Origin of the sequence: Pseudomonas sp. NPDC090592 (assembly GCF_044769185.1) — a bacterium.
Classification (GTDB): Bacteria; Pseudomonadota; Gammaproteobacteria; order Pseudomonadales; family Pseudomonadaceae; genus Aquipseudomonas.
Window position 1 is genome coordinate 57,672 of record NZ_JBIVXJ010000007.1, and the last position, 57,671, is coordinate 115,342.

General features: G+C 62.8%; 39 protein-coding genes and 3 pseudogenes (1 of these 42 only partly in view). 22 read left to right on the forward strand and 20 right to left on the reverse strand.

Translation table 11 applies throughout. The annotated features are described in order from the left end of the window. Positions 1-269: 269 nt before the first annotated feature. Positions 270-863, reverse strand: a complete 594-nt coding sequence (locus ACIQUI_RS07925) for a helix-turn-helix domain-containing protein (protein ID WP_403196821.1) — start codon at positions 861-863, stop codon at positions 270-272. 346 nt (positions 864-1,209) lie between these two features. Between ACIQUI_RS07925 and glnT the strand changes: the two genes are divergently transcribed. The 4 genes from glnT (at position 1,210) to ACIQUI_RS07945 (ending at position 5,620) form a co-directional block, all read left to right on the forward strand. After that, the gene (gene glnT / locus ACIQUI_RS07930) at positions 1,210-2,544 is read left to right on the forward strand and encodes a type III glutamate--ammonia ligase (protein WP_403196824.1); all 1,335 of its coding nucleotides are present in this window, start codon (positions 1,210-1,212) and stop codon (positions 2,542-2,544) included. A 127-nt stretch (positions 2,545-2,671) separates the two neighbouring features. Further along, on the forward strand, positions 2,672-3,577 hold the full coding sequence (locus ACIQUI_RS07935; protein ID WP_403196826.1) for a glutamine amidotransferase family protein: 906 nt from the start codon (positions 2,672-2,674) through the stop codon (positions 3,575-3,577). Between the two features lie 27 nt (positions 3,578-3,604). After that, complete coding sequence (locus ACIQUI_RS07940) at positions 3,605-4,279, forward strand: protein glxC (protein WP_403196829.1); 675 nt, start codon at positions 3,605-3,607, stop codon at positions 4,277-4,279. 15 nt (positions 4,280-4,294) lie between these two features. Then, a complete protein-coding gene (locus ACIQUI_RS07945) occupies positions 4,295-5,620 on the forward strand; it encodes an FMN-binding glutamate synthase family protein (RefSeq protein ID WP_403196831.1) in 1,326 nt (441 codons plus the stop codon). Between the two features lie 233 nt (positions 5,621-5,853). On the opposite strand, the gene ACIQUI_RS07950 is transcribed toward ACIQUI_RS07945, so the two are convergent. Together ACIQUI_RS07950 and ACIQUI_RS07955 are read right to left on the reverse strand one after the other, a co-directional pair. Beyond that, complete coding sequence (locus ACIQUI_RS07950; RefSeq protein WP_403196834.1) at positions 5,854-7,266, reverse strand: purine-cytosine permease family protein; 1,413 nt, start codon at positions 7,264-7,266, stop codon at positions 5,854-5,856. A gap of 414 nt (positions 7,267-7,680) precedes the next feature. Then, a complete protein-coding gene (locus tag ACIQUI_RS07955; protein ID WP_403196837.1) occupies positions 7,681-8,133 on the reverse strand; it encodes an Lrp/AsnC family transcriptional regulator in 453 nt (150 codons plus the stop codon). Between the two features lie 111 nt (positions 8,134-8,244). Between ACIQUI_RS07955 and ACIQUI_RS07960 the strand changes: the two genes are divergently transcribed. Continuing rightward, the gene (locus tag ACIQUI_RS07960) at positions 8,245-8,859 is read left to right on the forward strand and encodes a LysE family translocator (protein ID WP_403196839.1); all 615 of its coding nucleotides are present in this window, start codon (positions 8,245-8,247) and stop codon (positions 8,857-8,859) included. 67 nt (positions 8,860-8,926) lie between these two features. Next, complete coding sequence (locus ACIQUI_RS07965) at positions 8,927-9,559, forward strand: LysE family translocator (RefSeq protein WP_403196841.1); 633 nt, start codon at positions 8,927-8,929, stop codon at positions 9,557-9,559. 22 nt (positions 9,560-9,581) lie between these two features. Here ACIQUI_RS07965 and ACIQUI_RS07970 read toward each other — a convergent pair whose 3' ends face one another. The 6 genes and pseudogenes from ACIQUI_RS07970 to ACIQUI_RS07995 all read right to left on the reverse strand — a co-directional run. Beyond that, entirely contained in the window at positions 9,582-11,765 is a 2,184-nt protein-coding gene (locus tag ACIQUI_RS07970) for an ATP-binding protein (protein ID WP_403196844.1), read from the reverse strand. A 107-nt stretch (positions 11,766-11,872) separates the two neighbouring features. After that, positions 11,873-14,449, reverse strand: a complete 2,577-nt coding sequence (locus ACIQUI_RS07975; RefSeq protein ID WP_403196847.1) for a TonB-dependent receptor plug domain-containing protein — start codon at positions 14,447-14,449, stop codon at positions 11,873-11,875. A 207-nt stretch (positions 14,450-14,656) separates the two neighbouring features. After that, a complete protein-coding gene (locus ACIQUI_RS07980) occupies positions 14,657-16,210 on the reverse strand; it encodes an ABC transporter substrate-binding protein (protein WP_403196850.1) in 1,554 nt (517 codons plus the stop codon). Between the two features lie 4 nt (positions 16,211-16,214). Then, on the reverse strand, positions 16,215-17,414 hold the full coding sequence (locus ACIQUI_RS07985) for an LLM class flavin-dependent oxidoreductase (protein ID WP_403196852.1): 1,200 nt from the start codon (positions 17,412-17,414) through the stop codon (positions 16,215-16,217). 12 nt (positions 17,415-17,426) lie between these two features. Next, positions 17,427-18,650: a lipase family protein gene (locus ACIQUI_RS07990; protein ID WP_403196855.1), complete on the reverse strand. Its 1,224-nt coding sequence runs from the start codon at positions 18,648-18,650 to the stop codon at positions 17,427-17,429. An 11-nt stretch (positions 18,651-18,661) separates the two neighbouring features. Next, positions 18,662-19,024 (reverse strand): annotated as a pseudogene (locus tag ACIQUI_RS07995) (nitrate ABC transporter substrate-binding protein); the annotation flags it as partial. A gap of 362 nt (positions 19,025-19,386) precedes the next feature. Here ACIQUI_RS07995 and ACIQUI_RS08000 point away from each other — a divergent pair. The 7 genes and pseudogenes from ACIQUI_RS08000 (at position 19,387) to ACIQUI_RS08030 (ending at position 29,850) form a co-directional block, all read left to right on the forward strand. Next, positions 19,387-20,445, forward strand: coding sequence for a sigma-54 interaction domain-containing protein (locus ACIQUI_RS08000; RefSeq protein WP_403196857.1), 1,059 nt, complete (start codon positions 19,387-19,389; stop codon positions 20,443-20,445). A gap of 1,598 nt (positions 20,446-22,043) precedes the next feature. Next, positions 22,044-23,005 (forward strand): annotated as a pseudogene (locus ACIQUI_RS08005) (type II toxin-antitoxin system HipA family toxin); the annotation flags it as partial. Between the two features lie 122 nt (positions 23,006-23,127). Further along, positions 23,128-23,637: a sigma-70 family RNA polymerase sigma factor gene (locus tag ACIQUI_RS08010; RefSeq protein ID WP_403196860.1), complete on the forward strand. Its 510-nt coding sequence runs from the start codon at positions 23,128-23,130 to the stop codon at positions 23,635-23,637. Positions 23,638-23,640: 3 nt separating this feature from the next. Continuing rightward, positions 23,641-24,588 carry a FecR domain-containing protein gene (locus ACIQUI_RS08015; RefSeq protein WP_403196863.1) on the forward strand — a complete coding sequence of 316 codons (948 nt, stop codon included), beginning with the start codon at positions 23,641-23,643 and terminating at the stop codon, positions 24,586-24,588. Between the two features lie 300 nt (positions 24,589-24,888). Further along, positions 24,889-27,375 (forward strand): TonB-dependent siderophore receptor, encoded by a 2,487-nt coding sequence (locus ACIQUI_RS08020; protein ID WP_403196866.1) that lies wholly within the window; start codon positions 24,889-24,891, stop codon positions 27,373-27,375. 59 nt (positions 27,376-27,434) lie between these two features. Then, positions 27,435-27,920 (forward strand): isochorismatase family cysteine hydrolase, encoded by a 486-nt coding sequence (locus tag ACIQUI_RS08025; protein WP_403196869.1) that lies wholly within the window; start codon positions 27,435-27,437, stop codon positions 27,918-27,920. A gap of 79 nt (positions 27,921-27,999) precedes the next feature. After that, positions 28,000-29,850 carry a DUF3857 domain-containing transglutaminase family protein gene (locus ACIQUI_RS08030; protein WP_403196872.1) on the forward strand — a complete coding sequence of 617 codons (1,851 nt, stop codon included), beginning with the start codon at positions 28,000-28,002 and terminating at the stop codon, positions 29,848-29,850. A gap of 193 nt (positions 29,851-30,043) precedes the next feature. On the opposite strand, the pseudogene ACIQUI_RS08035 reads toward ACIQUI_RS08030, so the two are convergent. The 4 genes and pseudogenes from ACIQUI_RS08035 to ACIQUI_RS08050 form a co-directional block, all read right to left on the reverse strand. Next, a pseudogene (locus ACIQUI_RS08035) lies at positions 30,044-32,114 on the reverse strand (TonB-dependent siderophore receptor). Positions 32,115-32,198: 84 nt separating this feature from the next. Then, positions 32,199-32,537: a hypothetical protein gene (locus ACIQUI_RS08040; RefSeq protein ID WP_403196874.1), complete on the reverse strand. Its 339-nt coding sequence runs from the start codon at positions 32,535-32,537 to the stop codon at positions 32,199-32,201. Between the two features lie 245 nt (positions 32,538-32,782). Next, on the reverse strand, positions 32,783-35,554 hold the full coding sequence (locus ACIQUI_RS08045) for an amino acid adenylation domain-containing protein (protein WP_403196877.1): 2,772 nt from the start codon (positions 35,552-35,554) through the stop codon (positions 32,783-32,785). 441 nt (positions 35,555-35,995) lie between these two features. Further along, a complete protein-coding gene (locus tag ACIQUI_RS08050; RefSeq protein WP_403196880.1) occupies positions 35,996-36,694 on the reverse strand; it encodes a pirin family protein in 699 nt (232 codons plus the stop codon). A 175-nt stretch (positions 36,695-36,869) separates the two neighbouring features. Between ACIQUI_RS08050 and ACIQUI_RS08055 the strand changes: the two genes are divergently transcribed. Beyond that, entirely contained in the window at positions 36,870-39,314 is a 2,445-nt protein-coding gene (locus ACIQUI_RS08055; protein WP_403196883.1) for a UvrD-helicase domain-containing protein, read from the forward strand. A gap of 7 nt (positions 39,315-39,321) precedes the next feature. Here ACIQUI_RS08055 and ACIQUI_RS08060 read toward each other — a convergent pair whose 3' ends face one another. After that, a complete protein-coding gene (locus ACIQUI_RS08060) occupies positions 39,322-44,211 on the reverse strand; it encodes an NEL-type E3 ubiquitin ligase domain-containing protein (protein ID WP_403196886.1) in 4,890 nt (1,629 codons plus the stop codon). Between the two features lie 181 nt (positions 44,212-44,392). Here ACIQUI_RS08060 and ACIQUI_RS08065 point away from each other — a divergent pair, with 181 nt between their 5' ends. The 4 genes from ACIQUI_RS08065 (at position 44,393) to ACIQUI_RS08080 (ending at position 47,655) form a co-directional block, all read left to right on the forward strand. Continuing rightward, positions 44,393-45,319, forward strand: a complete 927-nt coding sequence (locus ACIQUI_RS08065) for an alpha/beta fold hydrolase (protein ID WP_403196889.1) — start codon at positions 44,393-44,395, stop codon at positions 45,317-45,319. A gap of 75 nt (positions 45,320-45,394) precedes the next feature. Next, positions 45,395-45,814 (forward strand): VOC family protein, encoded by a 420-nt coding sequence (locus ACIQUI_RS08070; protein WP_403196892.1) that lies wholly within the window; start codon positions 45,395-45,397, stop codon positions 45,812-45,814. Continuing rightward, the gene (locus ACIQUI_RS08075) at positions 45,811-46,590 is read left to right on the forward strand and encodes an alpha/beta fold hydrolase (protein WP_403196893.1); all 780 of its coding nucleotides are present in this window, start codon (positions 45,811-45,813) and stop codon (positions 46,588-46,590) included. Before ACIQUI_RS08070 ends, ACIQUI_RS08075 begins: the two co-directional genes overlap by 4 nt. Before the next feature lie 183 nt (positions 46,591-46,773). Further along, the gene (locus ACIQUI_RS08080) at positions 46,774-47,655 is read left to right on the forward strand and encodes a sterol desaturase family protein (protein ID WP_403196896.1); all 882 of its coding nucleotides are present in this window, start codon (positions 46,774-46,776) and stop codon (positions 47,653-47,655) included. On the opposite strand, the gene ACIQUI_RS08085 is transcribed toward ACIQUI_RS08080, so the two are convergent. Beyond that, positions 47,626-48,324 (reverse strand): helix-turn-helix domain-containing protein, encoded by a 699-nt coding sequence (locus tag ACIQUI_RS08085; protein ID WP_403196899.1) that lies wholly within the window; start codon positions 48,322-48,324, stop codon positions 47,626-47,628. The two genes, ACIQUI_RS08080 and ACIQUI_RS08085, sit on opposite strands and share 30 nt — an antisense overlap. A 193-nt stretch (positions 48,325-48,517) precedes the next feature. Between ACIQUI_RS08085 and ACIQUI_RS08090 the strand changes: the two genes are divergently transcribed. Continuing rightward, positions 48,518-50,197, forward strand: coding sequence for an MFS transporter (locus ACIQUI_RS08090; RefSeq protein ID WP_403196901.1), 1,680 nt, complete (start codon positions 48,518-48,520; stop codon positions 50,195-50,197). Positions 50,198-50,325: 128 nt separating this feature from the next. On the opposite strand, the gene ACIQUI_RS08095 is transcribed toward ACIQUI_RS08090, so the two are convergent. Together ACIQUI_RS08095 and ACIQUI_RS08100 are read right to left on the reverse strand one after the other, a co-directional pair. Then, positions 50,326-50,895 carry a hypothetical protein gene (locus tag ACIQUI_RS08095; protein WP_403196904.1) on the reverse strand — a complete coding sequence of 190 codons (570 nt, stop codon included), beginning with the start codon at positions 50,893-50,895 and terminating at the stop codon, positions 50,326-50,328. A gap of 30 nt (positions 50,896-50,925) precedes the next feature. Further along, positions 50,926-51,312 (reverse strand): VOC family protein, encoded by a 387-nt coding sequence (locus tag ACIQUI_RS08100; RefSeq protein ID WP_403196906.1) that lies wholly within the window; start codon positions 51,310-51,312, stop codon positions 50,926-50,928. Positions 51,313-51,529: 217 nt separating this feature from the next. Here ACIQUI_RS08100 and ACIQUI_RS08105 point away from each other — a divergent pair, with 217 nt between their 5' ends. Next, positions 51,530-52,435: a LysR family transcriptional regulator gene (locus ACIQUI_RS08105; protein ID WP_403196909.1), complete on the forward strand. Its 906-nt coding sequence runs from the start codon at positions 51,530-51,532 to the stop codon at positions 52,433-52,435. Between the two features lie 38 nt (positions 52,436-52,473). Here the strand turns inward: ACIQUI_RS08105 and ACIQUI_RS08110 are convergent, their stop codons facing one another. Beyond that, complete coding sequence (locus ACIQUI_RS08110) at positions 52,474-54,228, reverse strand: phosphoethanolamine transferase CptA (protein WP_403196911.1); 1,755 nt, start codon at positions 54,226-54,228, stop codon at positions 52,474-52,476. Between the two features lie 157 nt (positions 54,229-54,385). Between ACIQUI_RS08110 and ACIQUI_RS08115 the strand changes: the two genes are divergently transcribed. Beyond that, positions 54,386-54,544, forward strand: a complete 159-nt coding sequence (locus ACIQUI_RS08115; RefSeq protein ID WP_403196914.1) for a DUF2986 domain-containing protein — start codon at positions 54,386-54,388, stop codon at positions 54,542-54,544. Between the two features lie 140 nt (positions 54,545-54,684). Here ACIQUI_RS08115 and ACIQUI_RS08120 read toward each other — a convergent pair whose 3' ends face one another. Both ACIQUI_RS08120 and ACIQUI_RS08125 read right to left on the reverse strand, forming a co-directional pair. After that, positions 54,685-55,059 carry a hypothetical protein gene (locus tag ACIQUI_RS08120; RefSeq protein WP_403196917.1) on the reverse strand — a complete coding sequence of 125 codons (375 nt, stop codon included), beginning with the start codon at positions 55,057-55,059 and terminating at the stop codon, positions 54,685-54,687. Positions 55,060-55,351: 292 nt separating this feature from the next. Next, entirely contained in the window at positions 55,352-56,725 is a 1,374-nt protein-coding gene (locus tag ACIQUI_RS08125) for an MFS transporter (protein ID WP_403196920.1), read from the reverse strand. A 289-nt stretch (positions 56,726-57,014) separates the two neighbouring features. Here ACIQUI_RS08125 and quiC point away from each other — a divergent pair, with 289 nt between their 5' ends. Next, on the forward strand, positions 57,015-57,671 hold the 5' end (the start) of the coding sequence (quiC, locus tag ACIQUI_RS08130; protein ID WP_403196923.1) for a 3-dehydroshikimate dehydratase QuiC. It continues 1,251 nt past the right edge of the window; 657 of the gene's 1,908 nt are visible here — the first part of the coding sequence; it begins with the start codon at positions 57,015-57,017; its stop codon lies off the right edge, out of view.

Sequence of the window (57,671 nt, forward strand, 5' to 3'; positions counted from 1 at the left end):
CGCGCGCATACACTCCCGGCTGCGCAACGCGGGTCTTTAATACTGGGAGTTTTATCGTTATGAGCCCGGACGAACTGCCCGGTGCAAAAAGGCGCCACAGCGTTGGAATTGTGAAGCGAGGCTGTTTTACTCGCGGATACCACGTCCACCAGCCCACGGCGCGGGGCTGGTCGATGTGTGTATTATCTTTGTATACAGGCTTGTCAGGCGATCGCGGGCGACGTGTGCTTGTCTGATTGCGACATCGGCTGTTGCCTTGCAGCGCCGCGTCATTCGTCGCCGTAGTTCATGATCGACAACAGGCGGATGGGTACCTGTACCAGTTGCTCAGGGCCGTGCGGCGTCTCGCCGTCGAAGGTCAGGCTGTCGCCGGCCTGCATGTGATAGAGCCGGTTGCCATGGCGGTACACCAGTTCACCTTCCAGCAAGTGGAGGAACTCGGTGCCGGGGTGGGCGAAGGTCGGGAACTCCTCACTGGCGTCGTCCATGCTCACCATGTACGCCTCGAAATTCTTTTTCGGCCCCCTGGCGTGATTGAGCAAGTGGTAGGTGTGGCCCTTCTCGGTGCCGCGGCGCACCACTTCCAGCCCTTCGCCGGCTTTCACCAGCAAGGCATTGCCGTCGGGCTGGTCATATTGGCTGAACAGCTTGGCCATTGGCATGCCCAGTACGTCGCACAGGCGGCTGAGGGTATCGAGGCTGGTGGACACCTGGGCGTTCTCGATCTTGCTCAGCATGCCCTGGCTGATGCCGGCGATGCGTGCCACATCGGCGAGCTTGAGGGACTGGGCCTGGCGCTGGCGCTTGATCTGCAGGCCCAGGTACTGCTCCAGGCGAAGGCGCGGTTCGGTTTCGGTCGACATCGAATGTCCTGCACAGTTTCAGTTCAAGAATAAATATTGCGCACTGGGAAAGTGCGAAATGCAGCTGCGTTGACCGCTTCTTTCCTCGGGTGAAAACAAGTTTCCCATAAATAGCGCATAAAAACCTGCGTGGCTTTTGTGCTGGCTGTGCCGGCCTCTTCGCGGGCATGCCCGCTCCCACAAGGCTTTGCGGCGAACACTGTGGGAGCGGGCGTGCCCGCGAAGAGGCCGGCACAGGCAACGCAAGGCAGCACCCTGAACAAAGTTGGCAAGCGCATTGCATTCCTGTGAAGAAAGTAAGTTTCTCAAGCGGAATCATTGCCCCTTGCCCAGGAGTGTTCAACCCATGTTGCCAGCAGAAACCCAGCGCACCCTCGACCAGCACGGCATCAAGTACGTGCTGGCGCAGTTCGTCGATATCCATGGCTCGGCGAAAACGAAATCGGTGCCGGTCTCGGGCCTGAAGATGGTGGCCGAGGAGGGCGCCGGCTTTGCCGGGTTCGCCATCTGCGGCATGGGCATGGAACCGCACGGCCCTGACTTCATGGCCCGCGGCGACCTCTCTACCCTGATTCCGGTGCCGTGGCAGCCAGGCTATGGCCGGGTGGTTTGCGTGGGCCATGTGAACGGCCAGCCTTGGCCCTACGACACCCGCCATGTGTTGCAGCAACAGGTGCAGCGCCTGGCTGACAAGGGCTGGACCTTGAACACGGGCCTTGAGCCGGAGTTCAGCCTGTTCCGCCGCGACGAAGGCGGCAAGCTGCAACTGGTGGATGCCTCCGACAACCTCGACAAGCCGTGCTACGACTACAAGGGCCTGTCGCGCTCGCGGATGTTCCTTGAGCGCCTGACCGAGGCGCTGCAACCGGTAGGTTTCGACATCTACCAGATCGACCACGAGGACGCCAACGGCCAGTTCGAGATCAACTACACCTACAGCGACGCCATGGAGTCGGCCGACCGCTTCACCTTCTTCCGCATGGCCGCGGGCGAAATCGCCAACGACCTGGGCATGATCTGCTCGTTCATGCCCAAGCCCGACCCCAAGCGCGCTGGCAATGGCATGCACTTTCACCTGTCACTGGCCAGCAGCACCAACAAGAACCTGTTCCACGACCCGTCCGACAGCAGCGGCATGGGCCTGTCGAAACTGGCCTATCACTTTGCCGCAGGGCTGATGGCCCACGGCCCGGCGTTGTGTGCTTTTGCGGCACCCACGGTCAACTCCTACAAGCGCCTGGTGGTGGGCCGTTCATTGTCGGGTTCGACGTGGGCCCCGGCGTTCGTCGCCTGGGGGGCCAACAACCGTTCGGCGATGGTGCGCATTCCTTATGGTCGCCTGGAGTTCCGCCTGCCGGACGCTGGCTGCAACCCTTACCTGGTCACTGCCGCGATCATTGCCGCCGGCCTCGATGGCATCGACCGCCAGCTGGAACCGGGCGAGATGTGCAATGAAAACCTCTACAACCTGAGCCTTGAAGAAATTGCCGCACGCGGCATCAAGACCCTGCCGCAATCGCTGAAGGAAGCCGCCGACGCGCTCGAAGCCGACCCGCTGTTCCGCGAGGTACTGGGCGCCGAGATCGTCGAGGAGTTCATCAAGCTCAAGCGCATGGAGTGGGTCGAGTACTGCCGCCATGTCTCCGACTGGGAAATCCAGCGTTACACCGAATTTTTCTGAGCTGCAAGCTTCAAGCCGCAAGTTGCAAGAGAAAGGCAGTGCGCGGCGAACACAAAGATCCCGTTCAACACGGACAACTTGCAGCTTGCCGCTTACAGCTTGCTGCCGAACGTAGTGAGGCCCTTTTATGTGTGGAATCGTAGGTCTGTACCTGAAAAAGCCCGAGCTGCAAGCCCAGCTTGGCAAGCTCTTCGAACCCATGCTCCAGGCCATGACCGACCGTGGCCCGGACAGCGCCGGCTTTGCCATCTATGGCGACGAAGTGGCCGATGGCTGGGTCAAGCTGACCCTGCAAGCCACGGATATCAACTACCCCTGGACCACCCTGATGGGCCAGCTGGAAGGGCGCCTGGGGTGCTCGCTGGACTGGTTCCAGAACGCCAGCGCAGCGGTGCTCAAGGTGCATGCCAGTGAGGCGGCCGCACGCCAGGCCCTTGGCGAACTGGCACCGGACGTGCGCATCATGAGCGCCGGGCAGAGCATCGAAATTCTCAAGGGCATGGGCCTGCCGGCGGACATTTCCAGCCGCTTCGGCCTGGCCGGCATGAAGGGCAGCCACATCATTGGCCACACCCGCATGGCCACCGAAAGCGCCGTGACCATGGAAGGCAGCCACCCGTTTTCCACCGGCGCCGACCTGTGCCTGGTGCACAACGGCTCGCTGTCCAACCACTTCCGCCTGCGCCAGGTGCTCAAGCGCGAAGGCATCAGCTTTGAGACCGACAATGACACTGAGGTGGCCGCCGGCTACCTGACCTGGCGCCTGCAGCAAGGCGACAGCCTGGCCCAGGCCCTGGACGGTGCGCTGCAGGACCTGGACGGCTTCTTCACCTTTGCCATCGGTACCCGCAACGGTTTTGCCGTGATTCGCGACCCGATTGCCTGCAAACCGGCGGTGCTGGCCGAGACCGAAGACTACGTAGCCATGGCTTCGGAGTACCAGGCCCTGGCCAGCCTGCCCGGCATCGAGCACGCCAAGGTCTGGGAACCGGCACCCGCCACCCTGTACGTCTGGGAACGCGAAAGCGCCTGACCTGTCACCGAACATCCGGAGAACCTTATGAAGACGATCGACCTTTCCAGCACTTCGGTGCGCGTGCTCAACCAGGCCCTGCACGGCGAGGTGCAGGACCATGAATGGCGGGTGACCCACCCCGATGGCAAGCACAACCTGGCGGTGGGCATCACCGCCGCCGTGGCGGTGGATATCGAAGGCCACGCCGGCTACTACTGCGCCGGCATGAACCAGCAGGCCAGCGTGACCGTGCACGGCAATGTCGGGGTGGGGGTGGCCGAGAACATGATGTCTGGCTCGGTGCGGGTCAAGGGCAGCGCCTCCCAGGCCGCGGGTGCCACGGCCCATGGCGGGCTGCTGGTGATCGAAGGGGACGCCGGTGCGCGTTGCGGCATTTCCATGAAGGGCGTGGACATTGTGGTGGGCGGCAGCATCGGCCACATGAGCTGCTTCATGGGCCAGGCCGGGCGCCTGGTGGTGTGTGGTGATGCCGGCGACGCGCTGGGCGATTCGCTGTACGAGGTGCGTATCTACGTGAAGGGCTCGGTGCAGTCGCTGGGCTCGGACTGCATCGAAAAAGAGATGCGTGCCGAGCACCTGCAAGAGTTGCAGGCGCTGCTGGCCCAGGCCGGCCTGGACCACAAAGCCGCCGATTTCAAACGCTACGGCTCGGCCCGCCAGCTGTACAACTTCAAAGTCGACAACGCCAGCGCGTACTGATCCAGGAGCATTCCCATGAGCGAACAATTCCCCCCGGTACTGCGTGAATCGGCTACTTTCGATCGCCTGACCATCCAGGAAATCCAGCGTGCCGCTGAAACCGGCATCTACGACATTCGCGGTGGCGGCACCAAGCGCCGCGTGCCGCACTTCGACGACCTGTTGCTGCTGGGTGCCAGCGTGTCGCGTTATCCGCTGGAGGGCTACCGCGAAAAGTGCGGCACCGACGTGGTGCTGGGCAACCGCTTTGCGAAAAAGCCGATCCACCTGAAAATTCCGGTGACCATCGCCGGCATGAGCTTCGGTGCACTGTCGGCCAACGCCAAGGAGGCGCTGGGCCGTGGCGCGACCATCGCCGGCACCAGTACCACCACGGGCGACGGCGGCATGACCGCGGAAGAGCGTGGTCAGTCGCAGCATCTGGTGTACCAGTACCTGCCATCGCGTTACGGCATGAACCCCGATGACCTGCGCAAGGCCGATGCCATCGAGATCGTCCTTGGCCAGGGCGCCAAACCAGGTGGCGGCGGCATGCTGCTGGGCATGAAAGTGACCGAGCGGGTAGCCGGCATGCGCACTTTGCCCATCGGTGTCGACCAGCGCAGTGCCTGCCGCCATCCGGACTGGACCGGCCCGGACGACCTGGCGATCAAGATTGCCGAGATTCGCGAGATCACCGACTGGGAAAAACCCATCTACGTGAAGATCGGCGCCAGCCGCCCGTACTACGACGTCAAGCTGGCGGTGAAGGCCGGTGCCGATGTGATCGTGCTCGACGGTATGCAGGGTGGTACTGCGGCAACCCAGGAAGTATTCATCGAGCACGTCGGTATCCCGATTTTGCCGGCCATTCCGCAGGCGGTGCAGGCGCTGCAGGAAATGGGCATGCACCGCAAGGTGCAGCTGATTGTGTCGGGCGGTATCCGCAACGGCGCCGACGTGGCCAAGGCCATGGCCCTGGGGGCGGATGCGGTGGCCATTGGTACGGCGGCGCTGATCGCCCTGGGTGACAACCACCCGCGACTGGACAGCGAGTTGAAAAAGATCGGCTCGGCGGCCGGTTTCTATGACGACTGGCAGAACGGCCGCGACCCGGCCGGCATTACTACCCAGGACCCGGAACTGGCCAAGCGCCTGAACCCGGAAGAGGCTGGCCGCCGGTTGGCCAATTACCTGCGCGTGCTGGTGCTGGAGGCGCAGACCATGGCGCGGGCGTGCGGCAAGTCGCACTTGCATAACCTTGACCCGGAAGACCTGGTGGCGTTGACCGTGGAAGCGGCGGCGATGGCGCGGGTACCGCTGGCCGGGACCACCTGGGTACCGGGGCAGGCCCAGTATTGAGTTGACCATTGGGGGCCGCTTTGCGGCCCTTTCGGGAAGAGGAAGAGGAAGAGGAAGAGCAGGGCCTGGACCTGACGGAGCACAATGAGCGGGCGTACAACCTCTGATTGATCTGTTGCCTGTGCCGGCCTCTTCGCGGGCAAGCCCGCTCCCACAGGGATGTCACAAGGCTTGGGACCTGTGCTTTTCCTGTGGGAGCGGGCTTGCCCGCGAAGAGGCCGGTACAGGCTGAATCAATGCCCCATGGCCAACTTGGCACTCATCTGCCGACGACGGTAAGCACTGTCACGCGAAGCCAGCCACCAGTACAGCGGCGAAGTCACCGCCAACCCCACCAGCCACGACAGGTCAGCACCTTTGATGTGCTCGGAAATCGGCCCGACATACAGCGGCGTGTTCATGAACGGGATCTGCACCACGATACCCACCGCATAAGCGATCAGCGCCTGCGGGTTGTAGCGCCCATAGATACCGCCATCGACCTGGAAGATCGACTGGATGTCATAGTCGCCTTTGTGAATGGCGTAGAAGTCGATCAGGTTGATCGCCGTCCATGGCACCAGCACCACCAGCAGCACCAGCACCATGTCGACGAAGTGGCCGATGAAGTCTGCCGAAGCGAACACCGCCACCACGCAGCAGGCCGACAGCACGATCAGCGACAGCACCGCACGGCTCTTGGCGGTGGGGATCCAGCGGTAGGCGAAGGTCTGTACCAGGGTGATGATCGACAGTACCGCGCCATACAGGTTGAGGGCGTTGTGGCTGATCACGCTGAGCAGGAACAGCACCAGCATGACCGGGCCGAGGGTGCCGGTGGCCAGCTTGACGGCGTCCATGGTGTCCATGCCGGCCGGAATTGCCAGCACCGCCACGGCGCCGAAGATGAACGACAGGCTCGAACCCAGGGCCGAGCCCAGGTAGGTGGTCCAGAAGGTCGAGCTGACTTTGACATCTGCCGGCAGGTAGCGCGAGTAGTCCGACACATAGGGCGCAAAGGCGATCTGCCACAGCGCTGCCAGCGATACCGTGGCCAGCCAGCCGGCCAGGTTGAAGCCGCCGCGGGTCAGGAAGTCGTCGCTTTGCACGTGGGTGAAGATGTAGCCGAAACCGACCACGATGCCGATGCCCAGCACCCAGGTGCCGATGCGGTTGAGCACGTGGATGAAGCGGTAGCCGATGATGCCGATGATGCCAGAGCCCAGCGCACCGATGACGATGCCCACCGGCACCGGCACAGCGTCGACCACGCCGTGCAGCGACTTGCCGGCGAGCACGATGTTGGAGGCGAAGAAGCCGATGTACATGACGCCGGCGATCACCACCACCAGCAACGCGCCAAGGGTGCCGAACTGGGCGCGGCTCTGGATCATCTGCGGGATGCCCATTTGCGGGCCCTGGGCCGAGTGCAGCGCCATCAGCACACCACCGACCAGGTGGCCCACCAGGATGGCGACGATGCCCCACACCAGGTTCAGGTGGAACAGCTGCACGCCCAGCGCGCCGGTAACGATGGGCAGCGGCGCGATGTTGCCGCCGAACCACAGTGTGAACAGATCCCTTACCTTTCCATGGCGGTCTTGCGGGGGCACGTAGCCGATCGTGTGTTTTTCTATGAGGGGTGCCGAATTGGCTGCACTGGTCATGACTGACTCCAAGGCAAGGTAGGGCATCGGGAATTGCCCGGGGGCGTGCCGGCGAAGGGCGACGCGTTCTTGTTGGAGCGATGATGCGGGGCGCGGGGATAACGAGAAATTAGTAAATATGTACCCATAAACCTTAAAAAACCTAAGGCTGACAAAAGCTTAAGCGGGTGACGGTAGCAAGGAGGGTGCCAGCTGGCGGGAGGGCTTGAAGTAGAGGGGTTTGCGGTTTGGCGCGGCGTTTTTGTTGGACTGTGCTGGTGCATTGTGCGCGTTAACAGGGCAGATGAAATCATCGACTGCGCCGGCCCTTTCGCGGGTAAACCCGCTCCCACAGGTATGGCGCAGATTTCAGAATCTGTGGTGACACTGTGGGAGCGGGTTTACCCGCGAAAGGGCCGGCACAGGAGAAAACCGCTACATCGGAAGCAACCGGTCTTGAATCACCTCTTTCATCACCAATGTCGAGCTCAAGCGCTTCACATTGGGAATGCTGGTCAGCTTCTCGTCATACAGCTTCTGAAACGCCGGCAAGTCCCTGGCCACCACATGCAGCAGGTAGTCCGGGTCACCAAAAAGGCGCTGCGCCTCGACAATCTGGGGAATCTCGGCCAGTGCCGCTTCAAAGTCTGCCACCGGTTGGCGGGTGACCTCGCGCAGGGTCACGAACACCAGCGCGGCAAAGTTGAGCCCCAGGGCGCTCGGCGCCAGGCGTGCGTGATACCCCAGGATTGCTCCGGACTCCTCCAGCGCCTTCAGGCGCCGATGGCAGGGCGACAGGCTGAGCCCCACACGGTCAGCCAACTCGGTCACCGACAGGCGACCGTCTTTTTGCAGCTCGGCAAGAATCTTTCGATCAGTCCTGTCCATTGAGAAGGATCTTCCAGTAATTGAATGATGAAGGGGAATATACGAAAGAAAATCCCCGGCCGGAATCCGTAATCTTTCGATATCCCAAAGCAGTGGAAAAGGAAGATTCAAGTGGCTATCAGTGTGCTGACGGCGTTCTGGGCCGTGTCGATGCTGTTCGTGATAACCCCAGGGGCAGACTGGGCCTACGCCATATCGGCGGGCATGCGAGGGCGCTGGGTGATGCCGGCAGTGGCAGGGATGTTGTCGGGGCATTTCCTGGCAACCCTGGTCGTGGCGGCCGGTGTCGGCAGCCTGCTGGCCGGCCACCCGCTGGCGCTCACCTTGTTGACCCTGGCAGGTTGCAGTTACTTGCTGTGGCTGGGCGGTAACCTGTTGCTCAGCCCGGCACTGCCGGAGGCTGGGCAGGGCGGCGTGGGGGAGTCGGGCTCGCGCTGGGCGTTGAAAGGGTTTTGCGTGAGTGGGCTGAACCCGAAAGTGTTCCTGCTGTTCCTGGCCCTGTTGCCGCAGTTCACCGACCCGCAGTCAAGCTGGCCGGTGCCGTTGCAGATCCTGTTGCTGGGCCTGGTACACCTGTGCAGCTCGCTGGTGATCTATTCGCTGGTCGGCTATGGCGCAAAGGCCGTGCTGAGTACCCGGCCGGGGGCCGCCAGGCTGGTCGGGCGGGTATCCGGGGTGGCGATAATCGCGGTGGCCCTGGGTTTGATTGCGGGGCAAATCAACTGAGTTGACCGGTAGCAAACGGCTTCAGATAAACTCGCCAGCACCCCACCGCACAATCAGGACGTGCCCCATGCCCGAAACCACGCAACTGCTCACCTTTGCCCTGATCTGCCTTGGCATGGTCCTGACCCCCGGGCCGAACATGATCTACCTGATTTCCCGCTCGATCTGCCAGGGGCGCAAGGCTGGCTTGATTTCCCTTGGCGGCGTAGCGCTGGGCTTCGTCATCTACATGTTCTGCGCCGCACTGGGCATTACCGCCCTGGTGATGGCTGTGCCCTTCGCCTACGACGCGCTGCGCATTGGTGGCGCGCTGTACCTGCTGTACCTGGCCTGGCAGGCCCTGCGCCCGGGCGGTCGCTCACCATTCCAGGTCAAGGACCTGCCGGCAGACAGCCCGCGCCGGCTGTTCACCATGGGCTTCGCCACCAGCCTGTTGAACCCCAAGATTGCCGTCATGTACCTGTCGCTGATGCCGCAGTTCATCGCGCCCGGCCACGGCAGTGTACTGGTGCAGTCACTGGTGCTGGGCTCGACGCAGATCGCCATCAGCGTCTCGGTCAATGCATTGATCGCGATCATGGCCGGTTCCATTGCCGTGTTCCTGGCCGGTCGGCCGCTGTGGCAACAGCTTCAGCGCTGGTTGATGGGCACGGTACTCGCCGGGCTGGCTGTACGTATGCTGGCTGAAGGGCGCCGGTGACCTGGCAGGCGCGCCGCCGGTTTCAGCTGCCCAGCACCTTCTCGAGTATCTGGCACACCTGTTCTGCCGAATAGGGCTTTGCCAGAAATGCAAAGCCCTGGTGCCCACCCTCGGCAATCGCTTCGCTGTAGCCCGAGGTGAGGATAACCGGCAACTGCGGCCGCTGAAGCCGCAGTTCACGGGCCAGTGCCAGGCCGCCCATGCCCGGCATCACCACGTCGGAAAACACCGCATCGAAATCACCGGCTGGCCCCGCCAATTGGGCCAGGGCATCTTCGGCTGAGCGCGCATAGCTGATCCGGTAACCATGGTCTTCAAGGATTTGCGCAGTGAAGTTGCCAAGGTCGGGGTTGTCTTCCACTACCAGTATTCGCCGCTGCTCACCTTGCGCCTGTGACAGGGGGCTGGCCGGGGCGTCTGCGGTGGGGGCTGCAGATGCTGCTTCCTGGGGCAGGTACAGGGTAAAGGTAGTGCCTTGGCCGGGGGTACTCTGCACCTGTACATCACCGCCGGACTGCTTGGCGAAGCCGAACACCTGCGACAGCCCAAGCCCGGTGCCTTCGCCCGGTGCCTTGGTGGTGAAGAACGGGTCGAAGATACGTTCCAGCAGTTCAGCAGCAATGCCGACCCCGCTGTCACTCACCGAAATCGCCGCGAACGGGCCGCCCTGCGAAGGCTGGCCACGCAGGGCGGGCAGGCTTTGGTCAGCCTGCAAGCGCAGCTGCAAGGTGCCTTCACCGGCCATGGCGTCACGGCCATTGAGCATCAGGTTGATCACTGCGGTTTCCAGCTGACTGAGGTCGGCGCGGATGTGGCAGGGCACGTGTGGCAACTGCAACTCGACCTGGATACGCGCACCGGTGGCGGTGTCGAGCATGTCGGCCATGGCTTCCAGCCTTGGCCCGGCTTCGAACACGTGCGGGCTTAGCGCCTGACGGCGGGCGAAGGCCAGCAGCTGGCCGGTCAGCTTGGCGCCGCGGTCGACCGTGTCGGACATGGTCTTGAGGTAGCGCTCGCGGCGCTTCTCATCCAGGTTGGGCCGCTGCAGAAAGTGCAATGACGAACGAATGATGGTCAGCAGGTTGTTGAAGTCGTGGGCTACCCCGCCTGTGAGTTGGCCGATGGCTTCGAGCTTTTGCGTCTGGCGCAGCACGGCCTCGGTGTGCAGCAACTGGGTGGTGCGCTCTTCGACGCGGTGTTCGAGGGTGGTATTGAGTGCTTCCAGCGCTGCCATGGCTTCGCGCACCTCGGCGTTAGCCTGCACCCGCTGGATATGGGCCCAGGAGCGCTCGGTGACTTCGCTGAGCAGGGCCTGGTCGTAATCGGTCCATTCGCGCGGCACGCGGTCATGGATCGCCATCAATGCGGTCAGGCGACCGCCTTTGATCAGCGGCATGCAGATGGTCGCGGTGATGCCGATGGCCTGAAAGGTGGCTGCCTCGTCGGCGGCCAGTTCGCGCAGGTTGTTGTTGATCACCAAGGGCAGGCCGCTGCGTAAACGGCTGAGCGCCAGTTGGCCGAAGTCATGCAGTTGATACTGCCCGACCAGCCGAGGCGAGCCTTCGACCACCGCGTCGCCGCAGATGGTGAAGCCGTCCTCGTCCGGGTCCATCACTGCATACGCGCAGCTGGAGAGGCCCAAGTGCTCCACCAGCATGCGCGTGGTGGTGGCCAGGATCTGGTCCGGGGCAGTAGCCTCGGCCACGGCACGGCCGAGTTGGTCAAGAAAGTTCAGGCGCTGGTTGGTTATTACGCTGGCCGTGGTTTCGGTAACGGTGTCGAGCATGCCAAGCACCTGGCCATCATGGCCGCGGATGGGGCTGTAGCAGAACGTGAAGTAGGCCTTTTCCGGGCCGCCGTTGCGGTCGATGGTGAGCGGGAAGTCTTCGATGTACACCGCCTCGCCGGCCAGCGCGCGGTCGGCCATGTTGCCGATGTCGGCCCAGGCTTCCTGCCACACGTCGCGGAAGGGGATACCCAGTGCCAGGGGCTTGCGCCCGAGAATCGCGGTGAAGGCATCGTTATTGAAGGTGAGCAGGTCCGGGCCCCAGAGCACGGCCTGGGGAAAGCGCGAGGCCAGGCACAGGGCCAGGGTGGTTTTCAGGGCGTCTGGCCAGTGTTCGAGCGGGCCCAGGGGCGTGGCGGCCCAGTCGTGGGTGCGGATGCGCTCGGCCATCTGTCCGCCGCCGTCTAGCCATTTTGCCATGTGCTCTGCCGGTCCTTTTGCCTAGGGGTTTCAGGGTGTACCGAGAATAGGCGATTGGCTAGAGGTTTGTGCACGCTTGTGCTGACCTGCGGGCGGGTGGCAACGGTTCAGAACTGGTAATCAACCTGGGCCAGCAGCGTTCGCCCTGGCATCGGCTGCAGGAAGGTGTTGGTGGAGCCGGCCAGGCCGCTGACGAAATTCAGCTCGTCGGTGGCGTTGAGCATGCGCACCGTTACCCCCCACTGCGGCTGGCGGTAGTACACGGCCAGGTCAAGGTTGTACTCATCGGGCACTTTCACGGTCTTGCTCAGGTTCAGGTACCAGCTGCTGGTCCACCACCCCGACAGCTCCACGCCAAACCCTGAATCGAAGCGGTAGTCGACATAACCACCGGCGTTGTATTCAGGAATCTGCACTGCATCGAACTTGCCGGACGGCCGTTGGTTCAGGCTGTTGTTGTCGCCGAACACCGTACCGTTGTCGGGGATGAAACCGGCTGAGGCAAATCCGGCCTGGCTGGTGAATTCGTTGTAGGCACTGATGCGGCTGAGGTTGAGGCCACCGCGCAGGTGCTGGTCCTGGTAGCGCAGGGTAGCCTCCCAGCCTTTGACGATCAGCCGGGCGATGTTGTTGTTGCTGTCCGGCGACTGGTCGCGGGCCTGCTTGTAGGCGGCCAGGGTAAGGAATACCTGGTCAGGCACGGCCTCCACCTTCAAACCCACCTCGTGCAACACGCTCAGGCTCTCGAAGGCCAGCGGGTTGAGCTGGTTGGCGCCGGCACCGCTGCCCCAGCCCAGGCCATTGGTGAAGAAACCGGTGTTCACTGCCAGCGAACGGTCGAAGGTGTAGTAAAGGGTGCTGTTTTCCGTGGGTTTGACGTAGGGGCTGACCTGCACCGAGAACAGCCGGTAGTTGCCCGAGTCCTTGCGTGGGTTGCCGCCGGGCAATACGAACGGGTTTTCGATGCGGGCATCGATCCAGCTGCGGCTGGCGCCCACGTTCAGGCCCACGCGCTCGCCCAGGCGCAGGTTGTGCGGGCTGAACAGGGTCTTGGTGGTCCAGGTGCTGTCGGCGGTGTAGGGCGCCACCGACTCGGCGTACAGGCCATGCCCGGCAGGGTACATGGCCGGTAGGTTGAGCCAGCCGTAGTAGCTGGAAAGCTGCGGCACGCCAGGCTGGCCGATCCACGCAGCGTTGCCGCCAGCGGGGTTGCGGCCGGCCAGCCCGAGCAGGTCGCCGGGGTTTTTCAAGGTCGGGTCGAGGGTCAGGTCGTAGGCGTTGATGGTGCTGCCAAAGTTGTTGTTGGCGGCAATCGACTCGTTACGCTCGCGGCGGTAGATCAGCCCGGTATTACTGTCGTCAACCAACGTCAGGTCGCCCAGTTGCAGTTGACCACGGGTGCGGAACTCGAAGCGGTTGTCGAAGATGTCGTCCTTGCCCTGTACCTGGAATGCGCCCACCACGTCGGTGGTGTCGGTGGAGTGCTGGTAGAAAGTACTGTTGGCCAGGGTAATCGACGGTGTCAGGTCGCCTTCGACACGCAGTTGCGTGGTAAAGCGCCGCGAGCGGTTCTCGTCTTGCGAGCGCTGGCCGTTCTGTGACGATAACGAGGTCAGGCCGTTGCCCGCCAGTGACGGGTCGTAGACCCAGCCGCGCAGGCTGCCAGGGTTGGCCTGCGTGTTGGGCGAGGCGCCTTGGAAACTGCCGTTTACTACCTGGTATTGGCCCTGTGCGTTGCGCTGGCGCTGCACCCAGCCGAGCACCTGGGCATCGGCGGCGCCGGAAGACAGCACCGGCGACCACAAGGTGTTGCCGTTCTGGATAACCGGCGTGGCGCGGCCGGCGTAGTACTTGCCGTGGTCGACCAGGGCCTGCGTGGCGCGGTTCCAGCCGTGGGTGATGTTGTAGTCGTAATAGTCGTCGTAGGCGGCGTTCCAGTCCACCCGCAGGTTGTCGTTGCGCCAGGCCAGCGCGCCGTAGAAGGCGTCGAAATTGTTCTCGACATTGTCGTAGAAGTCCTCCTGGCGCTGACGGGTGATGCTCACCCGGTAGGCCAGGTTATCGGTAAGCGGGCCGGTATTGTCGATACTGAACCGGGTGGCATCGCGCGATTCACCATCGGGGATCCAGCTGCCGATTTCACCGCTGAGCCTGGTGCGGAAACGGTTGAAATCGGGCTTCTTGCTCAGGTAATTGACGTAGCCGCCGCTGCCGCTGACCGAGCCGTAGGTCACTGAGGACGGCCCGGCGACGATGTCTGCGCCCTCATAGGCGTTGAAGTTGGCCGGGTGGCGCACGCCATAGGCGCGCTGGCCGTCCTGGAACACTTCGGTGTTCTGCCCGCGCATCTGCGGGGCGATGCCGGCGTTCTGGCCGCCACCACGGGTGATGCCGGGGGCATATTTGACCAGGTCGTCGGAACTGCGGATCGGGTCGTTGGCCAACTGTTCTGCGTTGACCTGGGTAACCGAGCGCGGGGTGTCGAGCACCTTGGCTTCCAGGCCGCCGTAGATCGAGGCTGGCGGGCGGGTGGGCAGGGCGTCGTCGTCGGCCTGCCCGGCCTGTACGGTGACGGTTTGCAGCTGGGTGTCTTCGGCGTAGGCCAATGACGAGCTGGTGGCCAGGATGGCCAGTGCCAGGGCGCTGGGTTGGAATTTAGGGTGCAGCAAGGTAAGGCGGGGCATTGGCTGGGCCTCGTTCGATAAAGGGGGGATGAGAAACGAGGGCGCAGCCGCGCCTGCGGTTGGTTTGGTTGTTGTCCTGCCTGTCCCGGCCCTATCGCTGGCAAGCCAGCTCCCACAGGGATAGCGCAAGCCTTCAGTCCTGTGCAGGCCCTGTGGGAGCTGGCTTGCCAGCGATAGGGCCGGGACAGGCGATAGGGGGCTTCAAAGTCAACTTCTGAGCCACAGGCTCTCGAACCGCCAGGTGCTGAACAGCGACTGCTCGGCCTGCGCGCCACCCACGCGGGTGCTGACGCTGTCGAGCAAATCGGCAAAGCCCCAGATCAGCATGCCGCCGCGTTCGTACTGGATACGCTGCGCCCGGTGTACCAGCGCCTTGCGTTTTTCCAGGTCTGGCTGGGCCATGGCGGCGAGAAAGGCCTCGCTGAATTCGGGGTCGTGGAAGTGGGTCTTGTTGGCCACGGCAAACGGCGCATCGGTGTGAATGGCGCTGGCCAGGAACGGCGCGCCGATGCTGCCGCCGGTACTCAACGTCCAGTCGTCGCGCTGCGGCCCCTGGAACGTGGCCAGGTCGACCTGGCGTACGTTGATCGTCACACCGATGCGTCGGGCCTGTTCGGCCAGCACCAGTGCCGAGGCCAACCCCGGCCCTGGCGTAGTCACCAGTTCCACCTGCAACTGCTCATGGCCGGCCTCGCGCAGCAACTGCGCCGCCCGCTGCGGGTCGTGCGGGCGCGGGCCGAGGCTGCGGTCGAAGGTAGGGTCGAATGGCGCATACAAATCGTTGGCTACCCGGCCTTGGCCGTTCAACGCACGGCGTACCAGCTCGTCGCGGTCGGCCAGCAGGCGGAACGCCTCCCGTACTCGCGGGTCGTTGAATGGCGCCTTGGCAGTGTTCATGTCGAACGACAACCAGTTGCCACTCACCGACTTCAACAGCCGCAACCGCGGGTCAGCCTGGAGTACTTGCAAGTGCTCGGTGGACATGACATTGGCCATGTCGATCTGCCCCGCGCGCAGTGCCGCCAGGCGCCCGGTCTGGTCTTTGAAGTCGATGATCTCCAGTTCATCGGCATAGGGCTTGTCGGGTTTGTAGTAGTTGTCGAAACGGGTAAAAAGCGAACGCTGGCCCGGCGTGAAGCTTTTCAGCTTGTAAGGCCCGGCACCGACCGGGTTGGTGACCGGGTGATAATCCACTGGCACGATGCCGCCGAAGTTGACCCAGGTTTCCGGCAGCGGCAGGTAACTGCGCCCGTTGCGAAAGCCCAGGCGCACGGTGCGGTCATCCAGCCTGTGCAGGTTGTCGCGGTCCACCCAGTGCAGCAGTGCGGCGTAGGGCGAGGCCAGCTGCGGGTCGGTGAGGCGGCGGATGGAGAAGATCAGGTCGTCGGCGTCGATGGTCTTGCCGTGGTGGAACTCCAGCCCGGGCTTCAGGCGCAGGGTCCAGCTGCTTGCATCGGCATTGGGCTCGGCAAACTCGGCCAGGGCCAGGCGCGGCTGCATCTGCTCGTCCCATTCCCATAGCTTGCTGTACAAGGCGAAGCCACGAACGATGCCGCTGCCAACGGGTTTGTGGGCGTCGAGGTTGCCGCTTTGGTTGCCGTCGATGATGCCTAACCGCAGCCGCCCACCATGGCGCGGCTGGTCGGCTGCGCCATGGCTTGGGCTGTCGGTGGGGCCGCAACCGGCCAGCAACCCGCCGGCCAGCACGCCAGCGTGGCCAAGAAAGCTGCGCCGGCTGAGTGGGTAACCGTCCCTGGCCATGGCGTCAGGCCCCGTTGCTGGCGTGCAGTTGCACGGGTTCGGTTGCCGGGCGGGCAAGGGCTGCGCGCTGCGCACGAAAGTGCGGCAGGATGTGCTCGCCGATGCGGTAGGCCTCTTCCAGGTGCGGGTAGCCAGCCAGGAAGAACAGGTCGACGCCGATGCCGTGGTACTCGCGGATGCGCGCCACCACGTTGGCGTAGCTGCCCACCAGCGCGCAGCCTGGCGGGATGCCGATGTAGCCGAAGCCTGTCCACACATTGGGGTGGATGAAAAAGTCGTCGAAGGCCTGTTGCTCGTCCTTGTCGTTGTAGCCTTCTTCGTAGCTCAACTTGCGTGCAGTGCGCAGGCCAGCGTGGGCGGCACGGGCCTTGACCGTGCCTTTGGCCACGCCTTCGTCGAAGAAGCGTTTGGCTTCGGCCAGTGCGGCCTCTTCAGTGTCGCGGGCAATCACGTCGATGGACAGGCCAAAGCGGATATCGGTGCGCCCCCACTTCAACGCGCGGGCGCGGATGTCGGCGATCAGCGCGGCAATCTCGTCCGGGTGCTCGGCGCGCATCAGGTAGAAGTCGGCGTGCTTGGCGGCAAACTCCCGTGCGGCCACCGACGAGCCGGCGGTGCAGATCAGCGGTAGCTCGGCCTTTTTCAGCGGGCCGCGCAGGCCACCACCTTCGGCACGGTAATACGTACCGTCATAGTGGAACTGCTCGTTGTGCCAGTAGCCGCGCACCACGTCCATGAATTCGGTGGCACGGGCGTAGCGTTCGTCGTGGCCTTCGAAATCGCCGACCTGGCGCTGGATGGCATCCGAGCCACCGTTGATGATGTTCCATACCAGGCGGTTGCCGGTGGCGCGCTGGTAGGTCGCAGCCTGCTGCACGGCCACCCAAGGGGTGTAGTGGTAGGGCTGGAACGCGGTGACGAACTTCAGCGTGCGGGTTTCCCGGGCCAGCAGCGAGCACACCGTCCATGGTTCCTCGCCGGTAGGCGCATTGACCATCAGCGCCCCGCCGAAACCGTTGATTTCCGCCGCGCGGGCGATCTGCCCGAGGTAGTCGATGTAGGTGAAGTGATCACCCACGGCAAACCCCGACACCGCACCGCTGCTGGGCCCGCCCGCGTGCCAGTCGCCGCGGTTGCGCGGGTCGCCGGGCAGGAACTGGGTTTCGCCGTGCAAGGGCAGGCGGGTGAAGAATTCGATGCTCATGGGGCGGCCTCCTTACTGGACGCTTGGGCTGCAATTTGGCGTGACCGGCTGGCCACTGATGACCTGGCGGGCGAAAGGGATCGAGTCTTTCAGCGAGGCATTTACCGTTTCGCTGTGGCCCAGGCCCTTGTACAGGTGGCCCTGTACCACCGAGCCGGCCTTGCAGGCGTCCTGCATCAGTGCCACCTGGGTGGCGGCAGCGGGGGTCTTGTCCTCGGCGCCGGTGCCGATGAAGATCGGCTGGGCCAGTTTCAGGGTCGGGTACGACACCTGCGCCAGCCATGGCTTCAGCTTGTCGCCCTTGTAGTCTTTCTTGGCATTGGCCGGGGTCAGGCCGGTGGCAACCACGTCGCTGACCAGTGATGACAGGCAGCTGGTGCGTGCCTGCTCGAACAGCGGCAGGGCCTTGTCGGTGTAGAACTCGCGCGGGTCGATGCTTGGGTCGTACTGCTGCGCTGCAAGCAGGGTGTAGAAGCCGTAGGCCAGGGCCGGGTCGACCTTGTCCTGATCCTGCTCGCCTACGTTTTTTGCGCCGATGGTATAGATGACGCCAGTGCCGATGCTGCCCTTGACTCCCAGCTTGGGCGCATAGGTGGCGGCGTAGGCACCCGCGGCAAAGGCCCCGGCACCGCCCTGCGACTGGCCGATGATCAGCACCTTGTCGGCCAGCCCAGGTACACCGGCCACCACGGCTTTGGCTGCATCGAGAATGCCGTAGGCGGCCATGCGGTTGTTCAGCAGTGGGTGGCCACCAGGTACGCCCAGGCCCTGGTAGTCGGTTGCAACAATGGCGTAACCCTCATCGAGCCAGCGGTTGAGGTACTGCACGTCACGGTAGCTGCGCCCGGCCCAGGACGGCGCGCAGATATCGGCCACCCCGACCGTGCCATGGCCCCAGCTGGCAACCGGCCAGCCGCCTGCCGGTGCCTTGCCTTTGGGAATGAACAGCGCGCCGGAAACCACCACCGGGGTCTTGCCGTCGATGCCGTCCAGCGAGGTATAGAGGATGCGTTGTGCACTGGCGGCGTTGGGCAGGCTCAGCGCTTGTTCCAGCGGTTCGCTACGCAGCAGCTTGCCAGGTGTGGCGGGGATGGCCTTGGTCCAGGTGTAGAAGGCCGACACGCGGCCATCGCCCTGTTGCGGGGCGGGCTTGGGCGCATAGGTTTCGGCGGCCATGGCGCCAATCGACAGGGCCAGGGCGCTGAGGCCGAAAATGACGGAAGCAGGCAGTTTCATGATGCTGGGTCTCAAGGTTGATGGCTGATTTGAGCGTCTGACGACGGCCAGTAGTGGGTCAGTTGCAAGTCGATCAGGGCCTGGCGGGTAAAGCCTGTGGCCAGGTCGTGGGTGATGTCGTAAGGCGTGCGGATCAGGCGGTTGGCCAGGGCGTACTGGCCCAGCGCGTCGTAGTGGGCCTTGAGCTGGGCATCGCTTTTCGGCGCCCAGCGCGCCTTCCACGCCACCGGGTCGTCGCGGCGCAGCACGCTTTCGCTGACGCCTGCGCGGGAAGACAGCGCGTAGTAGGCGTCGCGGTTCTGCTCCTGGGAGATCCACCAGGCCGCCCGCACCCAGGCGGTGGCCACCAGTTGCGTCAGGTCGGCGTGCTGCTGCCAGTGCGTTCAGGCTGATGAACAGGCCAAGCAGCAGGGTAAGGGCATGACGCCAGGGATTGTTCATGTACAGCACCAGGCAAAGGTTCTTCAGGCCAAGAGCGAAATGCATGCCAGCCACTTGAAAATGCCCTGGAAGCCCTGAATTTTGGGGCTTTCACTGAAGCAGAACTGACCGAGGGCGGGGCTGGCCTGCTGATCGGCAGGCAGGGGAGTGCTGGCGGGTTGCTGCTGTAGCAGCAATGGATTGCTGAAAAAACGAATATTCCTAATTCGAATATATAAATATTAATTAATAATTTTTTGATCTAATTTGTTTCATGCACTATTGGCTGGCGCGTCAACTGCCAGGAATGCCCCCCATGTCGCTGATCACCCACCCCAATGCCCGCGAGCTGACCAAGTCGGTACGTGCCACCGTGCTTGTGTTCAAGGACCCGCGCTCCCAGGAACTGCTCAGCCGGATCGAGCGCCTGGCGCCCAGCGAGGCCAATACCCTGATCATCGGCGAAACCGGCACCGGCAAAGAGCTGGTCGCCCGTCATATCCATCACCTCAGCCGTCGTGGGCGTGAGCCCTTCGTGGCGGTGAACTGCGGTGCCTTTGCCGAAACCCTGGTGGAGAGCGAGCTGTTCGGCCATGAGAAAGGCGCGTTCACAGGCGCCACCAGCAACAAGGCCGGCTGGTTCGAAGCAGCCAATGGCGGCACGCTGTTCCTCGACGAAATCGGCGACTTGCCGCTGAACATGCAGGTGAAGCTGCTGCGTGTGTTGCAGGAGCGTGAAGTGGTGCGCCTGGGGTCACGCACGCCTGTTCCGATCAACGTACGGCTGGTGGCGGCGACCAACGTCAACCTGGCTGATGCGGTGGTGGCGGGGCATTTTCGCGAAGACCTGTTCTACCGCCTGCACGTCGCGACGATCCGGCTGCCGCCGCTGCGTGAGCGGCCGGGGGATATCCTGCCGCTGGCGGAGTTTTTCATCGAGGAGCATTGCAGGCGCCTGGGCTACGAGCGTGCCTCGCTAAGTCCGGATGCCGAGCGTAAATTGCTGGCGCATAGCTGGCCGGGCAACATCCGCGAGCTGGAGAATGCCATTCACCATGCCCTGTTGGTGTGCCGCTATCAGGTGGTGGCGCCTGCGGACCTGCACTTGGTCGATATGCGGCCACAGGTGGTGGCCCCGGTGGCGCATGCCCACTTGCCTGCTGCCGACGTGGCGCCGCCTGATCTTGAAAGCGCGTTGCTGGCGTTGTTCGAGCAGAATGTGCCGAATTTGTATGAGCACATTGAAGAGACGGTGTTCCGGGCGGCGTATCGGTATTGCCACGGCAACCAGTTACAGACCGGGCGCTTGCTGAACATCAGCCGCAATATCGTGCGGGCGCGGCTGGAGAAGATTGGCGAACTGACAAAAGCGTAGTGGGCGCGGTGCGCGGTCCCACAGTACTGCATAGGCCCGAAGCCTGCGCAGGCCCTGTGGGAGCGGGTTCACCCGCGAAGAACCCCGCGTGGTGGATGGCACCGGCTTCGCCGGTGTTCGCGGGCAAGCCCGCTCCCACAGGGAGTCGCGCCAGCTTTTAGAAATAGAGCAAGACAGGTGGTCCCACAGGTACTGCATAAGCCTGAGGCCTGCGCGGTGCCTGTGGGAGCGGGCATGCGCGCGAAGAACCCAGCGCGGTGGATGGCACCGGCTTCGCCGGTGTTCGCGGGCAAGCCCGCTCCCACAGGGATTCGCGCCAGCTTTTAGAAATAGAGCCAGACAGTTGGTCCCACAGGTAAAAGCCTGAGGCCTGCGCGGTGCCTTCGGGAGCGGGCATGCCCGCGAAGAACCCAGCGCGGTGGATGGCACCGGCTTCGCCGGTGTTCGCGGGCAAGTCCGCTCCCACAGGTATTCGCGCCAGCTTTTAGAAATTGAGCAAGACAGGTGGTCCCACAGGTACTGCATAATCCTGAGGCCTGCGCGGTGCCTGGGGGAGCGGGCATGCGCGCGAAGAACCCAGCGCGGTGGATGGCACCGGCTTCGCCGGTGTTCGCGGGCAAGCCCGCTCCCACAGGTATTCGCGCCAGCTTTTAGAAATTGAGCAAGACAGGTGGTCCCACAGGTACTGCATAGGCCCGAAGCCTGCGCAGACCCTGTGGGAGCGGGTTCACCCGCGAAGAACCCCGCGCGGTGGATGGCACCGGCTTCGCCGGTGTTCGCGGGCAAGCCCGCTCCCACAGGGATTCGCGCCAGCTTTTAGAAGTTGAGCAAGACAGGTGGTCCCACAGGTACTGCATAGGCCCGAAGCCTGCGCAGGCCCTGTGGGAGCGGGTTCACCCGCGAAGAACCCAGCGTGGTGGATGGCACCGGCTTCGCCGGTGTTCGCGGGCAAGCCCGCTCCCACAGGGAGTCGCGCCAGCTTTTAGAAGTTGAGCAAGACAGTTGGTCTCACAGGCACTCCATAGGCCCGAAGCCTGCGTAGGCCCTGTGGGAGCGGGTTCACCCGCGAAGAACCCAGCGTGGTGGATGGCACCGGCTTCGCCGGTGTTCGCGGGCAAGCCCGCTCCCACAGGTATTCGTGCCAGCTTTTAGAAATTGAGCAAGACAGTTGGTCTCACAGGCACTCCATAGGCCCGAAGCCTGCGCAGGCCCTGTGGGAGCGGGTTCACCCGCGAAGAACCCAGCGTGGTGGATGGCGCCGGCTTCGCCGGTGTTCGCGGGCAAGCCCGCTCCCACAGGTATTCGCGCCAGCTTTTAGAAATTGAGCAAGACAGGTGGTCCCACAGGTACTGCATAAGCCTGAGGCCTGCGCGGTGCCTGTGGGAGCGGGCATGCCCGCGAAGAACCCAGCGCGGTGGATGGCACCGGCTTCGCCGGTGTTCGCGGGCAAGTCCGCTCCCACAGGTATTCGCGCCAGCTTTTAGAAATTGAGCAAGACAGGTGGTCCCACAGGTACTGCATAAGCCTGAGGCCTGCGCTGCCTGTGGGAGCGGGTTCACCCGCGGGTACAACCCAGCGCGGTGGATGGCACCGGCTTCGATTTCGCCTTGCTGGGTATTGTCGGCCCCCACCAACTGGGTCGGATCAGCGTCGCCCGCACGCTGGTGATGACCCCGTTCCAGGCATGGATCTGTCCGGCTTGCTGGTTCACGACGGTGCAAAAGAGCTGTTTGCCGAGCTCTTGAGTACCTACGCTGCCTACTCAGGCGTATCAGGTGTTCAGCCCAAGGTGCTGGTGCGGGATATCGATGCTGGCGCCCCGGATGTTGATCAGGTCACCCACCGTGGTGCCACACACCTGGTAAAAGCGTTCAACGAATCAGATTTCCCTCAGTTGGCGGCCAACGAGTACTTCTGCATGCGCGCGGCATTGCATTGTGGCCTGGAAGTACCTGAATTCCAGCTTAGTCAGCAGGGCAGGTTTCTGGTTGTCCGACGCTTCGATGTCGGCGACAACGCCTACCTTGGCTTTGAGGACATGTGCGTGCTTTCGGGGTGGGGTACTCGCAAGAAGTACGATGGCAGCTACCAAGGCTGTGCGCAGTTGATCAAACTTTATGTCACGCCTGGTCGGGTACCTCGTGCATTGGAGGACTTCTTCACCATGGTTGCCTTGTGCGCCGGTATCCAGAACGGCGATGCGCACTTGAAGAACTTCGGCCTGCTCTACGAGAACTGTGCCGAGGACGCCGATATCTGGCTCGCGCCCGTGTATGACCTGGTGACCACGACGGTGTACAGCAGCCACGACATCATGGGGCTGTTGCTGGGCGGGTCGAAAGCGTGGCCCAAGCGCAAGATGCTGGTGCAGTTCGGGCGCACCGCGTGCAACCTGACGCAAGCGCGCTGCGAGGAGTTGCTCAACAAAGTGGAAGTCGGCATGAACCGTGCGATGGCGGAGCTTGCAGATTATCGTGCTAGCCATCCGGCGTTTGAGCGCGTAGGGGAGAAGATGGTTGCGGCGTGGAACTTGGGGTTGAGCAGAAGTATTGTTGCCTAGGTGGCCTCCTAACCCTGCGAAGCAGGTTGTGTTGCCAGTCTGCTGCGCAAAGCAATTGCGAAATCCGATCAGGCTCAGGTTAAATGAGAGTCATTATTAAAGACGCCCTATCGGTTCACCTCATGTCCAGCGCTGACACTTCCCTGCAAAAAGCGATACACACGCTTTACGAGGACCATCATTCCTGGTTGTGCGGCTGGCTGCGCAGCAAGCTCGGCTGCATGGACCATGCCGCTGACCTGGCCCAGGACACCTTCATACGGGTGCTGACCCTGCGCAAGGCGGCGGAACTGCGCCAGCCACGGGCTTATCTGAGCAGTGTGGCCCGCAGCCTGATGATCGACATGTTTCGCCGCCGTGCCCTGGAGCAGGCATACCTGGAAACCCTCGCGGCCCGGCCCGAGCATGTGGAGGTTTCGCCCGAAGCGCGCCTGCTGATCATCGAGACCCTGCTGGAAATTGATCGGCTACTCGATGGCCTGGGTACACGTACTCGCGAAATCTTCCTGATGGCCCAGCTTGATGGCTTGAGTTATGTCGAAATCGCTCAGCGCCTGGATGTTTCGCTGACCACTGTCAAGAAGCATGCAGTGCGTGCCCTGACCCATTGCCTGATGCTGGCCGAGGCGTGAGCGGTGGCGGGTACGGAACCGTTGGACCGCAACACGCTGGAGGCTGCCGCGCACTGGTACGTCGAGTTGCGCTGCGAGCCCGATGCAGCCACGCGAGCAGCACATCAGCGCTGGTTGCTGAGTGACCCGCGCCACATGCAGGCCTGGGAACGCCTGGCTCGCTTGCAGGGCAAGCTGGCGCAGGTGACGCCCGGTATCGCACGGCCGACGTTAAGCAGTGCCAGGGCCAAGCGACGCGAAGTGCTCAAGGTGCTGTCGGTACTGTTGGTGGCGGGCGCGGCAGGTGGGGCGATGTTGCGTGATGGTGGTGTTGCGCGGCTGATGGCCGACGTGCGCACGCGCATTGGCGAGCAGCGCTCGTTGCGGCTGGATGACGGCAGCCAATTGCAATTGAACACCGACACCGCTGTAGACATTCGCTACGGTGCCGAGTGGCGCGCGCTTGAGTTGCTGCAAGGGGAGATCCTGGTGCAGACCGCAGCGGATGAATTGTCCCGCCCATTCATCGTGCACACCCGGCAGGGCAGTATCCGTGCACTGGGCACGCGTTTCACCGTGCGTAGCGACAACGACCTGACGCGGGTTTGCGTGCTGGAGCATGCGGTGGAAGTTCGCCGTGCACAGGCCATGGCGGCTGTGCGGGTAGACGCCGGACAACAACTGGTATTCAGCGCCGGGAAAATGGGCGATGCCACAGCGGTAGCGGCGATGGCAGATGCCTGGGTACGCGAGATGTTGATCGTGGATGACTGGCGCCTTGCCGATGTCGTGAGCGAGCTTCAACGCTACCGGCCTGGGTACCTGGGTTGTGATGAAGCCGTGAGTGAACTGCGACTGTCCGGCGCGTTTCACTTGGACGACATCGATATTGTCCTGGAAAACCTTACCGCCACGCTGCCTGTGCGCCTTCGTCGCTTCAGCCGGTACTGGACGCGTGTCGAGGCTGCCTGAAACCCAATGCCAGTCAGTTAAGCCATATGGGCAGCCATTGGGGCTGCTTTGCAGCCCATCGCCGGCAAGCCAGCTCCCACAGGGACCGCGAAAAACTTGAGGTCGATGCTGTACCTGTGGGAGCCCGGCTTGCCGGCGATGGGCCGCAAAGCGGCCCCAGCGGCTTAGCTGACGGGCATCGGCCTGAAGCCCGTCGAATTTTTTTCGCAGAGGGGTTATCGATTGCGGTTCTCGTTCGACTTGTAGGTAGACGCGCACCAAGCGCAATGAAAAAACTGCCGCAGGGCGAAAGGAAACCGCATGCTCGCTGTCAACGATTGCAACCGCACCCTACCGATCAACTCGACCAAAACCAGGCTGGCACGTGCAGTGAACCGCGCAGTGTTCAGTGTGGCGCTGGCATCACCGCTGGCGGCGGTGATGGCCGCCAGCCCTGCCATTGCCCAAAGCCAGGCTGAAGCCTCGTTTGATATTGCCGCTGGCCCACTGGCCTCGGCGCTTACGCAATTTGCTTCGGCAGCGGGGGTGACGGTGTCATTCGAGCCGTCATCGGTGCAGGCGTTGCAATCGCCCGGGCTGCATGGCCACTACAGCGCCGATGCCGGCCTGCGTCAATTGCTGGCAGGCAACCGGTTGCAGGTGGTCAAGCAGGCCAATGGCAGTTACTCGCTGCTGCCAATGGTTGGCGACGACTCGACCTTGCAGCTTGATACCACCAGCGTAACCGGTGCGGCCGTGGAGTCTGCCTATGGGCCGGTGAGTGGTTATGTGGCCAGCCGCAGTGCCACCGGAACCAAGACGGATACGCCCATCCTGGAGATCCCCCAGGCCATCAACGTGGTCACTGCCGACCAGGTGCAAGCCCAGGGCGCGCGCAACCTGACCCAGGCGCTGCGCTACACCCCGGGCCTGGCCACCGGCGGCTTTACCGATCGCAACAGCATCGCCGACGAAATCACCAGCCGCGGCTTTGCCCCGACCCCGCTGTATCTGGACGGCGCGTACCTGCCTTACGCCGGTAGCCTGGGGGGCGCACCTCAGATCGACCCCTACACGCTGGAACGCATCGAAGTGCTCAAAGGCCCCTCTTCGGTACTGTACGGGCAAAACCAGCCGGGCGGGCTGATCAACATGGTCTCCAAGCGCCCGACCCGCGAGCAGCGTAGCCAGGTCAAGCTTGGCGCCGGCAGCTACAACCGCGTCAATGGTGCCTTCGATACCAGCGGCCCGCTGGATGAGCAAAAGGCCTTCACCTATCGCCTGGTCGGCGTTGCCGATAAAGGCAACGAAATGGTCGCCCACACCCACAGCGAGCGCTTGTTGCTGGCGCCCAGCCTGACCTGGGCGCCGAACGAGGACACGTCGCTGACGTTGCTGGCGCAAGTGCAGCGCGATGATGGCCTGGCCGACTATCAATCGTTGCCGATGATCGGCTCGCTCAAGCGTGGCCCCACGGGTCAGAAAATCGACCGCGACTTCTTCTCGGGCGATTCACACTACAACGACTACAAGCGCGACCAGTACGTGCTGGGTTACGACTTCAACCACCGTTTCAGCGATGACCTGGCCTGGCGCTCAACGGCGCGATACACCGATGTGCGCGACCGCTACAAGGGCTTTTACCTGCGCAGCTTCGTGACCGATGGCGATGTGGTCGACTACACCCGCGCCAACCGGGTCAAGCTTGACTGGCGCCAGCACAACATCGCCTACACCGTCGATAACAACCTGGAGTACACCTTCAACACCGGCGCGCTGCGGCACACTTTGCTGGCCGGCGCGGACTACCGTCACTTTACCCGCAAGTACGATGGCTACAACGCCTACAACGTGTTGCCGGTCGACCTCTACGGCAAGAACAACTACGACAGCAGCAGCGTAACGCCGGTGCTGGATACCCGTTGGGACAACACCGTGCGCCAGACCGGGGTCTACCTGCAGGACCAGATCAAGCTGGACAACTGGATCCTGACGGTAGGCGGGCGTCAGGACTGGGCTGAAATCGACAACAAGGATCTGCTGGCGCACAGCATTGCCTCTCAGCGCGACAACAAGTTCACCGGGCGCGTCGGCCTTACCTATGTCACCGAGTTTGGCCTGGCGCCGTATGTCAGCTATTCCCAGTCGTTCTTGCCAACCCTGGGGACCGCAGCGCCCGAGCGCGGCGGCAAGGCGTTCGAGCCAACCGAAGGTGAGCAATACGAAGTGGGCCTGAAATACCAGCCGGTCGAAGGCACCCTGTTCACCGCATCGGTGTTCCAGGTGAAGCAGAAGAACGTGCTGACCGGTGATACCGAGTACCCACAGTATCAATCGCAAAATGGCGAGGTGCGTTCGCGTGGGGTGGAGCTGGAGCTCAAGTCCAGCATCAAGAATGTCGATGTACTGGCCGCTGCCACCTACATCGACTCGTTCTATACCAAAAGCACCTATGGTGACCAAGGCAACCGGAATGAGTCGCAGGCCCCTGTGTCGGCCACACTGTGGGTGGATTACCACTTCACCCAAGCCACGCTCAATGGTTTGACCTTTGGCGCCGGCGCCCGTTACACCGGCCGCAAGCCGGGCAACTCGGCCAACACCTTCGATGTGCCGGCGTATGCCGTGTATGACGCTACCGTCAGCTACGACCTCGGCAAACTCGACCCAAGCCTGCGCGGCCTGCAGGCCAGCCTGAATGTGCAGAACATCTTTGATCGCGAGTACGTATCGGACTGCAATTATGCGTTTGGCTGCTATTACGGGCAGGAGCGGGTGGCGTCGCTGGAGATGACCTACGACTGGTGATCAAGCCCCCGCGCCACGCGTTATACTCCGCGCCATTTTGCCAATGGCCGGAGTACGCTATGCGCCAGGTTTTGCTCATCGTCGATGTACAGTCCACCTTCAGCCCGCCCGAGTGGCTGGTCGATGGTTTGCGGCGGTTGTCAGCGAATATCCCCACCATTGCCTCGGTCGAGTTGCATGACGAACAGGTCACACCGTTCGAGCGACAACTCGGCTGGCACCCGGCTGCCGAGGACGAGAGCCTGGTCGAAGCCGACCAGGTATTTATCAAGCATGGCTACGGGCAGAGCGCCGAAGCTATCGAGTACATTCGCCAGCTTGGTGTGGAGCGGGTGCTGGTATGCGGGCTGCAGACCGAAACCTGTGTGCTGGCCGCCGGGTTTGCCCTGTTTGATGCGGGGCTGACACCGACCCTGGTGACAGACATGACCGTAGGCTCCTCGCTGGACCGCTCGGGCAAGCTGGGCATCGAGTTGTGGCAGCACCACTTCCGCCAGGTCACTACCTCGCTAGAGGTGCTGGCCGAACTGGCCGGAACAGCCTGACGCATGTAATCACTTTGCCATCAGTTGGCGCCAATGAGTATCATTGTCGATTGTTGTCCGCTGATCGAGAAGGATCTCCATGCTGAAAAAGCCCTACCTGGCAGCTGTGCTGCTGCCTGTCGCAATGCTCTGGGGTGGCTTTGCCCACGCCTTTACCGATGGCACCGACCGGTCCGTCACCCTGGAAAAGAACGTGCAGACGTTCGTGGTGCAGAAAGACGGCAGTTTCCGCCTGGACGTCGACAGCGTCATGCTGATCAACGAAGAGCGCGCCATCAAGACCAATGCCGAGCAACCGTTGAGCTACAACCGTTCACTTGAAACCCTGCAGGTGCTGGAGGCGTACACGCAAAAGCCGGATGGCCGCAAGGTGCAGGTGGATGCCACGCACATCAAGGAGCAGCAGGAGCGGGCTTCTGCGCAGGCGCCGATGTTCCAGGACTCGGTCAACAAGGTGGTGATCTTCCCCGAGGTGGCGGTAGGCGACCGGCTGATGCTGCGTTACCAGCGTAATCGCGCTACACCGCTTTTCCCCGGGCATTTCGAAGACATCACTGTGCCGCAGTTTCACCCGCTCGGGCAGTTCTCGCTGACCTACGACCTGCCTCAGGACATGCCGCTGCAGGCCGATGCTCGCGGCTTCAAGGCGTTTCCACCCGCCACCGGGCAAGGGCGCACGGTATATCGTTGGGACTACGTGCCGGCGGAGCGTTCGCGGATCGAGACCGGGGCGGTGTCGTACCTGGACTACGGCCACTACCTGGCAGTTTCGACCTTTTCCGGCTTCAAGGACTTCGCCCAGGCCTACCAGGCCAGGGCCAAGGTCGAAGTCACGCCACAGATCAGCGAGTTGGCGAAGCGCCTGACGGCCGGTTTGCCCACCGCGCGGGAAAAAGCCCTGACCCTCAGTGACTGGGTGCGCGAGAATATCCGCTATGTGGCGGTGTATGTGGGTGCTGGCGGGGTAGTGCCGCATGCCGCGCAAACCGTGCTGGACAACCGCTACGGTGACTGCAAGGACCATGTCGCATTGCTGGAAGCGCTGTTGAGCGCGGCAGGCATCAACAGCACGCCGGCCCTGGTGAACCAGGGCAATGCCTATGTGTTCCCCAAAGTGCCGACCTTGGGTGTACTGAACCATGTGATCACTTATGTACCGAGCCTGGATTTGTATCTGGACTCCACGGACCCGTCGATTGCTGCCGGTTACCTGCCGTTGACCGTGCTGAACAAGCGGGTGCTGCTGACTGCCACCGGCGAGTTTGGCAAGACGCCGGCCATGCAGTTGAACCAGGTATCCAGTGACTTGCTGTTCAAGGTCAAGGCCGATGGCGCGGCAGATTTCACCAACGTTTCGACGGTGAAGGGTTGGGCCAGCGAGGTTAGCCGCTTTGGCTTGAAACTGATGAAGCCGGCAGACCGCGAACTGTTGGTCGAGAGGGTGCTGGCCGCGTACGGGCAGCGTGGCAGTGGTTCGTTCAAGATCGAGCCGCCCACTGCCAACGGCGACTTTGTCAGCAATGTGGAAGGGCGCACGGAAAACCTGGTCAACCTGCCAGGGCCGGTTGGTGTGGCGACCCTGACCAGCCTGGCGGGCGGTATTTCGCAGAATGTGTACAGCTTCACCTTGGAAAAGGAGCGCAGCCAGAGCTTCGTGTGCATTGGCAACGACACTGAAGAGACCTCGCGCTTCGAGTTCCCGGCCCAGGTCAATGTGCTGGCACTGCCGAAACCTGTGGAGTTGCATGACGGCAATGTCGACTACAGCGCACGCTACACCCAGGATGGCAATGCGGTGGTGGTGGAGCGCCGTTTCAAGTTCAGCCGGCCAGATGTGGTGTGTACGCCTGAGGATTTCACAGCGATGAAGCCGGCGCTGGAGGCGATGATCCGCGACCTGCAGAGCCAGATTATCGTGCAGGCGGGCTAGCCCTCATACCAGTCAGTCAAGCAAATTGGGGCCGCTTTGCGCCCCTTCGCGGGCTTGCCCGCTCCCACAGGGGTAACGCGATTCTGCACCGAGCGCGCAACCTGTGGGAGCGGGCAAGCCCGCGAAGGGGCGCAAAGCGGCCCCAGCAATTTGCGCACCAACGCTCAAACCCTGGGCCTGCCTTGCAGCCCTGTCAGAAATCCCAGCGGGTCGTAACCATCAGGTTACGCGGCTCGCCGTAGTACGTGGTATCGAAGTTGCCCAGCCCGGTCAGGTAAACCTTGTCGAACACATTGTTGGCATTGACCGTGAAGCTCAGGTGCTCGTTGTACTGGTAGCGGGCCATCAGGTCCACCAGGGTGTAGCCGCCTTGCTTGATGCGGGTGTAGTCATTGGCGACCGGGCTGTAGATGTTGCCGTAGAAGCCACTTTGCCACCTCAGCCCGCCGCCCACGGTCACCGCGTCGAATGCGCCAGGCAGGCGGTAGGTGTTGAACAGCCGCACCACATGCTCAGGTTCGGTGGTCGCCAGCGGGAAGCCGAAAATCCGCTGGTCGTCGGCGTCGCGGGTACGGGCGTAGGTGTAGCCGGCGGTGACGTTCCCGCCGGGTGCCAGCTCGCCGGCCAGCTCCAGCTCGACGCCCTTGGTGGTGGCACCGTCGATGGCCTTGTAGATACCTTCGTTGGTCACCGGGTTGGTGCCGATGTTGGAGGCGACGTTGTCTTGCTCGATGCGGAAGAACGCCAGGGTACCGTTCAGGCGGCCATCGAACCAGGCGGCTTTGAAGCCTGCTTCATAACCATCGCCCTCAACCGGAGCCAGGGTTGCGCCGTTGATGTCCTTGTACACTTGCGGCTGGTAGATCGAGGTGTAGCTGGCGTACACCGAGTAGGTGTCGTCCAGGTCATAGACCACGCCCGCATAGGGGGTGACTACGCCGTGCTCCTTGTAGCTGGCGTGGGTGTCACTCAGCGACGACGTTGGGTAATAGTCTTCATCATCGTTGTACTTGAAGGTGCTGACGCGGGTACCGAGAATGACCGAAAGCTTGTCGGTCGGCCTCAGGCGGGTGGCCACGTAGGCGCCGTTCTGGCTTTGCGTGGTGGTGTAGTCGCCGTTTTTCGGGAAGTGCTGCTCCGGTAACTTGCCGTTCCAGTCGAAGATGGAACCGGGCACCATCTCGAACGCACTGCCGTCGTAGGTGTCGCCGGTCTGCTTCGAATGCGAAGTCATGAAGCCTGATGCCGAAGGTGAGCAGGGTGTCGGGCGTCAGGTCGGCTTCGACAATGCCGTAGTAAACGTCCTTCTTCTGCTTGTAGTGGTCCAGGTACGACTTGCGGTCCTGATAGGCGCCCACCAGGCGGCCACGCACGCTGCCGCTGTCGTTGAGCGAACCCGAAATATCCCCTTCGGTACGGTAGTTGTCCCAGGACCCTGCGCTGGCGGTGATCGACGCCTTGAAGTCGCGAGTGGGCTTCTTGCGCACCAGGTTGACCGTGGCCGATGGGTCGCCAGAGCCGGTCATCAGGCCGGTCGCACCTTTGATCACTTCGATGCGGTCGTAGGCGGCCATGTCGACATGGGTCACGCCCTCATCGTAGACACCGTCATAGATGGTGTTGATGCCATCGTACTGGTAGTTGGTAATGGCAAAGCCGCGTGCGGAATACTCCATGCGTTCGCTGTCGTATGCCTGCACCGAAACCCCGGGCGTGTTGCGCAGGACGTCGCCGATGTCTTGCGAACCGTGGTCGTCGATCACCTGGCGAGTGATGATGCTGACCGACTGAGGCGTTTCACGCAGGGTCAGTGGCAGCTTGGTTGCCGTGGTAGACCCCCCGGTGGTGTAAGAGCCGGTACCCTCGGTGACATAGCCCAGCCCTAATGCATCGACGCGGCTGGGGGCCAGCTCCACCGCATTATCGTTGCTGGTGTTCACCAGCAGCGAGTAGCGCCCGTCACTTTCCTGTATGGCCGGCAGCCCGCTGCCGCGCAGCAGGATCTGCAAGGCCTGTTCGACGTCATGGCGCCCGTCGAGTGCCGGCGAGCGTTTACCGCGTGTCAATTGGGTGTCGAACGACAGCACGATGCCGGACTCTGCGGCGAACTGCGTCAGCATTTCGCCCAGGTCGCCCTGCGGCAAGTGGTAATCATGGGCTTGGCTGGCGCAGGCAGCGCCAGGCCCACCGAGCAGGGCAGCCAGCATCAGGCAAGTGCGCAGGCCTGGCGCAGTGAACGGCCTGGGTTTGAAGCGGCGGGTCATCTTTGCGTTTCTCTTGTAGGTAAGCGTTGGGTTACCTATGAGTCGGATAAGCCGCAGCAAAGTGATCAGGCGTTCGGAACTTTTTTACGCAGCAGTGATGGTTATCCAGAAACGGGTTCTGGACTGCACCTGCACCGGCAGGGATGTGCTGAGGGCCCGGAGGATCTGGTCGGTGTCATCGAGCCTGTAGGTGCCGCTGATGCGTAACCCTGCCACCGAAGGAGCGCAGCGCAACCAGCCTGGCCGGTAGCGTGAAAGGTTGTTGACGAAGGCGTCGAGGCGCTGGTCATTGGCAATCAGCAAGCCACGGCCCCAGGCGTCGGCTGCATGCGCGACAGCTTCCACCGGGGAGAAACCCTGGTCGTCGAACTGGCAGCGCTGGCCGCTGTTCACCTGCAAGCGTTGGCCCGAAGCCAGCGTCACCATTGCCTGCCGGCCAAAGACCTCAAGGCTGCTGCTGTCATCGAACAGCCGTACGGCGAAGCGGCTTTCGCCGGCCTTGCAGCCATTTGCTCTGGGCCCGGTATAGCTGGCTGACTTGAGAGGTGAATGCTGCGTCCGGGGTGCTCATCCATGCCGCCTGAAAATGCTTGCAAATGTTAATGGTTCGCATTTTATGCAGAGTATTTCAGGGTTTGCAATCAGTGCGCATGTGCCGGCAGGTGCGCTCAAGCGGAGGTAGCGCGCTCGGCAGTACCTGGCCCGTGTGCCTGGTTGCGCTTGCTCCTGCGGGTAAACAGAAGATGCAGCAGGGTATTCCAGCAGTAGGCCACCAGCACCCCGCCGGCCAGCGCCAGGGCTACCTCGAACAGTGGGTGATGGAATACATGGTCTGCCAGCGACTGGAACTGGAAGTGCGTCAGGTAGATATACAAGGTTGCCGATGCGATCACCGCACCTGCCCGCGCGACCAGCGCGGGGACTGGCACCGAACGGACCCAGATAAGGGCCAGCATCGCCGGCAGGGCGATATCGACATAGTGCGAGAACGCCTCCCAACCAACACCCGCAATTGCCATGAGGTCCAGCTCGCCGACCACCAGCACGGCCACCGCGCTGGCCACCCATTTGCGTGCCGTGGTGTCGGCATGGTGCACGGCCATGCCCAGCACCATCACTGCCAGGAAGTGCTGCGGTACCCGGTTGAACAGCGCACTGGCGTCGAACACCAAGCGGCTGAGCAGCACATCGAGCGCCACCAGCGCACAGGCTGCGATGATCAGGCAGCGGAACGGGTCGGCGAGGACGACCTGGCGCACGCGGCGGATCGACAGCACCAGGCCGATGATCAGGATCATCTGCACCAGCACTTCGATGTACCAGTAATTGAACACGCTGACCTCGCTGGCCGGGAACCAGTTGGACACCAGCAGCAGCGATTGCCAGTGCAAGCGGTCGAATACCAGCTGGATCAGTGCGGTGTACAACAGCGTCGGCACCACGATGGCCGCCAGTGACCTGAACAATGTGCGGGCATCGCCACGCTCTTCAATGGCCTTGAGCTGGAAGCGCGCCAGGCTGATACCGGAGACCAGGAACAGCACGGACGTTTCGCCCACGATCAGCCAGTGGTCGAACTCGCTCAGGTGGCCGACCACGATCAGGATGATGGCGAGCATGCGCACGAACACCGGCATTTCCATCACCCGCCACGCGCCCTTGGGCGCTGTGTTCAGCTCGGCCAGTTGGCACACGGGCAGGGTTTCCCACCGCTCTGGCAGGTGGCCGATCAGCTCTTCGAGCACCCGCGAGGCCTGCACGAACGACAGCGAGTCGCCGCCCAGTTCGACAAAGCTCAGCCTGGCGTCCAGGCGTGGCACCTGAAGGATCCGTGCCCAGGCTGTGCTCAGCTTTTCGGCCAGTGGCGACAAGGGCAGGTTGCTGTTGTCATCAAATGGCGCCGGCAGGGCGCGTTTATCGATCTTGCCGTTGGGGGTGAGCGGCAGGGCTTCGAGGAATACGAACAGCGCCGGCACCATGTAGTCAGGCAGTTGCCCGGCAAGCGTCTGGCGCAGGTCATCGGCAGTGGTCGGCTGCTGCCCGACGCAATAGGCAACCAGCCGTATCGACGCGCTGTCGTGGTTGGCCATGACCACGCATTGGCCGATGTGCGGATGCCGAGTGATGGCGTTCTCGATTTCTGCCAGCTCGATGCGATGGCCACGGATTTTCACCTGGCTGTCACCGCGCCCCAGAAAACTGGCGCTGCCATCGGCCAGGTAGGTGCCCAGGTCACCGGTGCGGTAGCAGCGGTCACTTGGGTTGCCGGTGAACGGGTTGGCGACGAACCTGGCCTCGGTCAGTGCCGGGTCGCCCCAGTAACCCTGGGACAAGTAGGGGCTGCGGATCAGGATTTCACCGGTTTCACCCTCGCTGACCAGCTGGTTTGCCGGGTTGACCACCAGCAACTGTGCATTGGCGATGCCTTTGCCCAACGGTACCCGGGCGGTGTCGGCATCCGGGTCAAGGGTATGGAAGGCCATGGCTTGCGGCGTTTCGGTGGTGCCGTAGAAATTCACATTGGCGGCATTGGGCGCAATGGCGCGTATCCGCTGGTAAAGCGTCGGGCTGAGCGCATCGCCGCCCCAGAACAGGTAGCGCAGCTGATCGAGTACCTGGCCATTCATGTGCGCGCCGGTTTCGATCAGCTTGCCCAGCGGCGGGGTGAGGTGGATCACGCTGACGCGGTGCTGCTCAAGCCAGCTGGCCAGCTGTGACGGGTCGGTCAGGATGGACTGGGCAGGGCAGGCGATGGATGCGCCAATTGACAGTGGCGTGAACACGTCGCGGTAGACCGGGTCGTGGCCCAGGCCGGACAGCAGGGAGAAGGTGTCAGCCTGGGTGAAGCCGTGCTGGCGCACGTGCCAGTCGATGAAATGCACCAGTGGCGCGTGGTGGGTGACAATGCCCTTGGGTTCGCCCGTGCTGCCTGAGGTGAAGGTAATGTAGGCCGGCTGTTCGGGGTTGACGGCGGGCAGCGCGACGGGCTTGCAGGCAAAGGCTTGCAGTGCTTCGGCGGGGGCTTCGGGCACGGTTACCACAAGGGGGCCGTGCGCGCCGACAGTGGCCTCGCCACAACGCAGGATCACGGCCGGTTTCAATGCGCTTACGATTTGCCCGATGCGTGCAGGCGGGTAGGCCGCGTCAGCCACGGTAAAGGCCAGGCCGGCGCGCAGGCAGCCGAGCATGGCGTAGACCAGGCCTGCGCAGCGGCTGGCGATGATGACGACGCGATCGGTGCTGCTGGCAGCGTTCTCCACCAGATACCCGGCAATGCCTTGGCTGATCTGCGCCAGTTGGGCGTAGTTGCAGGTGGTGTGTTGGGCCGTGATGGCGATGGCATCCGGGCAGCGGCTGGCCTGGTTCAGGAACGCGTGGTGAATTGGCTGCTCGGCACGGTATTCCAGGCGCAGCGTCGGGTTCGGGCGCAGGTCCGGCATGATGGGTGAAGGCTCCGCATGAACGTTGGGGCTGGCTGGTAGCACAACGCTAGTGCAGGGCGGCCGATGGCGCCAATCAGAGTGGCTGCTGCGCGATGGCCGGGCGCGTCGGCTTTGCCCGGTGTTCGCGGCTGAAGCCGCACACAGGTACAGGGTTCACCGAAGCCAACACACTTCCTGTGGGAGCGGGCGTGCCCGCGAAACAGGCAACTCAGTGTATGGCACCGGCTTTGCCGGTGTTCGCGGGCGCGCCCGCTCCCACAGAGATTGTGCGAGCGTGAAGATTTTGAATAAGACAGTTTCTCCCACATCGATTGCATTGACCTCAAGTCATGCGCAATACCTGTGGGAGCCTGGCTTGCCAGCGATGAGGCCTGAATTGGCAACACAAGACATTTGCTCCCACAGGAGAGCACCTACGGATGGCGACAATGAAATGGCTCAGGCCACATCCACCAGCACGATCTCGCTGTCTTCAATAGCGGTCACCCGCAGCACCTCTTCCTGCTCGATCGCCACGCCATCGCGCGCCTTGGCCTGCAACCCGTTGACTTCCACCAGCCCCTTGGCCGGCACCAGGTAACCCCGGCGAGCGGCATCGAAGCGGTACTCGGCGGTTTCACCCGCACGCAAAGTGGCTGCCACCAGGCGGGCATCGGTGCGGATCTGCAGGCTGCCTTCATCGCCCACGCGGCCGCTGGCCAGGGTCACGAAGCCTTCGCCACGTTCGCCTTTAGGGAACGGCCGGCTACCCCACTGCGGTGCTTCACCGGTGCGCTCCGGCACGATCCAGATCTGGAAAATACGCGTATCGACGTCTTCCAGGTTGTACTCGCTGTGCACGATGCCGGTACCGGCGCTCATCACCTGCACGTCACCGGCTTCGGTGCGGCCTTTGTTGCCCAGGCTGTCCTGGTGGCTGATCGCACCTTCGCGCACATAAGTGATGATTTCCATGTCGCGGTGCGGGTGTGGCGGGAAGCCGCTGCCCGCCGCGATCAGGTCGTCGTTCCATACCCGCAGGTTGCCCCAGTGCATGCGCGCCGGGTCGTAGTACTCGGCAAACGAGAAGTGGTGATGGGCGTCGAGCCAGCCGTGGTTGGCGTGGCCGAGGCTTTCGAACGGTCGCAGTTGCAGCATGGTCGTGCTCCTTGAATCAGTGGAATGACGCCATGATGCGCTAAAGAAAGATCGAAGATAAGCGTGAATATCGGCTTAAAACAATCAATTAAATTGATTATTTGTGACTATGTGCCGGTCGCTCTTTATCGCCTAATCCACTGATCTGTAAGCATTCGCTGGCGATTTTTTGCCGATGCGGCGAACATGGCTGCTGATTTTGTTTTTCAACGGAGTGACCGTGGCCCACGAGCAACCCCAGGCCCCCGCCGACCTTACCCCGCCCGCCCAACTGCCCTGGTTTCGCCGCTTGGCTGCCCGCCTGCTGGGGCGTGGCCTGACCCGCCTGCAAGCCCAGCACCGCGACTCCTGGGTGGAAGGCTACGCGGCAGGCCGTCAGGTGCTGGTGATCCGTGATGCCCGCCCCGACAGCGCTGGCGTGCCGGGCCAGGACGACAACTTGTTCGACGATTGGCGCCTGCCGTTGACGGCCGAGCTGAAAAAGCGCTTCAAGGCCGATGTTGCCCAGCGCCTGCCTGCCGAGGCCCAGCCCAGTGCCGCGCAATGGAAGCTGATTTTCAGCGACACGCCGTCCACCTGTGTTGTGGCCGGTGCCGGTGCGGGCAAGTCCACGTCGCTGGTGCTGCGCATCTTGCTGCTGCGCCATTACCTGGGCTACGAGCTGGACGCGATGACCGTGGTCACCTTCACCCGTGAGTCGCGCAAGGACTTCATCAAACGCCTGCTGCAGGTGTTTGCCCTGTGGCAGATCAACCTGCAACCGGTGCAGGCCCGCGAGCTGGTACGTACTTTCCATTCGCGCATCCTGCCGCTGGTGCGCAGCCTGCCGGGCTTCGACCAGGTGCGCGCATTCGAGACGCTGGGCAACGAGATGCCTGCCGGGCGTGAGGCCGACGCCGACAGCAACCCGTTCGACCTGCGCCTTAACGATGCCCAGCGCCAGCAACTGAACCAGTGCTACAGCAGCTTGCTGGGTGGCAGCCCACGCTTTGCCGAGCTGGTCGGCCTGCTGCGCAGCGAAGCCTTGCAACTGAAACCACTGGACCCGAACAACCCCGACGTGCAGAAGCGCGCCCAGGTGACCCAGCTGGCCGCCCAGCGCGACGAAGAACTGTGCGATGTGATCGAGGACCTGTGGTTTGCTGCGGGCGCCTGGCCGATCAAGGGCATCGAACCTTGCCGCGAAACGGTCGATGTTCGTGGCAGCCGTTTCCATGTGCATGGCCGCCTGGCGGGGCAGGGGCCTTTGGTCGTGCTGGGCTTTGACCCGGCGCAAAGCGCGCAATATCAGCGCCCTGGCGCCAAGCTGGCGGTGCGTGCCGAGTGGGCGGTCAAGCGCACCTTGTTGCAGGCCTTCTGCGACCGGCCGCTGATCTGGCTCGACAACTACGCCATGGCCCGGCGCCTGGCGGCCTCGCTGGCCGGCGATGCCGTGGCTGGGCCGGGGTTCGAGTACAAGGTCAAGGGTGAGCTTGCCCCGGCGCCACTGCTGGATGCCTTTGTCGGTGCGGCCAACTTCATCGAGAACCTCGGCCTGGACGTGAACAATGCGGTGGCAGCGATGAGCTTCCCGTCCGGAGACAGCGATGCCTTGTTCTTCGAGGCCCTGGCCTTGTACTGGAAGGCCCTGGAAGCGCACCTGCTGGACCAGTCGCCCCCGGTGATGAGCTACAACCGTATGTTCGCCCTGTTTGGCGAGAACAACCCGGAAAACCTGCAACTGCTGCCCGACCCGCTGCTGCGGCCGCTGGCGCACCTGATGATCGACGAGTTCCAGGACGTGTCGCCGCAGATCGTCAGCTGGCTGCGCGCCAGCCTGGCCGAAATCCGCCGGCGTGGGCCGGCCATGCATACCGGGCGCCACGCCCAGCACTCGTCGTTGCTGTGCGTGGGTGACGACTGGCAGTCGATCTACGGCTGGCGGGGCAGTTCGCCCAAGTATTTCATGGAGTTCACCAAGGCCTTCCCGTCACCGGCCAACACCCGGGTGCTGCTGGTCGACAACTACCGCTGCCAGCAACAGGTGATCGACGCCGCCGAGCACCTGGTCAAGGGCACTCCGGCAATTGCCGGCAAGAAGGCCCGGGCCAGTGGCCCCGCCGCGGAGCTGCCGGGTTCGCCAGTGAAGGTATTCGACCGCGACGAAGGCGCCTTGGGTGAAACGTTGATCGAGCACTATCAGCGGGGCGAGACGGTGATGATGCTGTACCGCAAGGGCAGCGACAGGGCGTTGATGAACGAGCACCTGCAAAGCGTGCTGCATGCCGAAGCGGCATTGCCTGCCGAACAGCGTCGGCTGCGTCAGCTGACCTACCACAGTGCCAAGGGTTTGCAGGCCGACGCGGTGTTCATGCTGGGCGATTGCCAGTACCTGACCAGCTCTCCGTACAAGAACCAGGTGTATCGCCAGGCCGGGCTGGGCAAGGCCGGTGATGCCCAGGCGTTCGATACGGCGCAGAAGGAAGAAGTACAGCGTCTGGCCTACGTCGCGGTCACCCGTGCAGTGCAGCATTGCTACTGGCATGTGGAGGCCGCCAATGGTGATGCGGCGGTGGCCCCGCGGGCGTCGAGCCAGGTGGATGGCCGGCAGGCCTTCTTCGAAGACCTGCGCGGGCAGTGACGGCGGCCTAGCCGCCGATGGTCTGCGCCTGGCGAGTGAGGCTGGTCAGCAGGCCGGTTTCAACCTGTTGCTGCTCGGCAGTCAGCACGTCCACCCCCTGGCGGTACTGCTGCTCGTTGATCGAGACGCGACGCAGCATTCCTTGAGCATTCAGTGGGCTTTCAGGCAGGACGTCGGCCAGCGCTCGCCGAACAGAGCTGTCCAGGGAGGTGACTGGGTCGGCACTTTCATCCAGGCAGTAGTACAGGTAGTCCAGGCCTGGTCGCCAGAAGTCGGTGATCAGGCTGAACTGCGCTGCATGCTCACGTTTCAGATACCCAACCCAACCCGGCTGCTGGTTCAACCATTGTTCCCGAGCGCTGGCATCGGTATCGAGCGCCAGGACCGCAGCTTTCACCCGGTCGATGATGGTCTGGTTGATCCTGGCCGTGGCGCGGTACAGCATGTCTTGGCTTGGCTCGGGATAGTCCAGTGCTTTCGCCAACGACTGGCGCAAGGCCAGGCGTACTTCCACATCGTCCACCAGCCCCGTTTCCAGGTCGATGTCCGGAAAGGCGGAGGGGTCGTCGAGCTCATCGTGTGGCGGGAGGTCTTCATCGATGACACCCTCGAGCAGCGCCCGTTTACGCAAGGACCTTCTCAAGCTGATGCGGTCGGCCAGTTGATTGACCTGATCGCGTCGATACAGCTTGCGATACAGGTTCAGCAGCTCCGTCGGTCGGCTACCGGCATAACCTGCCGCTTGGTGGGCCAGCACTTCTATTTCCAGGGCGCTGAAGGCGTCTGCTCCCGAGTCCCCGCAGGTTGGGGGGAAGTCGCTGGCCACAGTGGCCAGGCGTTCACGCAGTTCGGCGTCCTGGGCAACTTCTCCCAGCAAGTCCCATACCCGTTCGCTCAGGGTTTCGGCATCGTACTGCGCTTCTGCCGAGTCGGCGAGACGCTCTAGTGTCCCTAGCAGCGCCGCGTTTTCACCCTGGTCGAACAAGTCACTCCACAGTTGATCTTCGGCATCGCTTGCCTGGTCGCGGAAAATGCCTTGCCACTGCGGCACTTCTTCTGCGTGCTCGAATACGTTTACGCCACTACTGCCCAGGCGTGCTCGGGTCTGGGCTTCCAGGGTGTTGTAGTTGAACAGCCAGTGGCGCTCAGGCAGGCGCGCGGCGACGTCACGGGCAAAGGGGGTACGAAGCACCCCTGGCAGGTCTGGCAGCGTGCGAATGCGGTTGGAGGAGAGGTTGAGATAGCGCAGCTGGTACTGGGGCTGGCTCATGAGGGTGGTCAAGCTGTCGGGCCATTGCTGCAGTTCGCAACGCTCGAGGTCCAGGTGTCTGAGGCGGGCCATGAAGCGCAGGTCGGGCGGCAGCTGCAATGGGTTGCCATGCATGCGCAATATCACGGGGTGAATCATGTCCTGAAAACGGGCTGCGAGGTTTTCGTCGAGGGTGATCTGATTGTTGCCCAGGTCCAGGCCATCCAGTGGCAAGCGCGCAAGGAAGCTCAAGCTGGCGTCATCAAGTTGCAGGCGGTTACGGCTGAGGCCGAGTATTCTCAGGCCGGGCATTGCTTCGATGGCTTGTTGGGCAGTGGCTGTAAGGGCAGTCAAGCCATTGCTTGTCAGGCCCAGCGTGCGTAGCCGTGGCGCAGCCTTGAGCGCCTCGAACAGTGTTTCGGCGTCCATGTCGGGGTTGCCGATGATTTCCAGTGTTTCCAGGTTGGGGAAGTTTGACAGCAAGCCACTGTCCAGGCGCCGCAGCTGCAACCCGTCAAGCGTGAGTTGCCGGATATGCGGCATGCGAGCAGTGAACGTTGGCAGCGCTTCCAGTTGCATGCGGTCCAGCACCAGTGCCTCGCGTTGCGCGCCACCTTCACGCCGGGAAGCACTCATAAGCCGCTCGGCGCATTGCTGGCGATCAAAGCGCGCTTCCAGGGAAGCCGAGGCATTGACCCAACGGTTGAGGTCACGACTGAGGGCGCGCTGTTCTGCTTCCAGCCGACTGATGGCCAGACCCAGGTCGCCCCCTTGGGCAAGCTCGGTTTGCCGCGCGCTGATGTGCTGGCTATTGAGTTCAGGGTAGAGCGCCCTGAGCCGGCGCGCAGCTGGCAAGGCTCGCGCTGGCACGCCCCGGCCACTCAGGGGGTAGCCAGGCTGGCCGTTGGCCAGCCGCAATGGGGAGCGGAACCACGGCTTGATGGGCTGTTGACCGAGCAGTGAAGCGCAATGCTGGCGATCGGCAAGGGCATGTTGCAGCAACTGGGCCGAGTTTGCCTGTGGGTGCTCGTCTTGCAGGGCCAGTTTCAGGCGTCGACTGTCGTCGTTAGCCAGGCTGGGCCTGAAAATGCCGAGGATGGCGCGGTCTAGCCGCGCACGGGCTTGCAGACGGCGGGCTTCCTCGGCAATACGCAGGGGCACTCGCCCGGTTACCAGGCGCTCCTTTTCGGCGTTGCTGATGTTGGCCAGTAATGCTTCAAGCGCACTGTCCGGCAGACCTGGGAACTGCCGGGCGAGGAGTTGGGCGGCGGGGGGAAGGACGGGGCGGCGGCTTTGTTGCAGGCTGCTGTACAAAGCACCGCGATGTTCTTCCAGGTGTGCCGCGAGCGTGTTGTTCAAGGCAGAAGATCGCTGCTCGGGCGGCGTGTCACCCAGCAGTTGTTGCACGGCCTCTTCATCCATTTGCGCCAACACGGTCTGGCTCAGTTGGCCATTGTCCAGGTCGGCGCGGGTGACTTCGATTTCTACCTGACCAATCGAATGAGGAGGACCGTAGCGCACAGACTCGCCCCAGGGTTCCGGCCCTTTGTAAACCTTGAGTACAGTCCCCTCAGGCCATCCCGGCAGGCGCAGCAATTCAGGTAAGGCAAAGTTCTTGTACGCTGCCAGCGGTAGCCCATGGCGTACGCGGGTGATGATCTGGTGTGCCTCGTTGTCCAGTTGCAGGCGTTGCAACGCGTCAACCAAGAGGGCAGGTGGGCGTGAGCCTGTTGCCTGGGTGCGGCGCAACACGTCTTCATCAGTACCGGTACTGTGCATGGCGGTGTCCAGCTCGGTATCGTCCAGACCAGCGCTATAGTCGCCGAGGCGGCGCGTGAGTTGTTCGCGATCCCATTCCAGAGGCTGTTCATGGGCCAGCTGCCAGCGGGCGTTGCCATGATGCAGCAAGCGTGGAGCATAGGCCTGCGCATCATCGGGATGGCGCACGCGCCATTGTGACTCAGCGTCCTGAAATACTTCGTATAGCGTCCCATCCAGCTTCAGGTAGGTCTTCCCGTCGACGTGCACATGGCCGAGCGAATCGGGTTGCGTACTTTCCGGGATAGCCGCTGTGCTTGCATAGGGTTTCATGTCGGGGTGCCAGAGCACTTGCTTATCCTCATGCCACACACTCGTCAGTGCATCGACGAAGCCCGATGCCTGAACGATCTTGGCACCCACTGCAAAACCGGCAATCACCGCCGCATTGATGGCCAATGATTCCACTTGCGCCAGCGCTTGCTGGTTATCACCTTCTTCCCAGGCCTCGAACCCGGTGAACACAGAACTCATCAGGTCGTAGGCGAAAACACCAAGCATGACCGTGTTCAGCCCGGGCACGAAGAACGCCGCCACGTTGAGCACATTCATGCCGATGTCGAGCCAGTGCTTCAGGCGCTCGTTGCGGGCCTTGGCGTCTACGTCGGCAGTGGGGACAGCAATGGTTTTCGCGTCGGCCTTCATGCGCGCAAGGTGCGCGTTGTACAAGGTGGCCCAAAGATCGGTGCGGATCGGCGAGGTGGTGAAAGGGATTACAGGCGTGTGTCGGAGTTTGCGTGTGCCTGCATCGTCCTTGTCGAACAGCGCATTCTCCAGTTTGTCGGCCAGTTCCTTTTGCCTGGCGCTGTAGGCGAAATGGACCAGGGCGCGACGGAATGTGCTTTGCAGCAAGCGGCTACGCAGGTGCTTGCCTGCCTCCTGGCGTGAGGCAAATTCCCTCACCGGGTGCTCGTTGTCTTCAGGTATGTACACAATGCACGGGTTTATCTGGCCAGGCTCGTCGGGCCCGATGAACAGAACTTCGTGGATGGGAATACCGAACAGGCTGAAGTTCCAGCAGTGCAACGGCTGTTTATCGTAGGTGGGGTGGGGCTTGGCATCGCATAACTGACTGAGCGCACTGCCCCCGCGGCCGCTCAGCAGGCCTTTAAGTGTTGCAATCAGTGCCTGCACCCTCAAGGCTTCACGGCTTGCGCGTATTGACAGGCGCTGGACTTCAGCGCGGTTGACCCCCTCGTGGGTTGCCAGCAGGTGGTCTTGATAGCGCTGGCCAAGGTCCAGTGCCCGACAATGCTTGACGAAGTTCGCCATCGTCAGGCCTGGCAAGGGCGTTTCGCTGCCTGCTGCAAGGGTGAGCCTGCTGTAGGGGCCTACTTCATCCAGGCCCTCGAAGTTGTGCAAGGCCGCCGCCAGCAAACTGCGCGCCTGCGGCTCGCCCACGGGGCGGGTGGCCAGCACATCCACCTTGTGCTCAGGGAACACAGGCACTTCCAGGTCGGGAACACCGGTCCAGATATCGGCATCGGCTTCGAAGGGCTGGAAGACATACTGCGCCTTGTTGACGGGCACATCCACCTTCAACTGCTCGGTCAGCAGAGAGGTGCTGAAGGTGATGATGTCCTGGAAGCCCGCAAGTGCTGTCTTGAGTTGCGCCAGGCATTTGTTTCGCACCTTGATGGCGCTGCGCAACTGCTCGCGCGCGTGCGCATCGGCAGTGGCGTACCACGTGTAAGGGGTGCCATCTTCAGCCAGGTAGTCCCTGCGCAGGCTTTGCAGCACTTTTTGCGTGTGTGCAGGGTGAAGCGCCTTGCTCCATTCTGGCAATGCGCGGGTTATCTGGCTTTGATGCAGCGGGGTGGGGGTTGTCATGGTCATTACCTCTTGCATGGAGGGGATAGTCCACGCTCATCAAGGCGCCCGGGTGCGGTAGATAGTTGTCGGTAACGGTCGGTCTTGCGCATGCACGGGTCGGTGAGGGGCCAACAGCGAGGGGAGATCTGCGAGAGGCTGAGGCAGGCCATGGCGCAGGCTTCAGCCAGGGAGAATTGCAATGCGTTCGCTGTGCAGTCCGAAAGATCACCTGCTTGACCTTGATGGTATTGAAATAGCGGTCCGCACCTGGGGCGCCGAAGACGGTATTCCTGTATTGGCCTTGCATGGCTGGCTGGACAACGCGGCATCGTTCGAACGCCTGGCACCGATGCTGGACGGCTGCTTCGTGGTGGCGCCCGACCTGGTTGGCCATGGCCGTTCGGATCACCGCCGCCACGACAGTGGCTACTACCTGTGGGAGCATGCCGAAGACATGCTGGCGGTGACCGACAGCCTGGGCCTGTCGCAATTCCACGTGCTGGCCCACGGCATGGGCACCGGGGTGGCATCGCTGCTGGCGGCCATGACCAGCGGCATTGCCAGCATGACCTTCCTCGATGGCATGGGCGCACCGTTCACGGTGACCGAAGATGACCGCGTGCAGCACCTGGCGCGAGCATACCGGCTCAAACGCATGGTGCAGCGCAGCCAGCTACCGGGTTTTGCCGAGCCGGATGTCGGCCGCTTCGACGACCTGGACACCGCCCTGGCGCAACGCCGCGAACGCCTGGCCACCGAGCTGTCGGAAGGTGCCGCACGGCTGTTGGCGTTGCGCGACCTGCTGCAAGTGGGCGATGGCTACTGCTGGCGTCACGACCCGCGGCTGGTGTTGCCCGAACCGATGCCGTTGACCGAGCGCGAGGCCTGTGAACTGCTTGGCCAGATCCGCTGCCCGCTGTACCTGCTGTTCGGGCGCCAGGGGGCGTTTACCGGCGAGGCCTTTACCCGGCGTGAGGCCGCCTTGCCCGACCAGGCGAAGATTTCCTGGCACCCGGGCGGGCACCACTTCCACCTGGATGCGCCAGACCGGGCGCTGGTCGATCAACTGCTGCGTATCCTGACGCGTCATGAAGGGGGTGTACTGCAACGCCTGGTAAACGAGTAGCTGATTCTGGTCACGCCAAGCGGACCTGGGCTATGGTGGCGAACCTACTCGCACACACGGCACAAGGAGCCCGCCATGCGACCGTTCGCCATCAAGCACATAGATCACCTTGTCCTGAGGGTCAGTGACCTGCCGCGCAGCGTTGCCTTTTACACTGAATTGCTTGGCTGCACGGTCAGCCGCGTGCGCGACGACCTGGGGATGGTTCACCTTGCCACCGGCACGGCGATGATCGACCTGGTGACCCTGGATGGCCCGCTAGGTAAGCCCGGCGGGGCAGCACCGGGGGCGGAAGGGCGCAACCTGCACCATTTCTGCCTGCGTATCGAACCGTTCGATGAAGCCGCACTCACAGCCTACCTGGCAGCTGCCGGCGTCAAGGTGGAACCCGCCGAGAAGCGTTATGGTGCTGAAGGCGAAGGGTTGTCCCTGTACTGCTATGACCCGGATGGCAACCAGGTCGAGTTGAAGGGGCCGATTGCGGAGGTTGTATGAGCGACCTGCAAACCCGCGAGCATTGGATCGACACCGCGCAAGGCAAGCTGTTCGCCCAGGAGTGGGGGCCGCTGCGGGCGGAAGGGGCGCCTATTGTGCTGCTGCATGATTCACTGGGGTGTGTGGCCTTGTGGCGCGACTTTCCGGCGCAGTTGGCCCATGCCACCGGGCACCGGGTAATCGCCTATGACCGCCTGGGCTTTGGCCGATCCGACGCACATCCAGGCACGTTGCGCCTGGGTTTTGTCGAGGATGAAGCGCGGCAGGGGTTCACGGCGTTATGCAGGTATTTTGGCATTACCGATTTCTACGTCTTCGGCCACAGCGTTGGCGGTGGCATGGCCGTAGCCTGCGCGGCGGCCTTTGCCAGCCAATGCAGGGGGCTGGTCATCGAGTCGGCGCAGGCGTTTGTCGAAGCGCGCACCCTCGAAGGCATTCGTGCGGCCGACCAGCAGTTTGCCGAGCCTGGGCAACTGCAACGGCTGGAGCGCTACCACGGCAACAAGGCCGAATGGGTGCTGCGCGCCTGGGTCGACAACTGGCTGGCCGAGGCGTTTGCCGGGTGGAACCTGGATGCCGTACTGCCACAGGTCCGCTGCCCTTTGTTGAGCCTGCATGGCGATAACGACGAGTTCGGCTCGCCTGCGCACCCCGAGCGGTTGGTGGCGCTGGCCGGCGGGCCGGCGACCATGCGGCTGTTGCACGGGTGTGGGCATGTGCCGCATCGCGAGCAGGCTGAGCAGGTACTGGCCGAGGTCTCGCAGTTCTTGCAGTGACCTCAGGGATACACATGATCCCTGTGGGAGCGGCTTCAGCCGCGAACACCGGCAAAGCCGGTGCCATGCAACGCATGCCTGCGCTCTACAAATGCCGCTTCAGGCCCTACATGCGCAGTTCGTTCAAGCGCCAATGCGGCCCTTGCACGAACACTGTCGGCTCCTCACTACCTGGAGCCACCCATGCGCGCCCTTTACGCCCCACTATTCTTCTTCGGTTTCATTGCCACGGCACTGTCATTGGCAGCCCACCCGCTGTGGCTGCTGCCGCTGCTGGCCAGTGCCGTGTTGCTGTCATTCACCTGCGAACGGCTCATGCCCTACAAGGCCGCCTGGAACCAGGCACAAGGCGATAGCCGCCGCGACGTTTGCCATGCACTGGTCAACGAATGCCTGACCCTGTGCAGCGTGGCAACCATCCCGCTGCTTGCCCACTGCCTTGCGGAAACAGGCCTTTGGCCCAACCAATGGCCGCTGGCCTTGCAGTTGCTGCTAGCCATCGTAATGGCTGACCTGGGCATTACCCTGGTGCATTACGCCAGCCACCGCAGCCCGCTCTTGTGGCGGCTGCATGCGGTACATCACAGCGTAACCCGCCTGTACGGCTTCAATGGTTTGATGAAGCACCCTGCACACCAGTTGCTCGAAACCCTGGGCGGCACCTTGCCGTTGCTGCTGCTCGGCTTGCCCGTCGAGGTGGCATCGCTGCTGGCGTTCAGTGTGTCTATCCAGTTGTTGCTGCAACACAGCAACGTGGACATGCGCATTGGCCGCTTGCGCCATGTGTTCGCCTGGGCGCCGGTGCATCGCCTGCATCACCTGAAGTACGGCAGCACCGGCGACGTCAACTTCGCGCTGTTCTTTCCGCTCTGGGACCGGCTGCTTGGCACGCTACTGTACCTGCCAGGCTATGCGCTGGCGGACGACGACATGGGTATCGGTGATCAGCCGGATTATCCGCAGACGTACCTGGCACAATTGCGTGAACCGTGGATAAGCGCAGGTGCTCATCCTCCTGCGGTATTGCCGACGGCGCTACGCCGGGCCTTGGCCGAGCGTTCGTAGGCGCAAGTGCCGCAAGGCAGTACCGGGATTCAGGCCGAACTGCTGGCGTACGCTGCGGGTGAAATGCGCGGAGTCGGAAAACCCCGCCGCCAAGGCTGCTTCGGTCAGGCTGGCGCCGGCCAGCGCCCTTTGCAGTGCCACGCGCAAGCGCTGCCACAGCACCAGCCGGCGCACTGACAGTTTCAGTGAACCGCTGAACAGGCGTTCCAGCTGGCTGATCGACAGCGCTGCCGTGCTGGCCAGCGCCTGGGCCGGCAAGGCCTGTTCGTCGAGTGCGCGGATGCGCGCCAGCGCTTTCTCCAGGCGCGGGTCCAGCGGGCGGCGCGGCAAGCACCCAAGGCGCTCTACCAGTTGCTCCGGGCCGTTGCCGGCTTGCGCGCAGGCCAGGGCAAGGTCTGCCAGGTCGAACGCCAGCGGTTCGGCAAACACGGTAAGGCAAGGTACACCGTGGCTGAGGATGGCATGCGGTTGCCGTGATGCGATCCGCACCAGCGGGCCGCTGCATACCTGCTCGCCCAGGCGCACTTCGACATCTGCACCAAGGCCGACAAGCACCTGATGCGCGTAGTGTACGTGGCTGTCGGTCCTGCCGAGCGTAGACCGCAGCAGGCAGTGATCGTCAGCCAACCAGATATCGCCCTGCCAGCCCGGTGTTGCCGTGTCGCTCATGCCGCCTCCCTGTGTATGGCCAGACGGGTGGATATCCCGCCAAACCCGATTATGCTTCAGTTACCTTGCTGCGATCCGAGGCGGCCTGCCTCGTCGTGCTTCGCGCAACCAAAGCAAGCCCTAGGGCCTGGGTGCGACGGTGAAATGGGTGTGAGGTGCTCCGGCCTGCATGACCACATGACGGAGGCAACCCATGGCGGTTCTCGACAGCGCATCCACGGGCAGTAGCGCGCCCCAACGCGGTATCACCCGGGAGGAGCGCAAGGTCATCTTTGCCTCGTCCCTGGGGACGGTTTTCGAATGGTACGACTTCTACCTGTACGGGTCCCTGGCGGCGATCATCGCCAAGCACTTCTTTGCCGGGGTCAATGAAACCACTTCGTTTATCTTCGCCTTGCTGGCTTTCGCCGCCGGTTTTGCCGTGCGGCCATTCGGCGCCATCGTGTTTGGCCGCCTGGGCGACATGATCGGGCGCAAGCATACCTTCCTCATCACCATTGTCATCATGGGCCTGTCGACGGCAGTGGTGGGCCTGCTACCCGGTTACGCTTCGATCGGCGTGGCCGCGCCGATCATTCTGATCACCCTGCGCTTGCTGCAGGGGCTGGCCCTGGGTGGCGAATACGGTGGTGCGGCCACCTACGTGGCCGAACATGCGCCCAAAGGCCGGCGCGGCTTTTTCACCGCGTGGATCCAGACCACGGCTACCCTGGGGCTGTTCCTGTCACTGCTGGTGATCATGGCCTGCCGCACGGCCATGGGCACCGAGGTATTCGAGGCCTGGGGCTGGCGGGTGCCGTTCCTGCTATCGATCCTGCTGCTGGCCATTTCGGTGTACATCCGCATGCAGCTCAACGAGTCACCGGTGTTCATGAAGATGAAGGCCGAAGGCAAGGCATCCAAGGCGCCCCTGACCGAGTCGTTCGCCCGCTGGGACAACCTCAAGGTGGTGATCATGTCCTTGCTGGGCGGCACCGCCGGCCAGGCCGTGGTGTGGTACACCGGGCAGTTCTATGCGCTGTTCTTCCTGCTGCAGATGCTCAAGATCGAGCCGCAGACCGCCAACCTGCTGATCGCCGGCTCGCTGTTGATCGGCACGCCGTTCTTCATCTTCTTCGGTAGCTTGTCCGACCGTATTGGCCGTAAGAAGATCATCATGGCCGGCTGCATCATTGCCGCATTGACCTATTTCCCGATCTTCAAGGCGCTGACCGAGTACGGCAACCCGGACGTGTTCGTTGCCCAGGAGCAGAACCCGGTCGTCGTGCTGGCGGACCCTGGCCAGTGCGCGTTCCAGTTCGACCCGGTGGGCAAGGCCAAATTCACCAGTTCCTGCGACATCGCCAAGAGCCTGCTGGCCAAGCGCGCCATCCCCTATACCAACGAAGCGGCCGAACCTGGCAGTGTGGCGCAGATTCGTATAGGTGAACGGGTATTGCCAAGCTTTGACGGCAGCAGCATGGCCGCAGCGGACTTCAAGGTGCAGAGCGAGGCGTTTACCGCCACCTTGAGTGGTGCGTTGAAAGAAGCCGGCTACCCGGAAAAGGCCGACCCGGCGAAGATCCACTACCCGATGGTGCTGTTGCTGCTGACCATCCTGGTGATCTACGTAACCATGGTCTACGGCCCGATCGCTGCCTGGCTGGTTGAGCTGTTCCCGGCGCGTATCCGTTATACCTCGATGTCGCTGCCTTACCACATCGGCAACGGCTGGTTCGGTGGCTTCCTGCCGACCGTGGCGTTCGCCATGGTGGCGGCGACCGGGGATATCTATTACGGCTTGTGGTACCCGATCGTGATTGCGGTGATGACGGCGGTGTTGGGGATTTTCTTCCTGCCGGAGACCAAGGACCGGGATATCAACCACACCTGAAGCGTGAGGTGCCTGTGCGGGCCTCTTCGCGGGCAAGCCCGCTCCCACAGGTACAGCACAGGCCTTGAAATCTGTGCAGTACCTGTGGGAGCGGGCTTGCCCGCGAAGAGGCCCGCACAGGCAACCAATCAGTCGAAGTACCCACGCAGCCCGAAGGCATACCCGGTATCTACATCCTTCGCCTCACCCCGGCTCCAGCGCTTCTTGAGCACAAATTCGAACGCCGGCTCATACAACCCGTCCCGCACCAGCGCCCCCGCCAGCACCTCCACGTCGTACCAGCCATTGTCCAGCTCGATGATCGGCCGCCCCGGCACCTGGTAGCGGGCCACCAGGTCACCCAGGGTCTTGGGCGTGAAATGCTGCAGGATGCGCCAGGTGTAAAGCATCAGCTCACCGTACTCGACCCGCAGCACATAGCCATTTCGGCGGTGCTTCAGGCGGCTGCCGGGCTCACGCAGGGCCGGGGTGTGGCCATCGAGGGTGAACAGGATGCGGTAGGGCAGGTTGTCGACCCCCGCCAATGGCAGCACGATACCTTCGCGCACGGCCTGGTCGCCGCTGTCGTTATGGGTGAACGCATAAGCCAGGTCATCCGGTAACTCATGTTCCTGCTTGAAGCGCTGAAGCAACTGGATATCGCCGAGCAGAAAATAATCGACCAGGTCGTTGAGCACTTCGCTGAATTCGTGGCGCATCTGTTTTCCTTGTTGGTGCGCGAGGGGCTGTCAGTGTTTCTGGGCAATCTGGATCAGGTTGCCACAGGTGTCATCGAACACGGCCACCGTGACCGGGCCCATGTCGGTAGGCGGTTGGGTGAACTGCACGCCCGCTGCGCACAGGCGGGTGTATTCGGCCTCGATATCACGTACGCCGAACGAGGTCGCGGGGATGCCGTCCTGCTTGAGGGCGGCCTTGTATACCCTGGACGCCGGGTGCGCGTCCGGCTCCAGCAGCAGTTCGACGCCATTGGGGTCGTTGGGTGAGGTCAGGGTCAGCCAGCGGTGCCGGCCCATGGGGATGTCGTGCTTGGGCTCGAAACCGAGTACGTAGTGGTAGAAGGCCAGGGCCTTGGCCTGGTCGTCGACGAGAATGCTGGTGACCACGATCTTCATAGGCGCACTCCGTAATGCTGGGGCCGTTGGGTATCAGTAAAGACGGTCGGGGCTTTTTGGCCAGCAGCGGAACTGGCGATCAGGCCCTTGCGCTACAAAAAAACTGCTCAAGCCATAGGTAAATCCTTTGTCACCCCGTGCCCCATCCGCCAGCAGCCGGGGTTAAAGTGTCAGGCATGATTCCAGCGCGCCCAGACCGGCGTCTAAAGAGGTGCCCGTGGCTGCCTACACTTTGCGACAACTCAAGTACTTCGTCACCACCGTAGAGGCCGGCAGCGTTGCCGAGGCTTCGCGCCAGCTGTACATCGCCCAGCCATCCATTTCCACGGCCATCAAGAGCCTGGAGGAAAGCTTCGGCGTGCAGCTGTTCATTCGTCACCACGCTCAAGGTGTGTCGTTGACGCCTAGCGGCAAGCGCTTCTACGCCAAGACCAAGTCGCTGTTGCAGATGGCCCATGAGTTCGAGCAGAACGCCCTGGCCGACAACGACACCGTTGCCGGGCAAATCGACATTGGCTGTTTCGAAACTGTGGCACCGCTGTACCTGCCGCGCCTGATCGCCGGCTTTCGCCAGCGCTACCCTGGCGTGGATATCCGCCTGCGCGACGGTGAGCAGCAGGACCTGGTCCAGGGGCTGACCGCCGGCACCTTCGACCTGGCGTTTCTGTACGATCACGATCTGGACGGCACCATCGAAGCCGAGCCACTGATGCCACCGCAAAAGCCTTACGTGCTGCTACCCGAGAACCACCGTTTTGCCGGCCAGGCCCAGGTCTCGCTACGCGACCTGTGCCCGGAGCCGATGATCCTGCTGGACGTGGCTCCCAGCCGTACCTATTTCGTCAGCCTGTTCAACGAGATGGGCCTGACGCCGAATATCGTCTTCAGCTCGCCATCCATTGAGATGGTGCGCGGCATGGTTGGGCAGGGCTTCGGTTTTTCGTTGTTGGTGACCAGACCGCATTCGGAATACACCTACGATGGGCAGCGCCTGGCCATGCTGGATATCGCCGAGCCGGTGGCACTGTCGGGGCTGGCAGCAGCGTGGTTGAAGCGGGTGCAACTGACCAAGCCCGCGCAGTTGTTCGTGGAGTTCTGCCGGGAAGAACTGGCGAAGTTCTGAGGCCGGGCGGACACCCACGAACACCTACAGGAAGCGTGTCAATGGCCGCTACTGGCCATCTGCTGCGTCGCTTTGGCCTTGTCCAGCGGCAGGTGGTCGAACTCGCGCAGGCCATTCTTGCGGTACGGGTCACCAATCCAGCGCGGCGCGGCTACAAACTGCGGGCTTACCAGGCTCTTGGCCGGCTCATAGTGGTCGTAGCTCAGCCCGGCCAGGTCGGACAGGGTGTGTATCAGGTGCGAGCTGCTGTACGGGCGGTTGGCCATTGCCTGCAAGTCGCGTGGGTGCTCGGCTTGCCAGCTGGGTGAGGTCCACAGCAGGAACGGGATGGTGTACATCGGCCGGGTCGGTGCCCCTTCGTTGCGCCCCAGCCGGTCGTGGTTACCGGAGCTGTACACGTCTTCACCATGGTCGGACAGGTACACCAGGAAACCATTGGGGTTGCCGGCCGAGTAGCGCTTGATCAGGCTCGACACCACGTAGTCGTTGTAGCGCACCGCGTTGTCGTAGAAGTTGTAGGTTTTGACCTGGTCTGGCGTCAGCTTGGCCGGCACGCCCTGGTTGTCGGTGAAGTGGGCGTAGTCGTTGGGGTAGCGGAAGCGATAGTCCATGTGCGTGCCTAGCAGGTGCACAATGATGAACTTGTTCGGCGCGGGGTCCTGCAGGGCCTTCTCGAACGGTGCCAGCACCACGTCATCGTACTGGCTGGCATTCTGGTTGCGCTGGTTGTTCAGGTATACCGGCGCGTCCGTTTGCTGCGAGAAGGTGGTGAGCATGGTGTTGCGCTTGGTCATGGTCTGCTGGTTGGTGATCCAGAAGGTCTTGTAACCGGCCTGTTTCATCAGGTTGATCAGCGACGGGTCGGTGAGGAAACGGTCCGGGTTCTGCTCGTCGCCGAAGGTGAGGATCTGCTGCATCACTTCGATGGTGTAGGGGCGCGGCGATACCACGTCGCGGAACACCGTAAGGCCCTTGTCGCTGGCAGCCAGCGCGTCGAGGTTGGGGGTGGTGTCGCGGTTGTAGCCGTACAGGTGCATGTGCTCGCGGGTGGTGGACTCGCCCAGCACCAGCACCAACGTGCGGGGCGCCGTACCGCTGCTGTCACGCAGGTTTTGCAGGGGCGGCAACGCAGCGTTCTGGGCCAGCAGCTCCTGCATGCTGTCCAGTTGCTGGCGGTACTGGCGGTAGCCGACCAGCAGTTGCCAAGGTACAGCGGGCTCCATGCGCTGCTGTACCTTTTCGGCAGCGTCGGCAAAGTTGCGCTCCTGGGTGACCATCTGCTTGTAGAACGGGTACACCAGGTTTGCCACCAGCAACAGGGCGACCACCGGCAGACGACTGCGCAGGGGCAGGGTGACCGGCCGTACGCGTTTCCATAACAGCACCGCCACCAGCGTATACAGCAGCAACGCCAGGCCCAGCCACACGCTGAAGTACTGGCTGAAATACTCACCGGCTTCTGCGGTGTTGGACTCGAACATGACGAAGATGACGCTTTGCGAGAACTCCTGGCGGTAGATGCCGAAGTAGCTCAAGCCCACCAGCGATGCGGCCCACAGCACCAGGCCGATGACCGCCGCAGTGGCGCGGGTGAAACGCGGCACCAGCAGCACGGGCGCCAGCCACAGGCTGCTGAGGAAGAACGCATCGCGAAAACCGGCGAAACCGGTAGTGCCACTGAACAGCAGCAACGCCTGGGTTACGCCGGAAAAGTACCAGAAGAACAGCAAAAGCCAGCCCAGGCCGGCCCAGTCCACGCGCTTGTGCGCGGCGGGGGATGTGGTGTGTGACACGTATGCCTCGTCGTACCTTGGCGGCCAGCAGGTGTGCGCGTGACCGGAAAGGGCGTGACGCTAAGCTGACGGGTGTGAAAAATACGTCAATGCGGCGAATTACGGGGCGCAAGGGTATGATGGCGTCAGCAAAAAAACCTGACAGGCCCTGTGGAATATGAATCGTCGTAAGAAGATCAACCAGCTGTTGAAAGCGCATGCGAAGAAGGCCAGTGCCAAGCTGGCACCGCGCAAACCCAAATACATCTGCAAGGCTGACCGTATGAAAATGGAAGCCGAGGCGGCGGATATGCCCCAACCGGCAGATGCGACGTAAATCGGTGCGCCAGCGCGGTTGATGTGGGAGCGGGCGTGCCCGCGAAGCAGGCAGCGCGGAGGATGGCACCGGCGCTGCCGGTGTTCGCGGGCACGCCCGCTCCCACACCAACCGCGCCAACTTTCGGAATTACATTGGCTTCAGCGGCGGTAGTAGCGGTGGTCGTCGTGGTGGCGCTGGTGCATGGCGCGCTCATGGCGGCGCTCCCAGTCCCGGCGTTTTTCCCAGTCCCGGCGCCGCTCCCAATCCCGCCGTGCTTGCTCACGCCGCCACTGCTCACGGCGCCAGTCGCTTCTGTGGTCATGCCAGCGGTCGTCATCGTGCGCCAGCAGCGTGGCTGGCTGTGCAGCGGCCACGCTGGCTACCCTCGACCAGGGATTGCCGGCAGGCTGCAAGGGTGACTGAACGGCCGGTGCCGCCACCGCCGGTGCTTTCATTTGTGTTGCCGATGCCGAGCCCACCGCCGCGAACGAGAACAGGCCGAGCAGCACCAACCTTGCGACATGTATTTTCATGAGCGAAGCCAACCTCTGATAACCATTGAGCCATCTGGCCAGCAGGTGTGGCGCGAACGTTGTCTCGCGTTCGGCGACCTGTCTGTGCCTCACACATAGACAGGCAATCAGGAAAAAGTTCGCTGTAGCAACAACTTGTAGAACTTTGGAGGGCTGAGCTGGCTGACGCCGTTGAGGGTGCACTGCGGGGTAGGAGGGGAGTAATTGCCCGATGCCATGCACCGTGTTGCCATCTTCGCGGCGCAAGCCGCGGGAGCGCTAAGGGGCTGCAAAGCAGCCCCTTAGCGGTGTATCAGTGGCTCACTGCCTGAAAGCTGCCTTTACGGCTGGCTTCATACGCTGCTTTCTCCATCGGCTTGGCCGCTGGGTTGCCCAGGTCTTCCATCGCCAGGCGGTGGGTTTCGGGGGCGATGTAGGCCGCCAGGGCGCACACGCAGGTGATGAAGAACGCCAGGCCACCCACCACCAGCGGGATGTTGTCCGAGCCAGGCGGGGCAACCAGGGCGAACAGCGCCGGCAGCATGGCGGTCAGCATGGTGCCGATGTTTTGCGCGATGGCCATGGCCGAAACGCGGTAGCGGGTGTGGAACAGCTCTGGGTAGAAGCTTGGGAAGACCGCGTTGTAGCCTTGGTAAACCATGCCCCACATGACGATCGAAGCGGCGAACGCCAGTGGCACGTTCTGGATGCTGATGGCATACAGGTAGACGAAGGCCAGCAGGCCAGAGCCCAGGCAGCCGGCGATCATGGTTGGGCGACGGCCGATCTTGTCCGACAGGTTACCCACAAACGGGATCACCAGCACGGCGACGATGTTGCCGACCACTGGAATCCACAGGTACACGCTCTTGTCGAAGCCAATGCCATAGGCTGGCTGCACCGCATAGGCCGCACCGAAGATGGTGGCCACCACCGGGATCACGTTCATCAGGGCCATGAACATCACCAGCACCATGTGTTTCCAGCTGTGGCGGAACGCTTCGCTGATCGGTGACTTGGCCACTTTGTCCTGCTTCTCTTCCTTCACGAATGCCGGGGTTTCGTGCACTTCCTTGCGAATGATGAAGCCGGCAATCAGCACGATGGCGCTCATCAGGAACGGAATGCGCCAGCCCCATTCGGTGAAGGCTTCGCTAGGCATGAAGTAAGCCAGTGGCAGGAACACGGCCGCCGCCAACACCTGGCCGGCCTGCACGCCTTGCAGGGTGAAGCTGGCGTAATAGCCTCTGCGACCGAAGGGAGCGTGCTCCATGATCATTGAGCTGGCACCAGAGATTTCCCCGGCCACGGCAAAGCCCTGGATCAGGCGCAACACCACCAGCAAGGCCGGGGCGAGGTAACCGATGTCGTGGTAGGTGGGCAGCAGGCCGACAGCCATGGTCGACAGGCCCATCAGGAACATGCACAGCAGCAGGACGTTCTTGCGCCCGCGGGTGTCACCCCAGTGGCCCAGCACGAAGGCGCCAACCGGACGCGCCAGGTAGCCCACACCGTAGGTGGCCAACGAGGCAATGATGGCCATTTTCGGGTCGGTATTGGGGAAGAAGATCTGCGGGAAAATCAGCGCAGCGGCCTGGGCGTAGATGAAGAAGTCGTAGTACTCGAGTGCCGAGCCTATCCATCCACTGGCGGTCGCTTTTTTGGCTTGCGAGCTGGAGTGAGCCATCGTTGTCTCCGTTGTTATTGTTGTTTGCGCAGGTTCCGCCAGGGGTTATGCCAAGGCAGGAGGCAGAGGTCGGTGTGCCTGCGTCTGGGTCTCATGTTGACCCTGGGCCAGCGGTGTAGCAATTCGCGAAATCGGGTTTTGTGCGATAATCGAACGCAAAACTAACCATTCCGTACAAAGATATTGAAGCGACGACTTTACCTGCGAATAATCGATCGTGCCATAAACTGTGACAGTGGTTTTTTACCTGACTGGCACCGTAATTTTCCAACAACAAGGAACTCCCGCCATGCAGCGCTCGATCGCCACCGTGTCCTTGAGCGGCACCCTGCCGGAAAAGCTCGAAGCCATCGCCGCCGCCGGTTTTGACGGCGTCGAGATCTTCGAAAACGACTTGCTTTATTACGCCGGCAGCCCACGCCAGGTGCGCCAGATGTGCGCCGACCTAGGGATAGCCATTACCCTGTTCCAGCCGTTTCGCGACTTTGAAGGCTGCCGCCGCGACCGCCTGCAGAAAAACCTCGACCGCGCCGAGCGCAAGTTCGACCTGATGCAGGAGCTGGGCACCGACCTGGTGCTGGTGTGCAGCAACGTGCAGGCTGATGCCCTGGGCGATGAACAGCTGCTGGTCGACGACCTGCGCCTGCTGGGCGAACATGCCGGCAAGCGTGGCCTGCGCATTGGCTACGAAGCCCTGGCCTGGGGCCGCCACGTCAACACCTACCAGCAAGTCTGGAACCTGGTGCGCCAGGCTGACCACCCGGCGCTCGGGGTGATTCTCGACAGCTTCCATACCTTGTCGCTCAAAGGCGACCCAAGCGCGATCCGCGACATTCCCGGCGACAAGATCTTCTTCGTGCAGATGGCCGACGCGCCGATCCTGGCCATGGACGTACTGGAGTGGAGCCGCCACTTCCGTTGCTTCCCGGGGCAGGGCGAAATGGAC

Excerpts from the sequence above, each read along its gene's own strand:
- ACIQUI_RS07925 (WP_403196821.1), bottom strand. The coding sequence starts at position 863 with ATGTCGACCGAAACCGAACCGCGCCTTCGCCTGGAGCAGTACCTGGGC.
- glnT (WP_403196824.1), top strand. The coding sequence starts at position 1,210 with ATGTTGCCAGCAGAAACCCAGCGCACCCTCGACCAGCACGGCATCAAG.
- ACIQUI_RS07935 (WP_403196826.1), top strand. The coding sequence starts at position 2,672 with ATGTGTGGAATCGTAGGTCTGTACCTGAAAAAGCCCGAGCTGCAAGCC.
- ACIQUI_RS07940 (WP_403196829.1), top strand. The coding sequence starts at position 3,605 with ATGAAGACGATCGACCTTTCCAGCACTTCGGTGCGCGTGCTCAACCAG.
- ACIQUI_RS07945 (WP_403196831.1), top strand. The coding sequence starts at position 4,295 with ATGAGCGAACAATTCCCCCCGGTACTGCGTGAATCGGCTACTTTCGAT.
- ACIQUI_RS07950 (WP_403196834.1), bottom strand. The coding sequence starts at position 7,266 with ATGACCAGTGCAGCCAATTCGGCACCCCTCATAGAAAAACACACGATC.
- ACIQUI_RS07955 (WP_403196837.1), bottom strand. The coding sequence starts at position 8,133 with ATGGACAGGACTGATCGAAAGATTCTTGCCGAGCTGCAAAAAGACGGT.
- ACIQUI_RS07965 (WP_403196841.1), top strand. The coding sequence starts at position 8,927 with ATGCCCGAAACCACGCAACTGCTCACCTTTGCCCTGATCTGCCTTGGC.
- ACIQUI_RS07970 (WP_403196844.1), bottom strand. The coding sequence starts at position 11,765 with ATGGCAAAATGGCTAGACGGCGGCGGACAGATGGCCGAGCGCATCCGC.
- ACIQUI_RS07975 (WP_403196847.1), bottom strand. The coding sequence starts at position 14,449 with ATGCCCCGCCTTACCTTGCTGCACCCTAAATTCCAACCCAGCGCCCTG.
- ACIQUI_RS07980 (WP_403196850.1), bottom strand. The coding sequence starts at position 16,210 with ATGGCCAGGGACGGTTACCCACTCAGCCGGCGCAGCTTTCTTGGCCAC.
- ACIQUI_RS07985 (WP_403196852.1), bottom strand. The coding sequence starts at position 17,414 with ATGAGCATCGAATTCTTCACCCGCCTGCCCTTGCACGGCGAAACCCAG.
- ACIQUI_RS07990 (WP_403196855.1), bottom strand. The coding sequence starts at position 18,650 with ATGAAACTGCCTGCTTCCGTCATTTTCGGCCTCAGCGCCCTGGCCCTG.
- ACIQUI_RS08000 (WP_403196857.1), top strand. The coding sequence starts at position 19,387 with ATGTCGCTGATCACCCACCCCAATGCCCGCGAGCTGACCAAGTCGGTA.
- ACIQUI_RS08010 (WP_403196860.1), top strand. The coding sequence starts at position 23,128 with ATGTCCAGCGCTGACACTTCCCTGCAAAAAGCGATACACACGCTTTAC.
- ACIQUI_RS08020 (WP_403196866.1), top strand. The coding sequence starts at position 24,889 with ATGCTCGCTGTCAACGATTGCAACCGCACCCTACCGATCAACTCGACC.
- ACIQUI_RS08025 (WP_403196869.1), top strand. The coding sequence starts at position 27,435 with ATGCGCCAGGTTTTGCTCATCGTCGATGTACAGTCCACCTTCAGCCCG.
- ACIQUI_RS08030 (WP_403196872.1), top strand. The coding sequence starts at position 28,000 with ATGCTGAAAAAGCCCTACCTGGCAGCTGTGCTGCTGCCTGTCGCAATG.
- ACIQUI_RS08045 (WP_403196877.1), bottom strand. The coding sequence starts at position 35,554 with ATGCCGGACCTGCGCCCGAACCCGACGCTGCGCCTGGAATACCGTGCC.
- ACIQUI_RS08050 (WP_403196880.1), bottom strand. The coding sequence starts at position 36,694 with ATGCTGCAACTGCGACCGTTCGAAAGCCTCGGCCACGCCAACCACGGC.
- ACIQUI_RS08055 (WP_403196883.1), top strand. The coding sequence starts at position 36,870 with ATGCGGCGAACATGGCTGCTGATTTTGTTTTTCAACGGAGTGACCGTG.
- ACIQUI_RS08060 (WP_403196886.1), bottom strand. The coding sequence starts at position 44,211 with ATGACAACCCCCACCCCGCTGCATCAAAGCCAGATAACCCGCGCATTG.
- ACIQUI_RS08065 (WP_403196889.1), top strand. The coding sequence starts at position 44,393 with ATGCGTTCGCTGTGCAGTCCGAAAGATCACCTGCTTGACCTTGATGGT.
- ACIQUI_RS08070 (WP_403196892.1), top strand. The coding sequence starts at position 45,395 with ATGCGACCGTTCGCCATCAAGCACATAGATCACCTTGTCCTGAGGGTC.
- ACIQUI_RS08075 (WP_403196893.1), top strand. The coding sequence starts at position 45,811 with ATGAGCGACCTGCAAACCCGCGAGCATTGGATCGACACCGCGCAAGGC.
- ACIQUI_RS08080 (WP_403196896.1), top strand. The coding sequence starts at position 46,774 with ATGCGCGCCCTTTACGCCCCACTATTCTTCTTCGGTTTCATTGCCACG.
- ACIQUI_RS08085 (WP_403196899.1), bottom strand. The coding sequence starts at position 48,324 with ATGAGCGACACGGCAACACCGGGCTGGCAGGGCGATATCTGGTTGGCT.
- ACIQUI_RS08090 (WP_403196901.1), top strand. The coding sequence starts at position 48,518 with ATGGCGGTTCTCGACAGCGCATCCACGGGCAGTAGCGCGCCCCAACGC.
- ACIQUI_RS08095 (WP_403196904.1), bottom strand. The coding sequence starts at position 50,895 with ATGCGCCACGAATTCAGCGAAGTGCTCAACGACCTGGTCGATTATTTT.
- ACIQUI_RS08100 (WP_403196906.1), bottom strand. The coding sequence starts at position 51,312 with ATGAAGATCGTGGTCACCAGCATTCTCGTCGACGACCAGGCCAAGGCC.
- ACIQUI_RS08115 (WP_403196914.1), top strand. The coding sequence starts at position 54,386 with ATGAATCGTCGTAAGAAGATCAACCAGCTGTTGAAAGCGCATGCGAAG.
- ACIQUI_RS08120 (WP_403196917.1), bottom strand. The coding sequence starts at position 55,059 with ATGAAAATACATGTCGCAAGGTTGGTGCTGCTCGGCCTGTTCTCGTTC.
- ACIQUI_RS08125 (WP_403196920.1), bottom strand. The coding sequence starts at position 56,725 with ATGGCTCACTCCAGCTCGCAAGCCAAAAAAGCGACCGCCAGTGGATGG.